Genomic DNA, 55,826 nt, shown 5'->3' with positions numbered 1-55,826 from the left:
GAGCGGAGCATGTGATGTTAGTAGATTTAGGACGAAATGATTTAGGTCGAGTTTGCACACCAGGTAGCGTTTCTGTAAAAGAATTAATGACTATAGAAAAATATTCTCACGTGATGCACATCGTCAGTGAGGTAGAGGGAATTCTAGAAAAAGAAAAGGATATATGGGATTTGTTAATTGCTTCTTTCCCCGCTGGGACAGTTAGCGGAGCCCCAAAGATAAGAGCTATGCAATTAATTAATAAATTAGAAAAACAACGAAGAGGGCCCTATTCAGGCGTTTATGGCTCTATTGATTTAAATGGAGCATTGAATACTGCCATTACTATAAGAACAATGGTTGTCAGAAGAAAAAATCAAAATGATTTTACTGTCCAGGTCCAAGCAGGGGCTGGGGTGGTTGCAGATTCGATCCCTTGTAATGAGTATCAAGAAACTTTAAATAAGGCCAAGGGGATGTTTACTGCTTTAGCTTGCTTAGAAGTCCATGATTTATGACCAACTTAATGCTTTTAAAGGGGTTTGAAGTCGAGCTTTTTACTGGCACATTTGCTGGTAAAAATGTAGGTGTTGCATCTGCCATTACGCATGAGCTATCAGATTTTGTTAAAGAACCGGATCAAAGAAATCTTGAGTACATAACTGTTCCAGATAAAAGATATGCAGTTTTAAAACATGCACTTTTAATACCAAGACAAAAACTTAGGAAATGGCTTGATTGCAAAAAATTGACAATTCTTCCAGGGAGTACTCTAAGTCTTGGAAATATAAAAATTTTTGAAAGGTCAGATTCAGAAAACTCATATCATTCTTTTATAGAAAAAAAATATGGAACAAATGTTGTAACTGCAAGTGTTCATATTAATTTAGGTATTGAAAATTTATCCTTACTTTTTTCTGCCCTCCGGTTGGTTAGATGTGAAGCATCATTATTTCTAGCATTAAGTGCTAGTTCTCCTTTTTTAGATGGAAATGCAACGGGTGCCCATTCTCAAAGATGGATTCAATTTCCTAAGACACCTTCCAATGTTCCTATGTTTTTGGATCATGCACACTTTGTGACCTGGGTTGAGGAGCAACTAAGCAAGGGCAAAATGAAAAATGAAAGACATTTGTGGACATCAGTAAGACCCAATGGTCCAGAAAGGCCGCATATTTTAAATCGATTAGAGCTAAGGATATGTGATTTGGTCGGTAGTGTTGATTTGCTTTTGGCGATAACTGCTTTATTAGAACTCAGAATTATTAATCTTCAAAAAAATATAAAAAAATATGATCCAATTGAAGCAAGTTCTAAAACGCAACAAGAATTGGCTGTAATGGCAGATGAAAATGATTTGATTGCAGCTAAATCTAGTCTTGATGCAAATTTATCTCATTGGAAAACTGGTGAACAAATCAATTGCCGTGATTGGATTAAAGAACTTCTCCTAGATGTAACTCCTTTAGCTAAGGAGCTTGATATGTTTGAGTTACTTCAACCTATCGAATCTGTTTTATTAAACGGAAATCAATCAATGATATGGCTTAACTCTCATTCTAAAGGTGTATCAATTCAGTCTTTGCTTCAGAAAGGTATTAGTGAAATGGAACAAGAAGAGACAACTTTCCTTCAAATGAAATCAACCTACTAGTGACTAAGTCGGTAGAACTGCTTCATAATACGTTTATGTTGAAAAACCCTCCTAACGAAAACATCTCTAATCACTCGACAGTAAGTGTTGAGGATCAAGATCCTGGATATTTATTGCAGCAAAGGCTTGAACTTGTTGAAGATCTTTGGAAAACAGTTCTCAAAAGTGAATGTCCTCCTGATCAAACAGAGAGATTATTGCGTTTAAAACAATTAAGTGACCCAAGTAAGTCAAAACAAGATAATTCCTCGCAAGCAATTGTCCAATTGATTACAGAGATGGACTTGGCGGAGGCGATATCTGCGGCTAGGGCTTTCTCTCTTTATTTTCAGCTAGTCAATATTCTTGAGCAACGTATAGAAGAAGATAGTTATTTAGACAGTATGAAAAAAGGAAAGCTAGAGAACGATAAAAATAAAATAGATCCATTTGTACCTGCATTAGCTAGTCAAACTGCGCCAGCAACTTTTAGGCAATTATTTGAGCGATTACGTAGCTTGAATGTCCCTCCAGCTCAGCTTGATGCTTTGATGAGGGAAATGGATATCCGTCTTGTCTTTACAGCTCATCCAACTGAAATAGTTAGACACACTGTGCGTCACAAGCAACGTAGAGTAGCAACCCTTTTACAACAACTTCAATCCAATAATTCAATTTCTGAAACTGAGAAGGAAATATTTAGGTTGCAATTAGAGGAGGAGATCAGACTTTGGTGGAGAACTGATGAGCTCCATCAATTCAAGCCAACTGTTCTTGATGAGGTTGACTATGCGCTTCATTATTTTCAGCAGGTTTTGTTTGATGCCATGCCTCAATTAAGAAGAAGACTGACTACTGCACTAGCTTCAAGTTATCCAGACGTAGAGATTCCTAATGAAGCTTTTTGTACATTTGGCTCTTGGGTAGGTTCAGATCGTGATGGAAACCCGTCTGTAACCCCTGAAATCACATGGAGGACAGCATGTTATCAAAGACAATTAATGTTGGATAGGTATCTTGCATCAGTTCAAGAGCTAAGAGATCAACTGAGTATCTCTATGCAATGGAGTCAAGTGAGTTCCCCTTTACTAGAATCATTAGAAATGGATAGAGTTCGTTTCCCTGAGGTTTATGAGGAAAGGGCTGCTAGATATCGTCTAGAACCTTATCGTTTGAAACTTAGCTATACATTAGAGAGACTAAGACTAACTCAACTACGTAATAAACAGTTAGCTGATGCTGGATGGCAATTCTCTCCAGAAGGGAAGCCTTTAATGTCTACTAATAATAGTTTTGATGAGTTTCTCCACTATAGATCTGTAGATGAATTCAAGAATGAATTGGAGCTTATTAGAAATAGTTTAGTTAGTACAGATCTAACTTGTGAACCCCTAGATACTTTGTTGAATCAAGTTCATATCTTTGGTTTCTCTTTGGCGAGCTTAGACATTAGGCAAGAAAGTACAAGACATAGTGATGCATTGGATGAACTTACTCGCTATTTAGATCTACCTGTTTCATATGGAGAAATGGATGAGGAAAGCCGAGTTGAATGGTTAATGAAGGAATTGCAAACTCGTAGACCACTGATTCCGCCTGCATTTGAGTGGTCTAAAAGTACTCAAGATACTATCTCAGTTTTTCACATGCTTCATAGGCTTCAGAAAGAATTTGGTACTCGTATATGCCGCTCGTATGTCATATCAATGAGTCATACAGCATCAGATTTATTAGAAGTTCTTCTTTTAGCTAAAGAGTCAGGCTTAATTGATCCAACTTTAGGATCTGCTGATTTTCTCGTTGTTCCATTATTTGAAACGGTTGAGGATTTGCAACGTGCTCCTTCTGTAATGGAGTCGTTACTTCAAACAGATGTTTATCGTGAATTACTGCCGCGTGTAGGGGAAAAAATTCAACCACTTCAGGAACTTATGCTTGGATATTCTGATAGCAATAAAGATTCTGGTTTCCTTTCAAGTAATTGGGAAATTCATAAGGCCCAAATAGCACTCCAGGATCTTGCTAGTAGACAAGGAATAGCATTACGTATTTTCCATGGAAGAGGAGGGTCTGTAGGTAGGGGAGGCGGACCAGCCTATCAAGCAATATTGGCTCAACCGAGTGGTACAATTCAAGGCCGGATAAAGATCACAGAGCAAGGAGAGGTTCTTGCATCAAAATATAGTCTTCCAGAATTAGCTCTCTATAATCTTGAAACTGTAACTACAGCTGTTCTTCAGAATAGCTTAGTTACCAATAAATTAGATGCTACGCCAAGCTGGAATGAATTAATGACTAGACTTGCAGCTTGTTCGAGGAAGCACTATCGAGCTCTAGTTCATGATAATCCCGAATTGGTTCAATTTTTTCAAGTAGTGACTCCAATAGAGGAAATAAGTAAATTACAAATTTCTAGTCGTCCTGCTCGAAGAAAAACTGGTGCAAAAGACTTATCAAGTCTACGTGCTATCCCATGGGTCTTTGGTTGGACTCAGAGTCGATTCCTCTTGCCAAGTTGGTTTGGGGTTGGTACGGCTTTGGCTACTGAACTAAAGACAGACCCCGACCAAATGGAGATGTTACGCATGTTGAATCAGAGATGGCCATTCTTCAGGATGTTGATATCTAAAGTAGAGATGACACTTTCAAAAGTTGATTTGGAGGTTGCCCATCATTACATGGTTAGTTTAGGTGGCAATGACAATCGAGATGCTTTTGCTCGTATTTTTGAGATTATTTCAAGTGAATATAGTTTGACGAAGAAATTAATTCTAGAAATTACTGACAAATCAAAATTATTAAGTGCAGACCCTGCTTTGCAATTGTCTGTAAATCTTAGAAATAGGACTATTGTCCCTTTAGGCTTTTTACAAGTTGCTCTTTTGAAACGATTAAGAGATCAGAACCGTCAACCACCAATTAGTGAGGATTTGAGTATTGACTCTTCTCAAAGTTCGCGAACATATAGCCGTAGTGAATTATTGCGTGGAGCTTTGTTGACGATTAATGGTATCGCTGCAGGGATGAGGAATACAGGATGACATGCTTGGATTAAATTCATCAAACAAATGTCCTCAGATTCCTGAGGGCTATGTTCTTTTAAGGAGTGAGTTTGTTTCTGTACGAAAAATAAATAGTCTACTTTCTAGATGTAATCAAGATACTCATCAACCAAGGAAGTTGGAATTAGCATTGAACAATAGCGATTTTTATTTATCTCTCCTTCAAAAGACTTCTGAGAGACTTGTAGGTTTTGTACGTGTGACTAGTGACAAAGGTTTAAATGCAAATTTGTGGGACTTGGTAGCCGAGCCTGGCGATCAACAAGAAAAATATATGTCTATTGTGGTTTTTAAAGCAATCGAAATCATTAGACGTGAGTTGCCAGGCTGTAGCATTTCTGTTGCAGCTCCCAATATTTCACTTAAAGCATTAAAAGCAAATGGATTTTTATTAGATCCTAATGGTATCAAAACAATGGGATTTAGACTGTGAAATTTCATTTCAACGAGCATGGAGGGACTCGAACCCCCGACTCTCAGAACCGGAATCTGATGCTCTATCCAACTGAGCTACATGCCCAACAAAGGGTTGTTATTAAAAAAGGCCAAATACTGAGACCTTATTAAAATTAGCTTACATACAAATCCCACAAAGAAACATTCAACTTCACCAGTTAGAGCTTAATTATTTTCGAAATTATCAACGTTTTCAGGTTAAGTTTACTGAAAATCGTTTGATAGTAATAGGGCAAAATGGAATTGGAAAATCTAATCTACTGGAATCTGTAGAGCTCTTGTCTAGTTTACGTTCTCATCGATCCAACCGAAATCAGGATTTGATTTATTGGGATCAAGATAAAGCTTGTTTAACTGCGATGATTGAGGATGATCAAAAACTTTCTTTAGAATTGAATAGAAAAGGTGGGAGAAAAGCCTACAAAAATGAAAAACTTTTAACTCGTCAAATCGATTTGATTGGACCTCTGAGAAGTGTAGGGTTTAGCGCACTTGATCTAGAATTAATAAGGGGAGAACCATCACTAAGAAGAAATTGGCTGGATAGAATCGTTCAACAACTCGAGCCTATATATTCTGATTTGATAGGAAGGTTCTCTAGATTGCACAGGCAAAGAAGTCAGCTATGGCGTAACTTAAGTCTTAAGTCGAATAAGGATCAAAATATTCTATTAGATTCTTTTGATAAGCAGATGGCCTTGGTGAGTACAAGAATTCATCGAAGACGGAGGCGTGTCTTGAATCGTCTACTTCCTATTGCTGCAAGTTGGCAACAACATTTAAGTAACAGTAAGGAAAAACTGAATATTATATATTTGCCTGGTAGTAAACTTGACGCTGAAGAAAGTGAAAGACTTTGGAGGGAGAGTATTGAACGTCAACTTTTAGAAATGAGGCCTGAGGAAGAGATGACGGGTAATTGTCGGGTAGGTCCTCATCGTGATGATGTTCAATTTTTAGTTAATGGAATGGATGCTAGACGTTTTGGCTCTGCTGGCCAACAGAGGAGTATTGTGTTGGCATTGAAATTGGCCGAATTAGAGTTGATTAAATCTGTGTATGGTAAATCTCCAATATTGCTTTTAGATGATGTTTTGGCTGAACTGGATCCTAAACGACAATTATTGCTTTTAGATGCCGTCGGTCAAAAACATCAGTGTTTAATCAGTGCAACACATGTGGAATCATTTGAGGGTGAATGGGTACGAAATTCGCAATTAATGCAATTAGATTCCTTTTGTTGAAACTATTGGTCGGTTATTGTGGGAGTGATTTTTTGAATAGATATGGAACCTTTCTTTCCAGAATTGCATCCAAATCCTGGATGGCATGACTCTTGCAAGTTAAATGATATAGAAAACTTACATATTAATTCTCGTGAGAATATAGGCAGGCACTGCATACTTGAACTTTATCAATGTGATCATGCGAAGCTTAATGATGAAGCTTTTATAAGGACAACCATCACATCATCAGCAAAAATTTCAGGTGCAACACTACTAAATTTGGTAACACATAGTTTTAAGCCCCAGGGAGTTACGGGATTGGCTTTGTTAGCTGAATCTCATATCTCAATCCACACTTGGCCTGAGATTGGTTATGCAGCCATAGATGTATTCACCTGTGGTGATCATACGATGCCTGAAAAAGCTTGCAAGTTACTCATTAAAGATTTTCTCGCTAAGAATTTTTCGTTTAAAAATATTGAAAGAGAGATACCTTCAGGAATCCAAAATTTGCATCGTGAGCCTTAATTAACTGAAGAATGAAAGTAAATCAACAATCATTTCATCACAAGATTTTATTTTTATTAAGTCTTTATGTCTCTAGTGAGTTTTCCACTAATTAACCCCTCTAGATCGAGACTGATTGAATGAAAACCTAAATCTAAAAAATATTTAACTAATTTATTCCTTTCAATGAGTTGAAGAAATTTATCTATCTCATCTGCGGGCAACTCGATTCTGGCTGATAGACCTTGACTTCTTACACGAACTTGAGAAAAACCTTGATTAATAATCCATTCCTCTGCTAAGGCAATTTGCTCAAGTCTTTTCGAACTTATTTCCTCTCCAAAAGGAATGCGAGAGGCTAAACATGGCTGAGCAGGTTTATCCCACCAAGGTAAACCCAATGATTTAGAAATCGAACGAATTGATTTTTTATCTATTTTGAGTTCGGCCAGAGGTGATATCACTCCTGCGTGATTCGAGGCTTTAATTCCTGGTCGGAAGTCGTGAAGATCGTCATGATTAACTCCATCGAGCACCTGCGCATTATTGAATTTTTTTGAAATTTGACTTAAATGTTTGTGCAACTCTTTTTTGCATGCAAAGCATCTATTTTCAGGATTCTTAAAGTAATTGGGTTCATTGATTTCATTTGTTTGGCATTCTTCATGACGAATACCAATCCAAGCTGCTTGAAGACGTGCTTGTTGACGTAAATATGGAGCTAAAGAAGGAGAGATGCCAGTCACAGCAAAGGCTTTTGAGCCCAGTTGCTCTTGAGCTATTGTCGCTACTAAAGAACTATCAACGCCTCCAGAGAATGCAACACAAGCATTATTTATATGTTTAATAAACTCTCTTAACAATTTTAATTGCTTCAGTTCTGATTCAGATAAAGATTCAAGCTGACTAAAAAACACTTTTTTAAAAGATCATAAATTTGATGAAATTGCAATTTCTACACTCTTTCATCTTTGTATGTATTTCGCACATACTATGACGTCTAATGAAGAAGAAGTTAAGTTGCATGTATAAGAAGCAGAATTTTCGATCGTGGCATTAAACGGTATAGGAATTACGACAGCATCGGAAAGCCAAGAACGTAGTCACGGACAATTACATGTTTATGACGGAGAGGGGAAAGGAAAGAGCCAGGCGGCTTTGGGGGTGGTTTTGAGGACTATAGGTCTAGGCATATGTGAAAAAAGACAAACAAGAGTATTACTTCTGAGATTCTTGAAAGGACCTGGTCGCTCGTATGACGAGGATGCAGCTATTGATGCTTTACAACAAGGTTTCCCTCACCTTATTGATCAAGTTAGAACTGGCAGGGGTGAATTTTTTAATGCTGACCAATCAACAAAATTTGATTATCAAGAAGCTCAAAGAGGATGGGACATAGCAAAGGGGGCCATTGCTAGTGCCTTATATTCCGTTGTTGTCTTAGACGAATTGAATCCTGTCCTAGATCTAGGATTATTGCCTGTTGAAGAAGTTGTTAAAACACTTACTTCAAGACCAAATGGTATGGAAGTTATCGTTACGGGAAGAGCAGCACCAAACCCTCTGATTAAAGTTGCGGAACTTCACTCTGAGATGAAAGCTCACAGACGCCCCGAAATTAATAACGACGAAATTCTTTTTGAGAATAATATTGGTGGGATTGAAATATATACCGGGGAAGGGAAAGGCAAATCTACCAGTGCTTTGGGTAAAGCTTTACAGGCTATCGGAAGAGGGATTAGTCAGGATAAAAGTCATCGAGTATTGATTTTGCAATGGCTTAAGGGTGGTAGTGGTTACACAGAGGATGCCGCGATTGCCGCTCTTCGAGAAAGTTATCCTCATTTAGTCGACCATCTTCGATCTGGTAGAGATGCTATTGTTTGGAGGGGGCAGCAAAAGCCAATTGATTATGTAGAAGCTGAGAGAGCATGGGAAATTGCAAGAGCAGCGATTTCAAGTGGTCTTTATAAAACTGTGATTTTGGATGAGTTAAATCCAACTGTTGATTTGGAACTCCTTCCAGTTGAGCCGATTGTTCAAGCATTGCTTCGTAAACCTTCCGAAACTGAGGTGATAATTACAGGAAGATGCAAAAATCAACCTATATATTTTGATTTAGCAAGTGTTCATTCGGAGATGGTGTGTCATAAGCACTATGCAGAAAAAGGAGTTGATTTAAAAAGGGGAGTTGATTATTAGTTTTAATTAATTTTTTTCGTTATTCCAGGCTTCAATACCTCCTTGAATATTAATACCTCTTATTCCAAATTTGTTTAAATGCTTTAAAGCACGCAATGATCTTTTTCCACTTTTGCAAAATACATAAAGATTTTTTTTTGCGGTGAGAATTTTAATTTCATTAATAGCTTTCCCGTTTTCAATAGTGCTAAGAGGTATGAGCTTTGAACCTTCAATTGAATGTTGATTGTATTCATTTTGGTTGCGAACATCTATTAATAGTATTTCTTTTGAAGATTGACTATGGAGTATCTTGAATTCCTTCATTGAAATACTTTCTATATAACAATCTGCCTCATTTTTAACTGTAACTTCTGAACAGAAACTTTTATAATCTATTAATTTATGGATATTTCTATTTTCTGGATTGGATTTTAATGTTAGTTCTTTAAATTGCATTTTTAATGCATTAAAAATGAGGATCCTGCCGTTTAGTGGATAACCAATATTTGTTATTATCTTTATGGCTTCTGCTGCTTGAATTGTACCAATAATTCCTGGAAGAATTCCCATCACTCCTGCCTCAGAGCAAGATGGAATTAATTCTTGTGGAGGCGGTGTGGGAATAAGATCGCGATAGTTAGGGCTGTCTTCCTTCAAATTAAACACACTTACTTGTCCTTCGAATCTTGCAATTGAACCATATATGTATGGCTTGTTAAGTATTAGACAAGTATCATTAATCAGGTAGCGAGTTGGGAAATTGTCTGAACAATCACATATCACATCATAAGCTCTAAGTATTTCCAAAGCATTACTACTTGTAAGCTTTTGATTGAATAAATCAACTCGACAAGAAGGATTTATTTTGAGTATGTGTTGTTTGGCAGAATCTGTTTTAAATAAACCTATTGAATTTGTTGTATGAATTATTTGTCTTTGTAAATTTGAGTATTCAACGACATCAAAATCAACTATTCCGATACGTCCAATTCCAGCTGCTGCAAGATAAATTAAAAGTGGAGAACCTAGTCCTCCTGTCCCAATGCAAGCAACTGAGCTTGTCTTTAATTTTTCTTGGCCTTTGATACCTATCTCAGGAAGACTTATATGTCTAGCATACCTAGCAATTTCTTCAGAACTTAAATTTGCCTCATTCTGGCTTTGCTCCATTAATCAAACCTTCATGATTAATTTACATTAAAGAAAAAATTTTAATTTTCACGCTATGAAAGTTAAATTTATTTTTAATCCACCATGCTTTTAAATCTCCATCCTTATTTGAAATAACCATTAGACCAGGAGATTGGTGCAATAGTAAATCTATTTCTGAGGGTTTGTTTTCATTTGAAGGATGAGAGTGAGCACAACATAAAACTTCTAGATTGTGCTCTCTTGCCCATTTGTGAGATGCAATTTGATCTTTAGCGTCTATTTCGAAGCGACTTTGTTTGGAAAATTGCATATTTTTTTCATTAGAAAAGGCTCCTATATTTTGATCAATTAATTTCGATCCTTGTTCTCCCCAAATATTTCGACAATTCCAGATGTGAGTTACTTCCCAAATATCTCTTTTGTGATCTTTAGCTGAGTTGTTTGTTTTGCCAATTAACATACAACAGCCCTCCTCAGGCTCTGCCGCCTTTAAAAATCTAGATAGAATGCAATTCGTTTCGTTATGGAATTCAATATATTTTGGAATTTTCATGAAAAAAAATGATTTGATTCGGCATCTACTCTATTTTGGTTCGGACTTATCTCTATCTAGCCTATGGCATTTATTAAATTAATTCGATACGCTCAGTCCATATTTGCTTAGTAGCTTGTGTTCATGTCTGATGTAAATCCTGATTCAAAAGATGAATCAAAGGCAGGGAAAACAGAAGGTGTTAATTTTTCAGAACGTTACAGTGACGTAATGGGAAAAGTTAATGAATCTTTGAGCAAAATTGATTGGACTCAAATGGGTAAGTATGGCAAGGCGGCAGGGATCATTGCCGTTGTTGTTTTGGCTCAAGTTTTAATCAAGGTTGTTATTGATACAGTTAATTTTTTCCCAATTCTTCCTGGTTTGCTAGAACTTCTTGGAATTGTTGTTTTAGGCCAATGGAGTTGGCAGAACTTAACAACCAGTGAAAAAAGAACTGCTGTATTTGACAAAGTTCAAAATCTTAAAAAAGAGTATTTAGGATAAGTCAATTAGAGAGAGAACAATAGATCTGAGCTTTCGTTACATACGAGATCTCAGATCTTTTAGTATTTTTAGTGAATTTTCTTTGTAGGATCCACCAAATATATTTGCGTGATTAAGTAAATGGTAAAGATTATAAATATCAGTTCTATCTTTTGAGAATTTATCTAATGGCCAAATCTCTTCATATCCTTTATAAAATTCTTTATTAAAACCACCAAATAATTTAGTCATTGAAATATCTACTTCTCTATCAGCCCAATAACTGGCAGGGTCATAAAGACTCCCTAAACCATTTTTAGTATTTCCACAATTACCGGACCAAAGATCACCATGAACTATTGAGATTCTTGGGTGATGTTCATTTAGATATGAGCTTAAATATATTAAAACATCCTCATAATCATCAATTCTGACCCCCCATGCTTTTGCTTGTAAGAGTTGTGGTCTAAGACGAAAATTTATAAAGAAGTTTCCCCAATTACTGTCCCACCCTCTCACTTGGGTTGTAGAACCTATAAAACCGTCTTCTTCCCATCCGAAACTTTTTTGGCCCCATTCACTCGAAGATTTATGCAGTAGTGCTAAGCCTTTCCCAAGGAGATTTTGTTGGGATTGTTTTAGATCTATCCATTCTAAAAAAAGTATGGATATATTTTGATAACTTATGAGATCAAGTGTTTTAGGAACGCAGATATAGGATTTATTAGCAAATCTTTTTAGAACTGAAAGACACTCACTTTCAAACTTAAACATATTAATATTACTACTACTATTTGATTTGGCAAAAACTCTCTTGCCATTTTTGAAATGAATGCACCAAGCTTTATGGATGCAACCTCCACCCACAGGAATTATTTTTTCTATTAGTGAGTTTTTTCCTACTTTATTTGAACTTAAGAGAGCCTTTTGGATTAATTCCTCCATTCACAATCTACTCGTTTGATAATTTTTTATGTCTGAAGAATCTATCATTGTTGTTGGGGGAGGGATAGCTGGCTTAACAGGAGCTGCTCTTCTCGCTAAAGAGGGTTATCAGGTGACTTTGGTCGAAGCACATAGTCAATTAGGTGGTTGTGCAGGAACTTTTAAAAGAGGTTCTTATACTTTTGATGTAGGGGCCACACAAGTCGCTGGTCTTGAGAAGGGAGGAATTCATCATCGTTTATTTAATTATTTAAATATTCCGTTACCTGAAGCAAAAATTTTAGATCCTGCATGTTCAGTTATTCTTGGTGATGGGAGCAGGCCCATCAATCTTTGGCATGATCCATTGAGATGGCAGAAAGAAAGACAAGAACAGTTTCCTGGGAGTGAAATCTTCTGGTCATTATGTTCTAAAATTCACGAGAGTAACTGGGAATTTGTCGAAAGAGATCCAATACTTCCGGTCAGAAATTTTTGGGATTTTAGTCAATTAATTAGAGCCATACGTCCTTCAAATCTTTTAACAGGTTTTTTGAGTAAGTTGACTATTGCAGACTTGCTTGCATTAACTGGTTGTCATAAAGATAGACGTCTACGTAGTTTTCTTGACCTTCAATTAAAACTTTACTCTCAAGAGCCAGCAAGTAGAACGGCAGCGTTATACGGTGCAACTGTTCTTCAAATGGCCCAATTTCCAAGAGGCCTATGGCATCTCCATGGATCAATGCAAATTCTTAGCGATTTGTTGAAAGATAGTTTTTTGAGAGATCGTGGAAGCCTTTTAATTGGGCATAGAGTAACCAAAATATTAAGTAATAAAAATTCAAATATTTTTGATGTCAATGTGATTGATAGAAAGAAGAATTTGATTCAGCTGAGAGCAACAGATATTGTTTTTAGTTTACCTCCTCAATCTCTTTTAGATTTAATTCCTATTGATGGAGGTTTATCCAAACCATACCGTGAAAGTATAAAAAAATTACCCAAACCTAGCGGCGCCCTTGTGTTTTATGGAGCTCTCCGTCGTGCTGCCTTGCCTGTTGATTGCCCAGGGCATATTCAAATATTCGATAAGAATTTAGGCTCTTTATTTATTTCTATAAGTATGGAAGAGGATCAGCGTGCACCAGCTGGAATGGCTACTTTAATTGCAAGTGTATTTGTTGATATTAATCAATGGTCTAATTTAGATAGTCAATCCTATGCCAGAAAAAAAAATATTTTATCAAAACAGATTAGAACTATTTTAAATAAAAAGTTTAATTTGCAAGATACGAGTTGGGATCATCAAGAACTTTCAACCCCAAGAAGCTTTGAAAAGTGGACAGGACGTCCTGGTGGCATAGTCGGAGGGCTTGGTCAGCATCCAGATCAATTTGGCCCTTTTGGCTTGGCAAGTAGAACCCCTCTAAGAGGTTTATGGCTTTGTGGAGATTCAGTTTATCCAGGAGAAGGTACAGCTGGCGTAAGCCAATCAGCCATGATGGTTGTCAGGCAACTAATGGAATGTAAAGGTAGGCATTTGAATATTCCTGTCTTTAATTAGTAGGTTTTAAAATGAAATTCTGTCTTTCTATCTGTGTATTGACTAGTATTCTTTGGAGCTCACTCCAGTTCTCTTCAAGTAAATATTTTTCAAATAGATCTAAAGAATGTCTATAAGATGCTAAATGTCTCTCTATATTTTTCTTGTTGAATTTTGCCATAGAGACTCCTAGCTCTGGGTTGCCACCTCCGACCCTAGAGGTGTCAGCAAAACCGCTGGATGCAATACTTTTTGCAAGTGAATATAAGGGAGGCTTTACATCTGTACTAAGTGTGTTGAGCAATGCTGCGCTAATTAGAACGGGTAAATGTGAAATCAAGCCAACAGCTTCATCATGTATTTGAGCTTCAGAGCTTATCCATTGACTCCCAAGTGATAAAGAAATTTGGTGAACTATTTCGAGGGCTTTTTGATCAGTTTCTTTATTTGGAGTAACGACCCATGGCTTATTTTTAAATAAATCATGCTGACCTGCGTTAACACCAGACTCTTCCGTTCCTGTCATTGGATGACTGGCTACAAAACGCGGATGTAGCTTGTTCCAAGTATTTAAAATAGGGACTTTTACAGATCCAACATCAGTAACAACAGCATTCCTAGGAATGGCATTGATTAAAGCGGATGAAGGATTTAGGAGTTGCTCAAGTGGTAAAGCAATGTAAATAAGAGAACAATTTTTTAATACACTTGGATCAGTACTAACAATTTGGGCTAGTTTTCTTTCTCTGGCTTTGAGTGCAGTTTTTTCTCGATGAGTAATCCCATAAACTGTATATCCAAGCTTTTGTAGATCTAAGCCTAAGGAGCCTCCAATTAGACCTAATCCAACAATTCCAATATTCTTAGAGGGTTTTGTTTTAAGATCCATAAATAGTATTGTTCTATATCTTTATTGATAGGGCAACATGATTAAAAGAATTTATTGATAAAAGGTCTCACTAATGCTTGAGGTGAATTCACATAAACATCTAAAAAAATACTATCAAAACAATCTTGCTCTATGGCCTCATAATTTGACCCTAACTAGATTGATCTCTAGAAGCTTAAGTCGTAAAGATAATACTTTTATTCAATTATCAAGTGATAGTAAAAATTTTTGGTGGCCTGGCCTTTTGATTCCACTTTGCTTGCATAATAATAATATTGTGCTGATTCTTTCAGAGAGACAACATCGACTCTTGTTTGAAGTGGAATTACCAAAGTTAAGATCTAGTCGATTAGGTTTTGATTATGTAGAAGGAATAGAATTAATTCCTTCAGATGAAAAAATTTGGGTTCTAAAATACCAAGATCTTATTTTTGCAAATGAGAAAGATTTATTAAAAAATCGCCAATTAATTTTTCTTGAATCTGAGTTTATTTCTAGTGAGCTTAGAGAATCTATGTCGATCAAAATTACTCCAAAAGATTGGGAGAATTTAATTGCTTCTCACTCACATTTTGAAGCTCCAATTATTGAAGTTCATGAGCGTTTAAATCGAATTTTTTTCAGTCATTCCGTAAGTTCTGATGCTGTCATAAGAATTGACTATAGGGAACTTTTAGCATTAAAAGAAATTCTCAAAGATGACTTGCCTTCAATAATGCCTTGGAAACGAGCTCTTAACGTCGTCAACAATGAATGGGTAACATGGGCGAAACTAGATAATCGAAAACTTAGTTGGGATTGGTATATTGAACCTTTGCTTCCTTTACAACTTCTCTCAGGTCTGCTCTCGGAAAATGCTCTTTTGATGCTGCATAACTCAGGTCAAAGTGATTCTTTCTTTTTAGATTTAAATAAAAAACAATTTACTTTCAATGTGAGGGTGAATTTAGGAAATAAATTTGATCAAGAATCTACTCCTTTGTTTGTTCCTAAAAGACAACCTTTGCCAAATACGTCTCATTTTTATCGCCATATTATAAGACAGTGTCAAAGATTAATTCTTGGTCGTACTCATCCAACTATTGTTTTGGTAGATGATTTGCAACTACGACTTCAGATAACTAGTGAATTAGCTGGAGAATTTGGGTTGAGAGTCGTTCATGAAACTACTAATATTGAGATGAATGGGATTATTTGTTGTAGCTGTAATTGGTGGATTATTAATCAGCACAATTTGCCAACCCCAGATCAATTGATTTTCCCAGTGATTCCATTGCCTACTTTAGAATCACCTTGGATTGCCGCTAAAGTTGAAATGCTTAAGCATCAAGGTCGTGACTGGTTTCGAGAATTCCTTTTCCCGGAAACCCTTACTACCCTTCTTAAATCCCTTGCAATTGTTAGGGGTAAAGATGTTAGAGTCGCCATCCTTGACGGCCGTATGCACTATAGGAGTTGGGGAAAACTAATATTCGAAGCTCTTGAACCGTGGGTTGCTTTAGAGCGTTTATTGCCTTATTAAAATCAATCTCTTAGATTAAAAAATATTTTTTTTTATAATGGGAGAAGCTCGCCGAAGATCTGAGCAAGGATTAAAACCTCGTAGCAAGAAAAGCTCTAGGAATGAGTCACCTCGTATTGTCTCTTGGTTTCCTGTTACGCAAGCGCAAAGAGATCAATTTATACAATTAAGTATTCGTGCAGGATGGATAGGTATTGCTGCTTTAGTTATTCTTTGGGTAGTTGTTCGCTTTGTTGGACCTGCTGCAGGGTGGTGGATTCCTGCAGATATCAGATGAAGTATAGGATTTTTATCTTTAACCGTTCGCTGAAACTTGGCTTAGGTTTGGTCGTGATGAAGACTGACGAGCAGCTGCCGCTAATGGTCTCATTGAATTAGCACTTACTTCTGAGCCTTCAGTTAATTTTTCTTTAACTAACTTTTCAATTATTTCTTTTGATTCAGGGTTTTGTTCAAGCCAAGTAATGGTATTGTCTCTCCCTTGCCCAATATTGTCACCTTCATAGCTATACCAAGCTCCTTTACGAGTGACGACATTAGTCTCATCTGCTAAATCAAGAAGACAACCAAGAGTGCTAATTCCTTTTCCAAAAAGAATATCAAATTCGGCTATTCGAAATGGAGGTGCAACTTTGTTTTTTGCAACTTTGACTTTTGCACGAATTCCATATTCTTCAGTTCCTCTCTTTAATGTTTGAATACGACGAATATCTAATCTTACAGAGGCATAAAATTTAAGAGCGTTTCCACCGGTTGTTGTCTCTGGATTCCCATATGTAATGCCAATTTTTAGACGTAATTGATTTAAGAAAATCACTGTGCAACCAGACTTGCCAATATTTCCAGTAATTTTTCTCATTGCTTGACTCATTAGACGAGCTTGAGCACCTACTGAGTGATCACCCATTTCTCCTTCTATTTCTGAACGGGGCGTAAGTGCAGCGACTGAATCAACAACAACTAGATCGACTGCAGCAGATCTAATAAGTTGGTCAACGATTTCCAATGCCATCTCTCCTGTATCTGGTTGAGAGACGAGAAGATTCTCGACGTCAACACCAAGAGAAGCTGCATAGACTGGGTCAAGAGCATGTTCTGCATCTACAAATGCAGCAACTCCGCCGTTACGTTGAATCTCGGCTATTGCATGTAATGTTAGCGTTGTTTTCCCAGAACTTTCGGGACCATAAACTTCAATTACACGCCCTTTTGGATAGCCGCCACCTAGAGCTAGATCAAGAGTTAAAGCACCTGTAGATATCGTTTCTACACGCATTTTTGATGCGTCCCCAAGACGCATAATCGAACCCTTCCCGAAATTGCGTTCTATTTGCCCAACCACTAAGCTCAAAGCTTTTTCTTTCTCTCCAGATTTTGCGTCTATTTTCTTAGATTCAGTTGATTGGAGTGACTTACCTTCGTTTGACATGACAAATAACTTTAATTCAGAGGGATAACAAGAGACGTTGGGATTGATAATGAAATACTCAGCTCCTCAACGAATAGCAATTAAACCGATAGTACAGACGTACGCTATTAAGTCAAGACCACTTAGGAATAGGTTCTTGTAAAGTGTCTAAATTTAGTAATTTAATGCCAGAAGGAAGATTATTTCGATCATTAGGTTTCAAGTATCCCCAGTTTGCTAAGTAACAAGGAATAGATTTCAGATTGGGATCTTCCAAGACTTTTTCTAAAGTAGTTCTACGATCTTCAATAAACCCTCGAATTATTCTTTTCTGCAAGAGTTGGTTCAAGACATCGACTTTGCTTCCTGATTCGTGACCGAACACAAGCTTTGGCTGAAGATCGAAACAGTCCAAAAGTTTTTTTGTGAACTCGATACTTTTTGTTGTTAAAACAGCAAATTCAATGCCTTCCTTCTCAAGTGTCTTGAGGCGTTGAGTGACTAAAGAAAAAGGCTGATGCAAATTTAACCATTGATTGAAATTATTTGATATTGCTTCTCTTCTCGTTTGATTTAAAGCTTCTTGTAACTTAGAAGGCGTCCAACTCCATCCATTCAGTGCTGAAGCGCAATCTTTTGCGTAATTTTTTGAGTAACTCTCAATACCTTTTAAGTTTAGTTGACTAGTTTTATCTGAGCATTCAGCAGCCAAGATAACCATTTCCCAACCATGATTAACCCAGGGCCTCAGGGCTTTAAAAGCTACGGGAATCTCTCTAGGAAAAGAAATTATTTCTTTTTCTTTGTCAGAAAGTATGTTGAGACAAGTTTGACGAGAACTAAACCAATACTCCTCAATGCCGTCGACGATGACACCATCAAAATCCAGAACAAGTAAAGGTTTTTCTATCACTAACTGTTGAAAACTGGGCCGCTAGGATTCGAACCTAGGAATGTCGAGACCAAAACCCGATGCCTTACCACTTGGCGACGGCCCATTGTTCCAGATCTATGTTTGCAGTTGAGAGACAAAGATTTGGATTCTTTCTATTAGATAATTGCATATTTGATTCAACCCTGTCATGTCTTTATCCAGTTTTTTTTAGTTAATTGGAAAATTTATTCATCAATACAGCCCGAATTGGGCTTGCGATTGATCGATTTAGCTAGGAAAATTCAATTATAAAGATTTTCTTACAAGCCAAGGATTGATTAGCCGCTTTGCCTCGGAAAGAGCAGCCTCCCAGCCTTCGGGCCACTCTCTAAGACTAATTCCTTTTTGTTGAGCTTCTTCTAACCAAGGTTGGATTATCTTTCTTGCTTTCCCTCCAAAAGCCACTCCTTCAGGCCCTTTAATCTCTGGTAGATACTTAATTGTCGATTCATTAGTCCCTCCAGCAAGTTGTAAGGGTCCTGGTGGTGCTATTGGGCGTATTCTTTCCCAAAGTTTTACTGCGATTTTTGCCGCGCCTTCTCCGAGATCTCCACTCATTCGACGCCCATCAATTTGCCAAAGAGGTTTTTGATTATGAATTCTCAGAAATTGATGTCGAAGCCAAAGTTCTTCTGCTAATTGCTCATGGTTTATTCCGTGGCCTTGTAAACCGCAACTAACAGATAATCGTTTTAGTTGCAGGTCGACTTTAAAAATTTCTTTGATTGTTTTTTCAAACTCTTTGCCTCTTCCGGGAGCCGTATGAATTTCTACCGCATCAGGTTTGATAGTAGTTAACAATGGACCAAAATCTTTCAGGGTTAATCTTCGATCTTTTTCTTGAATAATACCTAACGGGCATGTATCAATACATCTGCCACATCCATAGCATTTATTAGCCTTTACACCACCTTTGTTTTCAATTGCGTGAGCTGGACAAATGCCTTGGCAAGGTCTTACGCAATTCGATGGGCATAGGTCTGGATTAAACCAAGCTTTGCGAAAATGTGCATCTTTTCCATCACTTAAGCTGATCATCAGCCAAGGTTTTTTTCCATAAGTTTCGAAAACCCAATTAATAGCATTGCGAGCTGCATTGATAACAGCTTCGTCGGCAGCGAGGTCAATGCAATGAACCCCTGCAGCTCCATAAATTGAGCAAAGATCAGTGATGGAAGGTAAGTCTTGATTACTTGCTCCACAAATTAATTTTACCCAGTTACCTTTTTTGAGAGCTTCAGAATTGCAAATCGATTTTTGAGTAATCACCGTGATGAATTTCTAATCTTTATTGATGAATTCATTTAATGGTTGCCATTTAATACTTCGAGCCCCTCCCATCTCAATAACAATTTTGATGCGAGGTTCCTTTTGGCAGAGATTATTTATTGCTAATAGTTCTGACTTGGATAAGACTTGACCCTCTAATAACCATAAAACTAAGGGTTTATCTTCGACTAACAATTCATTTAATTGAGGAATAACTTGTTGAACTTCTCCTAAGGCCCCATTTCTCCCAACATTTTGATGCCCCAAATGTGGTGGTCTGATTCCATGTAATTGGGTAAGAAAGACAACTGGATCTCCTAATCCTCTGGCGGAAGTTATCTTTGTTTGATATCCGCTAGCTCTAAGTCTTCGAAGTAAACGAGTTTCTGCTCCACCTTCTAATGGACTAAGGATGGCAAGGCAGCCGAATGATTCAAGATCAGTGCGAAATTTCTGACCAGAGAGTAATAAAGGCATCCTTAAATCAAATTCTTTATCTTATTCAACTGAAGCATCACACAAAATGGGTGTTAATAGTGTAATCTTTTAAGTTGCTAAAGCTTTTCTATGCCCGCCCGCTAGCCGGGCCTCTAGACACTTGAGCAGACTAGGCGTTTGCGTTTAGTCTTTTTGGCCTGTGCAGAAGAATTTATTTTCTTTTGTCGAGATACTCTTTGAACTTTTTGAAAAGTTTGAAAAAGTCTCAGCCAGCTGATTGTCGCTAGCATTTTTCCAAATAAATTGAACTTCAATTAACTTCAACTTTTTTGGCTAGATAGGCGATTTAATTCAGATTCCAAGTCTCTCTTACAGATTGACCTTTTAGCTGGTGTTTATTTAACTCATGTCTTTAGGAATCTTAGGTAAGAAGTTGGGTATGTCCCAACTCTTCGATGACCAAGGCAGAGCCGTTCCAGTCACTTTGATCGAAGCGGGTCCCTGTCGAATCACTCAATTGAAATCTGCTGATACGGATGGCTACGCCGCTGTACAAATTGGCTTTCAATTAATTCGTGAAAAACTTATCAACAAGCCTTCAAAAGGTCATCTTGCAAAATCAGGAGATCACCTTTTGCGTCATCTTCGAGAGTACCGAGTAGAAAATTCTGGTGAATTTCAGCTTGGTGCTGCAATAACTGTTGATGATTTCGAAAAAGGTCAAAAAGTTGATGTTAGTGGCGACACAATGGGTAGAGGATTTGCCGGTTATCAAAAGCGACATGGTTTTAGCCGAGGCCCTATGAGTCACGGCTCAAAGAATCATCGATTGCCTGGTTCGACAGGAGCGGGAACAACTCCTGGTCGTGTTTATCCTGGAAAAAGGATGGCTGGTCGTATGGGCGGCAAAAAAGTCACTACTAGAGGCCTTGAAATTTTAAAGATTGATACAAATCACAATTTATTAGTAGTAAAAGGATCTGTGCCAGGGAAGCCTGGATCTCTTTTAAACATAAGACCTGCCAAAAGAGTTGGCGTCTCTACCCAGCAAGGAGGTAAATGATGACTAACTGTACTGTTCTTGATTGGCAAGGTAAGGAGGCTGGAGAATCATCAATTGATTTGAAAACCGCCAAGGAATCTTCCGCAGCAGATTTATTACACCGTGCTGTTTTGCGTCAACAGGCTCACAGTCGCCAAGGGACTGCAAGCACTTTGACTAGGTCTGAGGTTCGAGGAGGCGGACGAAAACCCTATAAGCAAAAGGGTACTGGTAGAGCAAGGCAAGGCTCAATTAGGACTCCTCTGCGACCAGGAGGTGGAATTATATTTGGTCCTAAGCCTCGCAAATATAACTTGGAAATGAATAGGAAGGAAAGAAGACTTGCTCTTCGGACTGCTCTAATGAGTAGGATTTCAGACTCAAAAATAATTAAAGACTTCGGTTCAAAGCTAGAAGTTCCTAAAACAAGCGAAATTCTTTCTCTACTTAAGCGAGTAGGAATTAATGCTGATGGGAAAATTCTTATTATTCTCAATAAGCCATCAGAAATTGTAAAGCGCTCAATTAGAAACTTAGAAAAGATAAAGCTTATCTCTGCTGATCAACTAAATGTGTTTGACCTTCTCAATGCCAATTCTTTGGTAATAGGCGAAGACGCATTATCAACCATTAAGGAGGTCTACGGTAATGACTAAATTTTTTGATGAACGACTTACTGATGTGATTAAGCGTCCTTTGATAACTGAGAAGGCCACAAAAGCTTTAGATCTAAATCAGTACACTTTTGAAGTCGATCCAAGAGCAGCTAAGCCTGACATAAAAGCTGCTGTGGAAAAGATGTTTGATGTCAAGGTTCTTGGTATTAGTACTATGAATCCCCCAAGAAAAAGCAGAAGAGTTGGTAGGTTTTCTGGAAAGAGACCTCAGGTGAAGAAGGCTGTGGTTCGCCTAGCAGAAGGCAACTCAATACAGTTATTCCCAGAATCAGAGGAGGATTAAAACAATGGCAATAAGAAGTTTCAAACCTTACACACCTGGTACTCGTACAAGAGTAGTAACTGACTTTAGTGAAGTTACATCCAACAAACCTGAGCGCTCACTTGTCGTATCCAAGCATCGCAAGAAAGGGCGTAATAACAGAGGGGTAATTACTTGTCGTCATAGAGGAGGAGGGCATAAAAGGCTATATAGAATTGTTGATTTTCGTCGAAATAAGCATGGTGTTTCGGCCAAAGTTGCGGCAATACATTATGACCCACATCGGAATGCAAGGCTTGCGCTACTCTTTTACTCTGACGGTGAAAAGAGATACATACTTGCACCTGCGGACATAAAAGTTGGACAAGAAGTTATTTCAGGTCCAGATGCACCAATTGAAACTGGTAATGCTTTACCACTTTCTTCAATGCCTTTAGGTTCAAGCGTTCATTGTGTTGAACTTTATCCAGGTAGAGGCGGACAGATGGTTCGTACAGCTGGAGCTAGCGCTCAAGTCATGGCTAAAGAAGGAGATTATGTTGCGTTGAAATTACCTTCAACTGAGGTTCGTTTAGTCAGAAAGGAATGCTATGCCACCCTTGGAGAGGTTGGTAATTCTGAGATTAGAAATACAAGCCTTGGAAAAGCTGGAAGAAGAAGATGGCTTGGAAGACGACCTCAAGTCAGAGGAAGTGTCATGAATCCATGTGATCACCCTCATGGAGGGGGAGAAGGAAAGGCACCTGTTGGACGTGCTGGTCCTGTGACCCCTTGGGGTAAAGCTGCTCTTGGTTTGAAAACCAGGAAGAAAAATAAGCCCAGCAACAAGTACGTTCTTCGAAAACGACGCAAGGTATCTAAACGGAGTAGAGGAGGTCGCGATTCATGATTTCTATCTTTCTTTACCAATTCTTTTAAACAGTTATGGGACGTTCACTAAAAAAAGGGCCATTTATTTCAGACAGTTTGCTTCGTAAAATCGAGAAGCAAAACTCTAATGACGATAAAGCTGTTATCAAAACATGGTCTAGAGCCTCAACAATTCTGCCAATGATGATTGGCCATACAATTGCTGTTCACAATGGAAAGAGTCACATACCTGTTTTCATAACTGAGCAAATGGTTGGACACAAGTTAGGAGAGTTTGCACCAACTCGAACCTATAGAGGTCACATCAGAGATAAAAAAGGAGCACGCTAATCATGACTACTTCAACTTCATCTACCAAAACGACAGCCCAAGCCTATGGGCGTTATATTCGCGGATCTGCTTCAAAAGTACGACGAGTTCTTGATCAAATAAGAGGAAGAACTTACAGGGATGCTTTGATCATGCTTGAATTCATGCCTTATCGATCAACTGAGCCAATAACAAAAGTATTGCGATCAGCTGTTGCGAATGCAGAAAATAATCTTGGTCTTGAACCTTCTTCCTTGGTAATTAGCACTGCTACAGCTGATATGGGCCCACCAATGAAACGCTATAGACCTAGAGCTCAGGGCAGAGCATTTGCAATTAAAAAGCAGACATGCCACATCAGCATTGCTGTTTCGGCCATTCAATCAACCAATTCTGAGGACTCTGACTGATGGGACATAAAATTCACCCCACTGGAATTAGGCTCGGTATCACTCAAGAGCATCGTTCTAAATGGTACGCACCAAGTAAAACTTATCCTTTACTACTCCAAGAAGATGATCGGATCCGTACTTTCATCAAGAAAAAGTATGGAGCAGCAGGCATAAGTGATGTCTTGATTGCTCGAAAAGCAGATCAACTTGAGGTTGAATTAAAAACTGCTCGGCCAGGAGTAATAGTTGGCAGGCAAGGTAGTGGTATTGAAGAACTCAGATCTGGTATTCAAAAAACAATCGGTGATAGAAATAGACAAGTACGTATCAATGTTGTTGAAGTAGAAAAAGTTGATGCAGATGCTTATCTTCTTGCCGAATATATTGCGCAGCAACTAGAAAAGCGTGTTGCCTTTAGACGAACTATTCGAATGGCTGTCCAAAGAGCACAAAGAGCTGGTGTCTTAGGTCTAAAAATACAAGTAGGCGGAAGGTTGAATGGCGCTGAAATCGCACGTTCTGAATGGACACGAGAAGGAAGAGTTCCTCTCCACACTTTGAGAGCAGAAATTGATTATGCAACCAAAGTAGCCACTACAACCTATGGCGTTTTAGGAATCAAGGTATGGGTTTTCAAAGGTGAAGTTCTTCCTAAAGAAGAACAGCCATTACCTGTTGGTTCTTCTCCTAGACGCAATAGGGGTAATCGAAGACCTCAACAATTTGAGGATCGTTCCAATGAAGCTAAATAAGGAGTTTTAATCATGCTTAGTCCCAAAAGAACCAAATTTCGCAAACAACAGAGAGGCCGTATGCGCGGCGTTGCTACTAGAGGCAACAAAATCGCCTTTGGTCAGTTTGCATTGCAAGCTCAAGATTGTGGTTGGGTAACCTCAAGACAAATCGAGGCAAGTCGACGTGCCATGACTCGTTATGTAAAAAGGGGAGGACAAATTTGGATTCGTATTTTCCCTGATAAGCCTGTAACGATGAGGCCTGCTGAGACAAGAATGGGATCTGGTAAAGGTAACCCTGAATTCTGGGTTGCAGTTGTCAAGCCTGGTCGAATCTTGTTTGAAATGGGTGGCGAAGAAATTACAGAGGAGATTGCAAAAGAGGCAATGCGTCTTGCTCAATACAAGTTGCCAGTAAAAACAAAATTTATTTCCCTAGAGGAAGATCTCAATAAGGGAAATTATAAACCTGCTAAAACGCAAGTTACGGCAGATAATTCGGAGTCATAACTATGAGTAAAACAACCATGAAAGATATAAGGAATTTCTCTGATTCCGAGATATCAGAAAAGATTGGAAATCTTCGTAAAGAACTTTTTGATCTTCGTTTCAAGCAAGCTACTAGACAGCTAGCTAAAACTCACCGTTTCAAAGAGGCACGAATTGAATTGGCTCAAATTTTAACGGTTTCTAATGAGCGAAGCCGCTCAAACACATCATCTTGATTTTTTAGTTATGGCACTTAAGGAAATGGTCGGCACTGTCGTCAGTGACAAAATGCAAAAAACAGTAGTTGTGGCTGTGGAAAATAGATTTCCACATCCTATCTACCAGAAAATTATTAGTCGTACGACTAGATACAAAGCTCATGATGCAGAAAACCATTGCAAAGTCGGAGACAGAGTTCGTATTAAAGAGTCTCCTCCTATGAGCGCTCATAAACGATGGATGGTTACAGATGTTCTCGTTCAGGGTATGAAATCTAAGGAGGCTGCAAAATGATTCAGCAAGAAACGTTCCTAACCGTTGCAGATAATAGTGGTGCTAAGCGTTTGCAATGTATAAGGGTCTTGGGATCCAATCGTCGTTATGCCCACGTAGGCGATGTGATAGTTGCTTCTGTTAAAGATGCTATGCCGAATATGGGAGTCAAAAAATCAGATGTAGTGAAAGCTGTTGTTGTTCGTACTAGAGCAACAATGCGTAGAGAGACTGGGAATTCAATTCGCTTTGATGACAACGCTGCAGTTCTTATAAATGATGACCAAAACCCAAGAGGAACTAGGGTATTTGGTCCCGTAGCACGAGAATTAAGAGAGCGCAATTTCACTAAAATTGTCTCCTTGGCTCCGGAGGTTATTTAATCATGCCAGCAATTAACAAAAACAAAGCTTCTTCTGATCGGATCAAAATGAAAATCCGTAAAGGGGATACAGTTCAAATTATTTCTGGAAAGGACAAGGGTAAAACTGGTGAAGTCCTTCAAACACTTCCCTATGAAAATAGAGTTGTAGTTCAAGGAATTAATCAAAGAACAAAGCATGTAAAACCATCTCAGGAAGGAGAAACTGGTCGAATAGAGACTAAAGAAACTTCTTTACATGCCTCAAATGTAATGATCTACTCAACTAAGGAAAAAGTTGCTAGTAAGGTTGAGATTTTTGTAGATAAAGATGGATCAAAGAAACGACGATTAAAGAAGACAGGAGAATTAATTGATTAATTAATTCACTTTTCCTTTGTCTGAATTAACTAAAGCAGACTTTCTTTCCTAATTGAATTCTGACCAAGACCAGAATCAACTTTTTTTCAGCCATGTCACTAAAAACCCGCTATCGAGAGACAATTAGACCAAAGCTTTTAAAAGATCTTGGTTTAAAAAATGTTCATCAAGTTCCTAAGGTGCAGAAAGTCACTTTAAACAGAGGTCTTGGTGAAGCTGCATCGAATTCAAAAGCTTTAGAAGCTTCTCTAGCTGAGATGGCAACAATCTCTGGGCAAAAAGCTCTTGTTACAAGAGCCAAGAAAGCAATTGCTACCTTTAAGATCAGACAAGGAATGCCCATAGGTTGTTCAGTCACACTTAGAGGCGATCGTATGTACGCATTTTTGGAAAGGTTCATTAATTTGGCACTTCCAAGAATCAGAGACTTTCGTGGTGTGAGTCCAAAAAGCTTTGATGGCCGAGGAAATTACACCATTGGAGTCAAAGAGCAACTTATTTTCCCTGAGATCACTTTTGACAAAGTCGACACCATTAGAGGCATGGATATCACAATCGTGACCAGTGCCTCCTCTGATGAACAAGGTAAGGCTCTTCTTAGTGAAATGGGAATGCCCTTCCGTAAAAAATGAGTTTGATTAGCTAAATACTATGGCCAACCACGATCCAATTTCAGACATGCTCACTCGTATAAGAAATGCAAGTGAAAAGCGTCATGAAAAAACTAGAGTCCCTGCTTCAAGAATGTCTCTTAGTATCGCTAAGGTTCTTCAGCGTGAGGGTTTTATCGCAGAAATCAATGAAGAAGGAGAAGGCTTTCGAAAGCATCTCATTCTTGGATTGAAATATACTGGTAAGCATCGCTCACCCATTATTCGTTCAATGCAGCGAGTGAGTAAACCAGGATTGAGGATTTATAAAAATACTCGAGGATTACCAAAAGTTTTAGGAGGCCTTGGAGTTGCAATAATTTCTACCTCTAGGGGAGTCATGAGTGATCGTGATGCTCGCAAGCAAGGAGTTGGAGGAGAAGTCCTCTGCTACGTATGTTGATTGATTAGGTATTTATTATGTCTCGTACTGGAAAAAAACCAATCTCCCTTCCTGAAAAGGTAGATGTAAAACTCGAAGGACTTTCCATCACTGTAAAAGGTCCAAAAGGGGAACTGCAACGAACTCTTCCTGATGGAGTAAGCCTCAGTAAGAATGACAACACAATTATTGTTAAACCCATAAATGAAAAGCGACAGTCTAGGGAAATGCATGGACTCTGCAGATCTCTTGTCGCAAATATGGTTGAGGGGGTGAGCAATGGCTTTACAAAAAAACTTGAGATTGTTGGTGTTGGTTCAAGAGCCCAAGTAAAGGGAAAAACTCTTGTTGTTAGTGCTGGTTATAGTCATCCTGTTGAGGTCGTTCCTCCAGAAGGTATAACTTTTAAAGTTGAAAATAATACAAATGTGATTGTAACTGGACCTGATAAAGAAGTAGTTGGCAATGAAGCTGCAAAAATAAGAGCAATTAGACCTCCAGAACCTTACAAAGGCAAAGGAATTAAATACGAAGGAGAACAAATTATTAGAAAAGCTGGTAAGTCTGGCAAAACTTAATTTTGCTTAGTAGTCTTTTTAAATTTTTTAAGCCATGTCAAAACTTTCTAGAAAACAACAAACCCAAAAACGACATAAACGCTTGAGAAGAAACTTAAGCGGAACAGAGGCTCGACCAAGGCTTGCTGTTTTTCGTTCTAATAACCACATCTATGCTCAGATAATAGATGATGATGCTCAAAACACTATATGTGCTGCATCAACTTTGGATAAAGACTTAAAAGCTTCTCTAACAGCTAATGCTGGAAGCTGCGATGCTTCGACAGCAGTAGGAGAGCTTGTTGCAAAAAAAGCTTTATCAAAAGGCATCAAACAAGTTATCTTTGATAGGGGTGGGAACATCTATCATGGCAGGGTTAAAGCTCTAGCCGAAGCTGCCAGAGTGGCAGGGTTGAACTTTTAATCATTGCTTTAATAATGACAGATTCTAAAAACCAGTCCCAAAATAAAAAAAACTCTGGAACATCAGGTGCCCCTCCTGCCGCAGATGGCAGGCAGGAAAACCGTCGCAATAGGGGCGAAAAGCGAGGAGGAAGGAGAGATAGAAGAGGTCAAGAAAGAGATTCTGAATGGCAAGAGCGCGTTGTACAAATTAGAAGGGTCTCCAAAACAGTTAAAGGGGGAAAGAAAATGAGCTTTAGGGCTATTGTTGTTGTAGGAAATGAAAAAGGTCAAGTTGGTGTTGGAGTAGGGAAAGCAGGAGATGTTATTGGAGCTGTTCGTAAAGGTGTTGCTGATGGGAAAAAGCATTTAGTACGTGTTCCTTTAACAAAAAATAACTCTATTCCAACTCTTTCCAATGGAAGAAATGGAGCGGCAAGTGTATTGATACGTCCTGCAGCGCCTGGTACAGGTGTAATTGCAGGGGGTTCAATTCGTACTGTTTTAGAGTTGGCTGGAATCAAGAATGTACTTGCCAAGAGATTAGGTAGTAAGACACCTCTTAATAACGCTCGCGCTGCAATGGTTGCATTAAGTGAGCTACGCACTCATAAAGCCACAGCAAAAGAGCGCGGTATTTCACTTGATCAGATTTATTCTTAAAAATCATGACTATTAAATTGGAATCCCTTCAACCCAATACAGGATCTAGACGTAAAAAAATGCGGAAAGGTCGAGGGATAGCTGCTGGCCAAGGAGCTAGTTGTGGGTTTGGTATGCGCGGGCAAAAGTCCCGATCAGGAAGGCCAACTCGTCCAGGTTTTGAGGGTGGTCAGATGCCTTTATATAGGCGAGTACCAAAGTTAAAACATTTCCCAATAGTTAATCAGAAAAATTTTACTGTTCTCAACGTTTCCAGTTTGAATGAATTGAAAGCTGGAACTATTGTTAATCTAGATTCCTTGGTAAAGGAAGGTATTTTGACAAAGCCAAAAAATCCTCTAAAGATTCTTGGTAACGGCAAATTAGAAGTGAAATTGACTGTTCAAGCTGCAGCGTTTACAACATCTGCCAAAAAGAAAATTGAAGATGCTGGAGGGACATGTGAGTTATACAACTAATTTTTCTCATTAGAAATTTAGTTTTGTACATTAGAATTAAATAAATTTTCATAATTCAATGTTAATTAGTCGTGGTCGTAATCCCAGTGCAGCTGAAGTAATTAGCCAGCTTTTCAGCAACGAGGAACTTAGGGGAAGAGTTTTTACTACCTTGGGTTTATTATTAATTGTTCGATTAGGAATTTATATTCCTATGCCTGGGATAGATAGGGAGGCTTTTAAAACCTTTATTGATCAAGGCGGACAACTGATTGGATTTCTTGATATTTTTACAGGTGGTGGTATTTCAACTTTGGGTATTTTTGCATTAGGTATTCTGCCATTCATAAATGCATCAATAATCATACAGTTGCTTACTGCCTCTTTGCCTCAATTAGAAGACCTTCAGAAAAATGAGGGGGAGGCAGGCAGAAGGAAGATTGCTCAAATCACAAGATATGTCGCCTTAGGTTGGGGGTTAGTTCAAAGTACAGTTTTTGCTCTGATTCTTAGACAATATTCAGTAGAAGGCCTTGGTGAAACTGAATTTGTTATTCAAACATCTCTGGCATTAGTTACTGGATCAATGATAGTTATGTGGCTCAGTGAGATCATTACTGAAAAAGGTATAGGTCAAGGTGCTTCTTTAGTTATTTTCTTGAATATTGTTGCAACTTTGCCTAAGGCACTTAGCTCGACTATTGAGAAAGCTCAGACTGGTGATCGAGCAGATGTTCTTGGAATAATAATTCTCTTGATAGTGTTTTTAATTACTATAGTAGGTATTATTTTTGTTCAAGAAGGTGCTAGGAGAATTCCAATCGTAAGTGCAAAAAGTCAAATGGGAGGAACTGGGCTTTTGCCAAGCAGACAAAGTTATCTTCCTCTTAAGTTAAATGCAGGTGGTGTTATGCCCATAATTTTTGCCTCCGCATTGATTTTTCTCCCAATAACAATTGCAAATTTTACTCAAAACCCCATACTTATTAAGGCTGCTAGTTCACTTAATCCAGGTTCATCTAATCCATGGCCATATGCAATAACTTTTTTTGCATTGATTTTGGGATTTGCTTATTTTTATGCTTCTTTAACAATTAATCCAATAGATATTGCATCTAATTTAAAAAAAGGTGGTGTCGCAATTCCAGGGGTAAGGCCAGGAAGTCCTACTTCTACTTATCTTTCAGGTGTTCAAAATCGTCTAACTTTACTTGGTGGATTATTTCTTGGCTCCGTAGCTATTGTCCCTGCTGCAGTTGAGAGAGCAACTAATGTTCAAACTTTTCAAGGGCTTGGGGCTACTTCATTATTGATTTTGGTAGGAGTTGCAATAGATACATCTAAGCAGGTTCAGACTTATGTGATATCTCAAAGATACGAGGGATTAGTCCGTCAATAAAATCTTTAGTATGATTTCAAAATGAAGAAGAAACTATTATTCCTTGGTCCACCTGGCGCAGGTAAAGGCACCCAAGCAAATCTTTTTTGCAATAAGTACGGATTAAGCCATCTTTCAACCGGAGATTTGCTTAGAGATGAGGTCTCATCTGGGTCTGTTTTAGGTCATAAAGCTGCCGAGATTATGAATAAAGGAGAATTAGTAAGCGATGAATTAGTTTTATCAATTGTTGAGGGAAGATTGCAAAATATTGAGGATGGTTGGTTACTTGATGGTTTCCCTCGAAATATCAATCAAGCCAATTCTTTAAAAATTCTTTTAGAAAAAATTAATCAACCTATCGAAGGCGTGATATCAATCAAAATTGCCGACGATTATTTAATTAAAAGACTTTTAGAGAGAGGAAGACAGGATGATAATGAACAAGTCATAGTTAATAGACTTCAAATTTATAGAGAAAAAACTGCACCTCTTATTAATTTGTATAAGAACCAAGGAATTCTTGAAGAGATAGAAGGTAATGCTGACATTGATGTTGTTTTTTCATCTATTGAGAAAGCTTTAGGCAGATGATGTAGTAAAGTTATAGTTTGGAAATAGGAGAGTCTCGCCCAATGAAGGTTAGATCCTCAGTCAAAAAAATTAGTCCTGACGATCAGATCGTGAGGCGAAGAGGCCGAATCTATGTCATCAACAAGAAAAGGCCTCGAAACAAACAGCGTCAGGGCTGATTCCTGACTTCTCATTGAAGCTGACTTTATTTTCGTTTGCTTCTAAATAAAGGTCATCATTAAATTATGATGATTTTAATTGTCCTCCTCGACTTTATTCCTAAGTGGCACGGATTTCAGGCATCGACATACCGCGCGAAAAGCGGGTAGAAGTTGCTCTTACATACATCTATGGCATCGGCTTAACTAGAGCCCAGATAATCCTTGAGAAATCAGGAGTTAATCCTGATATTCGCGTCAAGGATTTAGAAGATAGTGATGTTCAGAAGCTTAGAGCTGTTACTGAAGAATTCACACTTGAAGGAGATCTGAGGCGTCAAGAAGGAATGGCGCTGAAACGGCTTCAAGACATAGGATGTGTTCGTGGACGAAGACACAGAATGAGTCTTCCTGTGCGTGGACAGCGAACCAGAACTAATGCTCGTACTCGTAGAGGAGCCAGGAAAACTGTTGCAGGAAGAAAGAAATAATTTCTTTAATATCCTGTTAATACTTGTTAATTTACTAAATCTTTTTTAAATAAGGCACAGCCAAATGGCTACAACCTCAAAGAAATCCGGTTCTAAGAAGTCAAAGCGCAACGTTCCAAATGGAGTTGTGCATATTCAAAGCACCTTCAATAACACCATTGTCTCAATTACTGACACTTCTGGTGAAGTCATTTCCTGGTCATCAGCAGGAGCAAGCGGATTTAAAGGAGCTCGAAAAGGTACTCCTTTCGCTGCTCAAACCGCTGCTGAAGCTGCAGCTCGAAGGGCTTTAGAGCAGGGAATGCGTCAAATAGAAGTTCTTGTTAGAGGTCCAGGCTCAGGTCGGGAAACCGCAATACGAGCATTGCAAGTAGCCGGTCTTGAAATTACTTTAATCAGAGATGTAACTCCTCTCCCTCATAACGGTTGTAGGAGGCCTAAACGCAGACGCGTTTAAATTCTATTCACTTAAGTGAACTTTTCTTATTTTTCCACATCGCATTAGACCGTGTTGCAATACCAGATTGAAAGGATCGATCATCAAGTTTCTAATGATCGTTCCCAAACAGGCGTCTTCCTAATTGGACCTCTTGAAAGAGGCCAGGCAACAACTTTGGGTAATTCTTTACGCAGAGTATTAATGGGCGGACTCGAAGGCAGCGCAGTTACTGCCGTAAGAATTGCAGGCGTAAATCATGAATATGCAACCATCCCTGGCGTAAGAGAGGACGTATTAGACATTCTTTTGAATTGCAAGCAAATTTCAGTTGATAGTCGCAGTCAAGAACTTGAAATAGGAAGAATTGTTGTCACTGGCCCAGCTGAAGTTAAAGCAAGGGATATTCAGTTTTCTTCTCAAGTTGAAGTTGTTGATGGTGACCGTCCAATAGCGACAGTACATGAGGGTCACAACCTTGAGCTGGAATTACATGTAGAAAGAGGTGTTGGATATCGACCCGTTGACAGAAGAAATGAAGAAACAAGCGCCATTGATTTGCTTCAAATTGATGCTGTCTTTATGCCAATAAATAGAGTCAATTTTACTATTGATGAAACTGCTGTGGCTGAGGGAGGTTCTAGTAGAGAAAGATTGAAAATGGAGCTAGTTACTGATGGATCGACTTCCCCTGACGATGCATTGGCAGAAGCTGCAAATCAATTAATCGAACTTTTCCAGCCTCTTGCAACTGTATCAATGGTAGAAGAGATACCTGAAGAGCCAGAACCTGCTGCTGAGGCTCAAATACCCCTCGAAGAGTTAAACTTATCTGTACGAGCTTACAACTGCCTAAAACGTGCCCAAGTTAACTCTGTTTCAGATTTGATGGGTTTCAGTTATGAGGATTTGTTGGAAATTAAGAACTTCGGTTCTAAATCTGCTGATGAAGTTATTGAAGCTCTAGAGAGAATTGGAATTTCTATTCCGCAAAGTAGAACTTCTGCATGACTTTCAGTTTTATTACTACTACGTTTAAAAGCTAAGCAAATGCGCCATCAACGTCGAATTCCACAATTGAGTCGTCCTGCTGATCAAAGGAAGGCACTGCTAAGAGGATTAACAACTCAACTAATTCGTGAAGGTAGAGTTACAACAACTAAAGCAAGAGCAAAAGCTTTGAGAGATGAAACTGAAAGAATGATTACCTTGGCAAAAGATGGAAGTCTTTCTTCAAGAAGAAGGGCTATTGGTTATGTATACGATAAGCAATTGGTTCATGCACTTTTTGAGAAGGCTCAAGAGCGTTATGGTGATCGTCAAGGTGGGTACACAAGAATTGTAAGAACAACTCCAAGGAGGGGTGATAATTCTGAAATGGCTATCGTTGAGCTTGTATAGAGCATAATTCTTTTCAAGATTAATTAAGATTTTTCTTATTTGTTCACTAATTTGACTAATAGAATAGCTCTTGTTATTCAATACAATGGTTCAGGTTTCAGAGGTTGGCAAAATCAAAAAGATTCAGTAACTGTTCAAGGAACCATAGAAAAGAAAGTTGAAGAACTTGATCCCATAAGACCAGTCAAAGTAATAGCTGCAGGCAGAACAGATTCAGGTGTTCATGCTTCTGGACAAGTTGTTCATTTTGATTCTGCTGGTCCAATCCCTATTCATAAATGGCCGTCAGCACTGAATGGAAGGCTTCCATCATCAATAAAAGTTCTTGAAGCAGCAAGCGTGCCTGATGATTGGCACGCCTGCTATTCAGCAAAATATAGAAGGTATAGATACACTATCTTCAACGGATCCTCTCCAAATCTTTTTCTTCAAAATTTCAGTTGGTTTAAATATAGATTTAGATTAGATGAAAATCTCATGAATCATGCATTGAATGATTTATTAGGTTTACATGATTTTTCAGCGTTTCAAAAAGCAGGAAGTAATAGGGCTAATTCATTTACCACAGTGCAAGATGTTTCTGTTTGTCGTGATGGGGACATAGTATCGGTTGAAATACAAGCGAGTGGCTTTCTATATGGAATGGTCAGACTCTTGATGGGACAATTAGTTGCTGTAGGAGAAAAACGACTTTCTTTTGAAAAATTTAAATACAGGTGGAGAAGAGGTTTGCGCTCTGAGGTTAAGGAGGCTGCTCCACCTCATGGTTTGTGTTTGATTCGAGTTGGTTATGAGAACAAAATCTTTTCAAAAGAAAAAAGTTTTGACACCTTTCCTCATTTCTCTCTCCCAATATATGATTCTTCAAAAGATTCAAGATATTAATTATTAGTAAATAAAAAATTGGAATTTTGTTAAATCAGTAATTTAATTTTTATGCCAACAAAAAGGCCTGTTTTTAGCCATGAAAGTGTAGAATTGTTTTTCTGAAGAATCAGATCAATTATTTGACTTGATAACTTCCTTAAAAAGCATTATCAAAACGATAATGTTCATTCAGTGTTAAAGGCGTTCAGGAAAAATGAACAAGACATCCGTTCCATCTCCTGATTCCATAGATCGCCAGTGGTTTCTGGTAGATGCAGAGAATCAGACTCTAGGTCGATTAGCAACTGAAGTTGCTAGTGTGCTTAGAGGTAAGACAAAACCGAATTTTACTCCACACTTAGATACAGGTGATTTTGTTATTGTCGTAAATGCAGAAAAGATTAAAGTAACTGGCAGAAAATCTGATCAAAAACTTTATCGCAGACACTCTGGACGTCCTGGAGGATTGAAAGTTGAAAACTTTAGGGCTCTTCAGTCAAGAATTCCAGAAAGAATTGTTGAAAAGGCAATAAAAGGAATGCTGCCTCACACAAGGCTAGGGAGGCAATTATTTACTAAACTCAAAGTTTATAAAGGCTCTGAACACCCTCATTCAGCCCAAGAACCAAAAATTCTCACTCTAAATCCTGAATCTGTTTCGAAATGACCAGTTCCACAAACAAAGTAGTTTACTGGGGAACCGGTAGACGTAAGACATCAGTTGCGAGAGTAAGGTTAACCCCTGGAAAAGGTGAAATAGTTATCAATGGTCGGCCTGGTGACCATTATTTGAATTTCAATCCAGCATATATTTCAGCTGTTAAAGCTCCCTTAAAAACTTTAGGCTTGAGTGAATCTTATGATGTTTTAGTTAATGTATATGGTGGCGGTTTGACTGGTCAGTCTGATGCCATTAAGCAGGGTGCTGCCAGAGCTTTATGTGACTTATCTCTAGATAACCGTAAGCCTCTTAAAGTAGAAGGACATCTAAGTCGTGATCCTAGAGCAAAAGAGAGACGCAAATATGGTCTCAAAAAAGCTCGTAAAGCTCCACAATTCTCAAAGAGATAAGTTTACTCTTTCAATTTCTATCTTTCCTTTTTTATCTCATGCCTAAATCTGATATACATCCAACTTGGTATCCAGAAGCAAAAGTTATTTGTAACGGTGAAGTTGTGATGACAACAGGTTCAACACAGCCGGAAATACAGGTTGATGTATGGAGTGGAAATCATCCTTTCTTCACAGGGACCCAGAAGATTTTAGATACGGAAGGAAGAGTAGATAGATTCATGAGGAAATACGGTATGGCTGCATCAGACTCAAACGATGAAAAGGACAAATCCTCAAAAGAAAAAAAAGAAAGTTGATAGCCGTTGATTACAAGATTTAAGTAGGGCATACAGAGAATGGATTCTTCAACCCTAATAAAACGTTTAGAAACAGCTAAAAGTAGTTTTCAAAATTTAGAGTTGCAACTTGCAGATCCTGATGTTGCATCAGATCCTAAACAGTTAGAGAAAATTGCTAGAGAGAGGTCTCGATTGGAACCTTTGGTTAATGATTATATAAAACTCAAAAGAATAGAAAGAGAATGCTTAGAAGCTAAAAGTTTAGTGAAAGATAGCAGAGATGATAAAGAAATGGAACTTTTAGCTAGAGAAGAGCTCCAAAATCTTGAACTTTCAAAAAATGAATTAATTCAAAAATTGACTTTAGCTCTTTTACCCAGAGATCCTAGAGATGAACGAAGTGTGATGCTCGAAATAAGAGCTGGAGCAGGAGGAAATGAAGCTTGTTTATGGGCTGGTGACTTAGCAAGAATGTATGAGAGATATGGACAAAAATTGGGTTGGAATGTAAAACCTATTAGTTCAACAGAAGCTGATATGGGTGGTTTTCGAGAAATGATTATCTCAGTTAAAGGTGAGTCTGTTTATAGTCAATTAAAATTTGAAGCAGGAGTGCATAGAGTCCAAAGAGTTCCTTCCACTGAATCTCAAGGGCGTGTTCATACCTCTACGGCAACTGTTGCTGTTATGCCAGAAGCTGATCCAGTTGAGGTAAAAATAGAATCTACAGATCTAGAAATTAGTACAGCAAGGTCAGGTGGGGCTGGTGGGCAAAATGTAAATAAAGTAGAAACTGCTATTGATTTATTTCATAAGCCCTCTGGTATAAGAGTTTTTTGTACGCAGGAACGCTCTCAATTACAAAATAGAGAAAGAGCTATGGAGATTTTAAGAGCTAAATTATTAGAATTAGAAATAGCTGAGGCCAATGCAAAAGAAAGATCTGCTCGATTGTCTCAAGTTGGGACAGGAGACAGAAGTGAAAAAATAAGGACTTATAACTACAAAGATAATCGAACTACGGATCACAGATTGGGAATTAATTTTCCCCTTGAACAAGTTTTAGCAGGACAATTGGAAGATGTTATTGGAGCATGTGTTGCAGAAGAACAAAAAAGACAAATGGAAGAGCTAAGTAATCAAACTGAAGAGTAAAAGAAACTAAGCTGCCCATCCAATTACATATTTACTCCATTCCTTATGGCGACCAGAATGAATTTGTTTTGTAGTTTCAAAACTCATATTATTTAATGGTTTATAAGGTTTTGTTTTTAATGGCATCTTTGCCTCTTCGGGAGTTCGATTACCTTTCATTACGTTGCATTGAAGACAAGCCGTAATCACATTCTCCCAATTGTCCATTCCACCTCTACTTCGAGGTAAGACATGATCAATAGAAAGTTTTTTATTTTTCTGGCCACAATATTGACAGCAGTTATCATCTCTTTGAAATATATTTTTTCTAGAAAGAGGAATATCTCTATATGGAACTCTAATAAATTGTCTTAATCTTATTACAGTAGGAGCTTTAAAATCTTGTCTAATATTGTGTTCAGAGTCTTCTTCAAGACTTTCAGCCTTACCTTTAAGCATTAAAACAGTCGCGCGTCGCCATGAAGTGATGTTCAATGGCTCATAGGACGCATTCAAAACAAGAACTTGACCCATGCAAGCAAGCTATTTAAGCGGCATGCTAGTGGTATTACGAACTTGTTGCAGTTTCCCTTATTACATTGATTGCATGTTGAATATGTCAAAGATCAAAAGAAGTCAAAAAATTTTCCCTTTTGATGGGACAACTGAAAATGTAATGAGCCCTGATCCTCGAAGTCGTGCATGGGTTGAGGTTGATTCGAAAGCAATAGAAAATAATTCAAGAGTCTTGAAAAATTTTATTGGCAAAGATTGCTTATTAATGGCAGTTGTAAAAGCTGATGGATATGGACATGGGGCAGAGACTGTTGCAAAGGCTGCTTTGTTTGGAGGAGCTGATAGCCTTGGAGTGGCAACTTTAGAAGAGGGGATCCAATTAAGAAATGCTGGTTTGAAGTGTCAGATATTAATTCTTGGAAATCTTATAAATGCAGAAGAACTTTATTCCTCCTTTTGCTGGAACCTTATTCCTACGATTAGTTCAATTCGTGAGGCACTAATTTGCAATAATATTGCTGAAAATAATAAAAAAAAATTTGATATTCATTTAAAAGTTGACACAGGTATGACAAGACTTGGCTGTGACTGCAATGAAGTGGAAGAATTGATTTCTAGGATTGATTGTTTAGAAAACTTATCTTTAAAAGGTATATATAGTCATTTGGCAATTGCTGATAAAGATCTAGAAAACAATACTTCAATAAGCTTTACTCGAATTCAGTTGAATAAATTTGAAGAGGTTTTAAAGAATTTAGGCAAAAGAAAAGAGTTTCTATGTAGACACCTAGCAAATTCTGCGGGAACACTATCTGATAGTCGTCTTCATTTTGATATGGTCCGGGTAGGACTTAGCTTGTACGGTTACTTTCCAATAAATGATTTTGAGTCTGCTTTGAACCTTAACCCAGCGTTGAAAATCAAGGCGAGAGTCACTTTGGTTAGAGACGTGGAAAAAGGGGTTGGAGTGGGGTATGGACATTTTTTTAAAACTCAAAGAAAGAGTAAGCTTGCAGTAGCTGCTATTGGTTATGCAGATGGTGTAAGCAGGACTCTTTCTGGGAAAATATCAGCCTCGATAGATGGGGTTTTAGTTCCTCAAGTCGGTTCAATTGCAATGGATCAAATGGTTTTTGATATAACTGATAAACCAGATATTAAAACAGGTCAGGTTTTAACACTTCTTGGAACTGATGGTGAAGTTTTTCTTTCTCCTCAACATTGGTCTGATTTGTCTGGATCAATTCCTTGGGAAGTTCTTTGTAGTTTCAGAAATCGACTTCCTAGAATTGTCACTTAAAATTTGTAGAGGAGAACAATCTAATTTTTTTGAGCGTTGACTTGATAAGGTAATTGGAATGGAGAGGTGGCTGAGTGGTTGAAAGCGGCTCCCTGCTAAGGAGTTACAGGAGGTAACTTCTGTCGAGGGTTCGAATCCCTCCCTCTCCGTTTCTAATTTGGTTCAGGATGCTTCATAAGGACTCAAATGCTTTCGGTGACTAGATAAAACGAAGTTGATTAATTCAGGCGTTTCCATACTGTTTCATACAGTTCAGTTTTTTGTTGGGTGAGAAACAATCTTGTGTTGGATGGTATCAGTTGTCTTAAGTATTAGTTAGTAATTCCTTGAGATCCATTTATTTGCTGCAACCAGTTTTAAAGAATCTCTTGTTGGTATATTTTCCTGGAACCAGAGAAACTATTTGAATTAATGTTTTTTTGGACTTTGATTTTTATGAAAACTAGAAAATATATACCCAAAGAAGATCTGGAAGATATAGATTTTCTACTACTTAGCAAACTCCCTAACAAGATTCTTGGATATAGAAAATAAAGAGTTCATTTCTCTTGGAGGTTTCAACGAACTAATTAAAATGAGAGATGGTTGGATGGTTAATAACAAGAATGATGAATTTGTTGGGAAAAGCATCAAAGAATATGGGGAATGGTCGCTTGGAGAAATTGATCTATTAAAACAAATTCTTATACCTAATGATTTAATAATTGAAGTTGGTTCAAATATTTGAAGTCTTACTGTTCCTCTTTCTAAAATTGTTAATCAAGGTAGGATTTATGCGTTTGAACCACAGAATGTGGTTTTCCAAAATCTTTGTGCAAATATTTCTATTAATTCAATAACAAATTGTTTTTGCTTTCAATGTGCTTTAACAGATGAAATAGATGAAAAATTATATAATATAAATTATGATTTTAATGTAGAGCAAAACTTTGCATCAATGTCTTTTATTAAAAACAAAAAATATTACGAAGAGAATTTAAGAGATGCAAATGTTTTTATGAGGTAAATATTAATACTTTGGATAATAAATTTGCAGATTTAAATAGATTGAAATTATTGAAAACAGATGCTGAGGGGACGGAAGTTAATGTTATTAAAGGGGGAGTTGATTTAATAAAAAGAACTAACCCAATTTTACATGTAGAGAATGATTTACTTTATAAAAACAAATCGCAAGATTTGATTGAACTCTTATGGTCCCTTGATTATAAATTATTTTGGCATATCATGCCTTATTATAATGAAAATAATTCTTTTAAAAATACCAATAATATTTTCAAAAAACTTGCTCACTGTAATATGATCGGATTCTAGAAAGAAATCAAAACTAAAATAGATTTGATGGAAGTAAAGGATTCGTCTTTTCATCCTTTCGTCTCTAAATGAGAACAAGATGAAAAATAAGTGAGTATGGGCGTATCTCAATTCACCTTACTTGTCTGATACGCATTTCCAATAGAAGTTGCCTAGACGGATTAATTCCTACCTCTTTGATATTTATTGGGATACCTGATTTATCTCCTTGAAGAGAAATTTTATTTTGTTTAAATCGACTTCTTTATTAACTGAAGAGGATTTTGCTGCTGCTGTTAAAGAAGGAATTGTTAGTTCCACTGCATCTTTAAGCGTCTTCTGCCCAAGAAGTTCTAGTTTTTCTTTGCGTTTGAAATCTTTTGGAATCCGTCCTGTTTCCTTAGACCAATTTTTACATTATAAGAGGGTATTTTGATATTTTTATTTAAACTTTCCTATTTCTTTAAGTCCATTTGTGTCTTGTCTTTTTGTTAAACTCCTATTAATTTTACTGCGACTTGCATTGTAAAATAAGAAACTGCTAACACTTCATAAGTTAAATTATTATTAGAGCAAAATTCATTGAGTGCTTTATATTCATCTTCCTCCCAACTTTTATTTACAATAAACTCATCAAATATTAAAATAGTATCCTTATCTATTACAGGTTTTGAATAATTCAAGGCACAGAGAGTAGAAGAATAAAGGTCCGCATCAAAGTTAATAATTGATGCCATCGGTCTAGGTTTGGAATAAAAAGTTGGAAGTGTTTCTTCAAATTTACCTGCTATAAATGTTCCACCATCAATTTTAGGAATGAGTCCGTCTGCTGAATAGTTACCTTGCCTCACGTCATGCCAATCTTCTGGTAATCCTTCAAAAGTATCAAATCCAAAACCTTTTTTGAAAGTATTAATGAGATACTTAAAGGATTCACCTCGCCACACACCAAACTCATAGAAAGGGCGATCTTTTTTACTTTTGTTAACCATACTGTCAAATAATGCCCATCTATGAAAAACCAATTCAGGTAACTTTGGTAAAGTAGAAACCCATTTGATTGAGCGGGTTATAGAATGATCTTTATTGCTTGATTTCATTAGATTATCAAATAATGATTGATCACCTTGATGTAATTTCAGAGCACTTAGATTGAGTTTTGCGTCTAAATAATTTTCATCTATTTTCAAGCATTGATTAATCCTTTCTTCTGCTTCCTCAATAGTGTTTGCTAATCCATATAAGTTCCAAGCAGCACCTGCAAAATCAGGTTTGAGTTCAATTGCTTTGCGTAGATAAAATTCTGCTTCTTTTAATTTGCCAAGATCTTTCAATATACTCCCTAAATTCGAATGTGCTATTGCGAAATTAGGATTAATTTCAATAGCTTTTCGATATGAGTTTTCTGCTTCTTTTAATTTGCCAAGATCTCTCAATATGCTTCCAAGGTTGGAATATGCGTCTGCGAAATTAGGATTTAATTCAATTGCTTTACGAGTCGATAATTCTGCTTCTTGTGATTTGCCAAGATCTCTCAATATGTTTCCAAGATTGGAATGAGCATCTGCGAAATTAGGATTTAATTCAATTGCTTTGCGAGTCGACAATTCTGCTTCTTTTGATTTGCCAAGATCTTTCAATATGCTTCCAAGATTGGCATGTGCCATTGCGTCATTAGGATTTAGTTCAATTGCTTTACGAGTCGATAATTCTGCTTCTTTTAATTTGCCAAGATCTCTCAATATGCTTCCAAGATTGGCATGTGCCATTGCGTTATTAGGATTTAGTTCAATTGCTTTACGAGTCGATAATTCTGCTTCTTGTGACTTACCAATATCTTTTAATATGCTTCCAAGATTGGCATGTGCCATTGCGTCGCTAGTATTCAGTTCAATTGCTTTACGAGTCGATAATTCTGCTTCTTGTAATTTGCCAATCCCTTTCAAAATTGCACCATAATTAGAAAAAACCCTGTGATCATTACATCCTTGATTTATCACCTGTTGATAGTATTTTGCTGCTGCTGAAATATTTCCTTGTGAATGCAAATGAAATGCTTGATTGATTATTTCTTCATTAGAAGGTTTGGAAGGAGTATTAGAATTAATAGTAAGATTTCCTTGATTTTCTTCTAAGGCAAATGGAACTGGATATGTTTTTGCTTCGGTAATTTTTTTCTTTCCTTCTTGTTCTCTCACAGATTCTTTCTTCTCTTGAACGCGTTTCAATATATAGTTTAGACTATTTTAGATAGTTAAAATCAATAATTTACGAGATCTATAAGAACTATTTGCTTGCTTGAGACTTATTCTTGAAGGTGAGCATGTTAGGAATAAATCTCAACGGTGCAATTATCAATGTCAGTGTCATATATGACATATGCAGTGAATAATCCAGAAATGACAAAGGCTTACAAAGAGTATTCATTGGTATCTCAACGGGTCACAAAGTCCAATATTCGTTCTCAATCGTTAGTCATTTATGTCTGAGATTTGTTGCTTTTGCTTTTGCTTTTATTTTTATGGTTATTTGGTGTCTGATTCATTGGTTTTAGTTAGAAACTTTTTCTAGAATCCATATTGGTTTTGCTGGTAAATATGGGACTTACTCAAAATTCATAAAGCTCCGATAGAAGAGTTTAAACAAACCTTTGACTATGGGGTAAAGGACATAACTAAGTGGGATGACTTTAAGCAAGTAGTTGATTGGGACACCAGTTTTTTTACCAACCAAGCAATCTTTCATCTAGCTCTATGAATTACGTCAAAATAATATTACTAAGAGTTTAAAATAGAAATATAGTGGGTAGTAGAATTACTGAGATAGAAGTTCTTAGAAGATAATGGGATCTAGTGATAAAGATCAAGGAAAAAAGAAAGTCACTAAAGTTCAAACATTCTCGGTTCCATTTGCCTTAGAAGAAAATCAAGGAAATCTTACTATTAATTCTAATACTCCTTCCAAACCTTCTAATGAAGAAATAATCAATCAAGCAATTCAGTATCATCTAAGAGGAAATATTTCAAAAGCATCACAATACTATCAACAGATAATAAATCAAGGATGTAATGATCACAGGGTTTTTTCTAATTATGGAGTAATTTTGAAAGGGATTGGCAAATTACAAGAAGCAGAAATATTTACTCGAAAAGCAATAGAATTGAATCCTGATTTAGCAGATGCATATTTAAATCTTGGAAGCATATTAAAAGATCTTGGTAAGTCACAAGAAGCAGAATTATCGACTCGTAAAGCAATTGAATTGAAGCCTAATTTTGCAAATGCTTATTCCAATCTTGGAAACATATTGAGAGATCTTGGCAAATCACAAGAAGCAGAATTATTTACTCGAAAAGCAATTGAACTGAATCCTAATGATGCAATGGTACATGCCAATCTTGGAAGCATATTGAAAGATCTTAGCAAATTAAAAGACGCAGAAAACTCATATCGAAAAGCAATTGAACTGAATCCTAATGACGCAATGGTACATGCCAATCTTGGAAGCATATTGAAAGATCTTGGCAAATTAAAAGACGCAGAAAACTCATATCGAAAAGCAATTGAACTGAATCCTGTTTTTACAAATTCTCATTATAATCTTGGAATTATATTGAAAGATCTTGGCAAATTAAAAGACGCAGAAATGTCTTATCGAAAAGCAATTGAACTGAATCCTAATTTCACAGAAGCGTATTTAAATCTTGGAAGCATATTGAAAGGCCTTGGCAAATTAAAAGAAGCAGAATTAGCTACTCGCAAAGCAATAGCAGTGAATCCTAATTTGGCAGATGCTCATCTAAATCTGGGAAATATATTGAATAATCTTGGTAACTTAGATCAAGCTCTTTTATGCTTTAAGGTGGCAATTGATATTGATGAAAATCTTGAAAATGCTTTAGAGGGAATGGGACAAGTACTTTTAAAGAAAGGTAATCATTCAGATGGTATTCTGAAACTAAGAGAGGCAAATGGTTCCATTGGTTTTAATCCTAAAAAGTCCTCTATCACAATTTATTAAATGAAGAAAGTAGCAATAGCTTCAGGGAATAAAAATCCAAACTTTATTGGCTCTTGGACTATAGAACCAATCTCTATTTGTGACGATCTTATCTCCTACTTTGAACTTAATATTAGAAAGCAAAAAAGTGGTTTAGTAGGAAGTGGTTTAAATCTGGAGACAAAAGATAGCGTTGATATGAGCATTAAGCCTAAAGAGATTATGCTTCCAGGCAATGAGGCCTTTAAAGCATATTTTGATCAACTGTTTGAATGCTATAAAAATTATGTAGAGGATTGGACTTTTTTAGAGGAAATATCTGAAAAAGTGGAAGTTGGTTCTTTTAATTTACAAAGATATAAAGTTGGTCAACATTTTAAGAAAATACATACGGAAAGATTTTCTTTAGAAAGTCTTCATCGTATTTTTGCTTTTATGACTTATTTGAATGATGTTGAAGAAGGAGGTTCAACATTTTTTAGTCATTATGACCTTGAAATACAACCGAGAAAAGGATTAACTTTAATTTGGCCTGCTGAATGGACTCATGCACACAGAGGTGATATTCTAAAACAAGGTTCAAAATATATCATTACTGGTTGGATGAATTTTTGCTAATTAACTGATAATCGTGATTATTTAATACTTTTAAAAAGATTTATCCGTTTGGACTTCAAGTTTCAGATGATGTAATATATGGTTTTCAAAATGTTATTGGTTGATTAAATTTTATTATTGAATATATAAATATAAATTACTCAAAAATTTATTTAAAATAGTTTTATAAGATGAGAAAAGTGTTCATCTTTAAAACTATTTTTAGTAAGATCTAATATACCTATTATTAGATGTAATCAATTCCTTAGATTATGGAAATCAATTTTAAAGAAAATTTAACAAGTGGCTTTCTTTTACTAATAAAATTTGTTTTTTAATGACTATTTTTTTCTACTAATTCCTTGAATTTATCCTCTAGATCTCGTGTAAATAATTCTGAATTATAAAGTGGTGATGTTTTTCTTAATTTGGCTAACTTAGATTTCAATCTTTTAAGCTCATCAGGATTTCTAGCTAGAAATAAAGCCTTCTCTTCATATTCTTCTTCAGTATTGGTAATTAGTTCGGAAATTCCCAAAGAATTAAGTATGCTAGCAGAGACTCTTGCGGCAAAACTTTCTCCCATTTTTGTTAGGACTGGTAATCCTGCCCATAAAGCATCAGAGGTTGTTGTGTGTCCATTATAGTTAAAAGTATCGAGTGCTAAATCTCCAAGACGATGCCTCGCTAAATGTTTGTTTAATGGCAATCTTGTGGCGAAAACTATTCTTTTTGGATCGACATTTCTTTTTTCTGCTTCATAAGTTAAGTTATTTGCAGAATATTGATTAGATTGGTATAGCCAGAGAATACTGCCTTTAATTTTTTTTAGTAATCTTATCCAAATATCAAATTCTTTTGGAGTGATTTTGTTGTTAGCACAAAAAGAAGTAAATATAAATCCTTCATCAGGAAGATTGAATTCTTTACGTGAAATAGGTTCTTTACATATTTCTTTTTTATCATCATTACATTGATAGCAGCTTGGCATTCGTATTATTTTTTCATTATAAAATTTCTCATATCCTTTTGGGATTATTATCTTATCAGCGATAAGATAATCAATATTATCAGCACCAAGAGTTCCAGGGTAAGCTAGGTAATGAATTTGTCTAGGAGCTACTCTATAAGAAAATATATTCATTCGGCTTCCCTTAACATATCCCATTCGATCAATAGCTATATCTAATTGGTCACTTCTCGCTAATTCAACTGCTTCAATATCACTTAATTCTTTTATATCTCTAAATATACATCCTGACTCTCTAGCTAGTTTAGTATACTTATCTTCTTTCTTGACAAATGAGTATAAGTATATTTGGAATTTAGATTTATCGTGTAACTTAAACATAGAACCCATTAGATACATCATTGGGTGAGCTCTAAAGTCAGCGGAGAAATAACCAACATGAATTTTTTTATTCTTAAAATTAGCTATAGGTTTTGATTTTTTATAGTATCTTTCTTTATATAATTTCTTCGCTATTTTTAATTGTTTTAATGGATTATCTTCGAGATAAAATAAACCTAGTGGATGTACAGCTGAACCTTCAATCCCAAGTTTCTCCAGCCAAATAGATTGAGTTTCTTGATCACTCCAGTCGCATATAAGGCCTTTAGTTTCAATTAAGCTAGACTTGGCAGTTGATAGTTTATTGTTCAATTCTGTCGCTTTCTTGTAGTGAATAATGGCATCATATAATTTGCCATTACCTTTCAATATGCTTCCAAGGTTTAAATGAGCCTGTGCGTAATTCGGATTAAGTTCAATTGCTTTGCGAGTAGCTAATTCAGCTTCTTTTAAGTTGCCAATATTTTTCAATATGCCTCCCAGATTTGAATATGCCATTGCAAAATTAGGATTGATTTCAATTGCTTTGCGGGTAGCTAATTCAGCTTCTTTTAAGTTACCGAGATCTCTGAAAATGCTTCCAAGATTTAAATGCGCTTCAGTGAAATTAGGATTCAGTTCAATTGCTTTGCGAGTAGATTCTTTTGCTTTTTCTAATTCTTTTAGATCTCTCAATATGGTTCCAAGATTGTAATGAGAATTTGTGAAGCTAGGATTAATTTCAATAGCTTTGCGAGTAGCTAATTCAGCTTCTTTTAATTTTCCAAGCTCTTGTAATAGTGTTCCTAAGTTTGAATGCGCATCAGCATAATTAGGATTAATTTCAATTGCTTTGCGAATTGATACTTCTGCTTCTTTTAATTTACCAATCCCTTTTAAAATTACTCCATAATTAGAAAAAATCCTGTGGTCATTGCATCCTTGATTAATTAACTGTTGATAATATTGTGATGCTTTTGAAACATCACCTTTTAGATGAAACTGAATTGCTTGATTAATTAGTTTTTCTCTAGAAGGCGTAGAAGAAGAATGAGTGGAGACAGAAATATTTTCTTTTTTTTCTTCTAAAGCAAATGGAACGGAGAATGTTTTAACTTTAGCGACTTTCTTTTTTCCTAGATCTGTATTATTCGATTCCAAAAAAATCTAAAAATATCAGCTTTTAAGTAGATTAGCAATTTTTCTTTAGATTAGCTTTCCTTTATAGATTAGTTAGTTGTAATTCTTGGTTTATGAAAGAGCTACAGTTTAAAACTTGCTATTCGATCTTCCTGAAGATCTCTATTACTTATGGAAATTTTGATAGGATATTTATCCACTTTCCCCGCAGCAACTATTTTCAACCCGGTTCGTTTTTTTCTAATCGGAATTATTATATCAATATAATTTTTAGCAATTAAAGAAGATCGAAATTAACGTCAACCCACCTGATTAATAAAAGTTAAGGCTTACTTATCAGCAGTTTAATTTCATCAAACTGCAGAAATTTCTATAAGGAGAATATTTCTATATAAATTTTCTCATTTGGCAGGATTTAATATGAGATCACATCTTTAACCTATTTCTTTTTGTATTTCATTTGATACTCTTTCCATCACTGGATACCAATTATGTCGTTCTTTTTGTCGGAATAATCTCATGGATGGATACCAAAATGTACTCTCTTTTTGAAGTCCCCAAGTCCAAAAAGGTATATCTATTAATAGTAACCAAACTTTTTTGCCCATGCCTCCAGCTAAATGTGCAATTGAGGTATCACAAGTAATAATTAAATCACATGCCTCAATAATGGCAGCATTTTCAAGGAAATCCCATGTTGAATCAATTTGAGGTTGGCATTTAACAAACTTATTTCTGAATGAGCAATTTTCTAATTGCTCCGATCCAAAGCCTTTTTGTAGAGAAAGTATTGCTATGTCATTTTGGTTAAGGAGGATTGAGAATATTTCTAAAGGGATTGATCGTCCTTGATAAGTTGTTTCCATTTTTGGATTTCCTTGCCAATTAATACCAATAATCGGCTTTTTTTCTTTAGCAAGAATATTGTTCCACTTTTCCTTGAATTCAGTTATCGAATATATATATGGTTTAGTCACTATTGGATTTTCTGGATTTATTTTTAGATATTTAGGTAAGGACAATAGTGGTATCCATTGACCTGTAGAAATAGTTTTCGCTTGTTCTGGAGTCAATGGATTTGGATCAATATCTGATGCCTGTATTAATGAATGTAGTTTTTCTTGAGCACAAAAAGAAATATCAAAACCTTGATTTCTGAGATATGGTATGTAGCGCATATATTGAAGTGTATCGCCTAAACCTTGCTCACTAATCACTAAGAGTTTTTCTCCTTTTTGTAAATCTTGACTATCGATTCTTTTGATAATTGGATTTCCATGTATAAGTGGAGGATTTTCCTTTTTTAATCTAAACTCATAATTTTCTAGGCCAGATTTATATTCTCCTTTTAGAAGTTCTAAGTATGAAAGATTGAAATAAGAATTAGCGCAATTAGGTTCTATTTCAATTGCTTTTCTAGTGGAGATTTCTGCTTCTTTTAATTTGCCAAGATGTCTCAATATATTTCCCAGATTTGAATGTGCTTCTGCGTAATTAGGATTGATTTCTATTGCTTTGCGTTGTGCTGACTCAGCCTCTTTTAGTTTGCCAAGATCTTTTAATATGATTCCAAGATTTAAATGAGAATGTGCGTAATTAGGATTAATTTCTATTGCTTTGCGAGTAGCTAATTCTGCTTCTTTTAATTTACCAATCTCTTTCAGTATGATTCCAAGATTTGAATATGCCATGGCAATTTTAGGGTTAATTTGAATGGCTTTACGAGCATGAATTTCTGCTTCTTTTAGTTTGCCAAGTGCTTTCAATATCATTCCTAGATTTGAGTGAGCTTCTGCATAATTAGGATTAATTTTAATAGCTTTGCGAGTAGCTAATTCTGCTTCTTTTCTCTTCCCTAGATCTGTCAAGACGATTCCTAGATTTGAGTGGGCCTCAGCGAAACTAGGATTAATTTCAATTGCTTTGCGAATTGATACTTCTGCTTCTTTTAATTTACCAATCCCTTTTAAAATTACTCCATAATTAGAAAAAATCCTGTGGTCATTGCATCCTTGATTAATTAACTGTTGATAATATTGTGATGCTTTTGAAACATCACCTTTTAGATGAAACTGAATTGCTTGATTAATTAGTTTTTCTCTAGAAGGCGTAGAAGAAGAATGAGTGGAGACAGAAATATTTTCTTTTTTTTCTTCTAAAGCAAATGGAACGGAGAATGTTTTAACTTTAGCGACTTTCTTTTTTCCTAGATCTGTATTATTCGATTCCAAAAAAATCTAAAAATATCAGCTTTTAAGTAGATTAGCAATTTTTCTTTAGATTAGCTTTCCTTTATAGATTAGTTAGTTGTAATTCTTGGTTTATGAAAGAGCTACAGTTTAAAACTTGCTATTCGATCTTCCTGAAGATCTCTATTACTTATGGAAATTTTGATAGGATATTTATCCACTTTCCCCGCAGCAACTATTTTCAACCCGGTTCGTTTTTTTCTAATCGGAATTATTATATCAATATAATTTTTAGCAATTAAAGAAGATCGAAATTAACGTCAACCCACCTGATTAATAAAAGTTAAGGCTTACTTATCAGCAGTTTAATTTCATCAAACTGCAGAAATTTCTATAAGGAGAATATTTCTATATAAATTTTCTCATTTGGCAGGATTTAATATGAGATCACATCTTTAACCTATTTCTTTTTGTATTTCATTTGATACTCTTTCCATCACTGGATACCAATTATGTCGTTCTTTTTGTCGGAATAATCTCATGGATGGATACCAAAATGTACTCTCTTTTTGAAGTCCCCAAGTCCAAAAAGGTATATCTATTAATAGTAACCAAACTTTTTTGCCCATGCCTCCAGCTAAATGTGCAATTGAGGTATCACAAGTAATAATTAAATCACATGCCTCAATAATGGCAGCATTTTCAAGGAAATCCCATGTTGAATCAATTTGAGGTTGGCATTTAACAAACTTATTTCTGAATGAGCAATTTTCTAATTGCTCCGATCCAAAGCCTTTTTGTAGAGAAAGTATTGCTATGTCATTTTGGTTAAGGAGGATTGAGAATATTTCTAAAGGGATTGATCGTCCTTGATAAGTTGTTTCCATTTTTGGATTTCCTTGCCAATTAATACCAATAATCGGCTTTTTTTCTTTAGCAAGAATATTGTTCCACTTTTCCTTGAATTCAGTTATCGAATATATATATGGTTTAGTCACTATTGGATTTTCTGGATTTATTTTTAGATATTTAGGTAAGGACAATAGTGGTATCCATTGACCTGTAGAAATAGTTTTCGCTTGTTCTGGAGTCAATGGATTTGGATCAATATCTGATGCCTGTATTAATGAATGTAGTTTTTCTTGAGCACAAAAAGAAATATCAAAACCTTGATTTCTGAGATATGGTATGTAGCGCATATATTGAAGTGTATCGCCTAAACCTTGCTCACTAATCACTAAGAGTTTTTCTCCTTTTTGTAAATCTTGACTATCGATTCTTTTGATAATTGGATTTCCATGTATAAGTGGAGGATTTTCCTTTTTTAATCTAAACTCATAATTTTCTAGGCCAGATTTATATTCTCCTTTTAGAAGTTCTAAGTATGAAAGATTGAAATAAGAATTAGCGCAATTAGGTTCTATTTCAATTGCTTTTCTAGTGGAGATTTCTGCTTCTTTTAATTCGCCAAGATCTTTTAATATGATTCCAAGATTTGAATATGCCATTGCAACTTTAGGGTCAATTTGAATGGCTTTACGAGCATGAATTTCTGCTTCTTTTAGTTTGCCAAGACTTCTAAGTATGATTCCCAGATTTGAATATGCTATTGCAATTTTAGGGTCAATTTGAATGGCTTTACGAGCATGAATTTCTGCTTCTTTTAGTTTGCCAAGTGCTTTCAATATCATTCCTAGATTTGAGTGAGCTTCTGCATAATTAGGATTAATTTTAATAGCTTTGCGAGTAGCTAATTCTGCTTCTTTTCTCTTCCCTAGATCTGTCAAGACGATTCCTAGATTTGAGTGGGCCTCAGCGAAACTAGGATTAATTTCAATTGCTTTGCGAATTGATACTTCTGCTTCTTTTAATTTACCAATCTCTTTCAATATGAGTCCAAGATTAGTATGTGCTATTGCATAATTAGGATTAAATTTAATTGCTTTACGGGTATATAATTCTGCTTCTTTTAGTTTGCCAATATCTTTTAAAATTCCTCCATAATTAGAAAAAATCTTATGATCATTAAAACCTTGATTAATGCAGTATTTGTAGGATTTTACTGCTTCTGAAATTTTACCCTTTAGATGAAATTGTATTGCTTGATTAATTATATCTTCCTTGGATTTTTGAGATGAAGTCTTGATTTCAACTTTCTGTCTCATTTCTTCGAAGGCCAATGGCACTTTGAATGTAGTGACCTTAGTGATAATTTTTTTCTCTTGATCTTTTTTATTAGATTTTTCCATCTTCTCCTTGAAGATCTTTTAATGGTTTAATTCTACTACTAACTTTAAAATTATTTTTATTTATTGTTAGTAGTCATTATATAATTTTTCTTCTACTAGATCAGAATTGTATGTATGGTTTATTTCTTTTTTTATAGAAGCCCTTATATCATTTTCTTTATATACTGATCGCGCTAGTTGAATAAAATCTTGGTCGAATTCTTCCTTACTTTCTTTGATCCTGATTTTATCTTCTATTTTCCAAAGACTATTATTTATTGCTTTAAGACGATTTACTAAATCAATATTAATTTCTAGATTATTATCATCAAGAATACATTTTAGTAATTCCAGTTCTTTATCGACATTTTTGAGCTTTATACCAGTCATATGGGTTTTTTTTATTTCTAGAATTGTGATTTTATCTATTAGTTCTCCTATAGAGACTGGAGCGAGAATATTAGATAAGTATTTAGAATTTGAAGTCATATCTTTAAACCTATTTCTTTTTGTATTTCATTTGATACTCTTTCCATCACTGGATACCAATTATGTCGTTCTTTTTGTCGGAATAATCTCATGGATGGATACCAAAATGTACTCTCTTTTTGAAGTCCCCAAGTCCAAAAAGGTATATCTATTAATAGTAACCAAACTTTTTTGCCCATGCCTCCAGCTAAATGTGCAATTGAGGTATCACAAGTAATAATTAAATCACATGCCTCAATAATGGCAGCATTTTCAAGGAAATCCCATGTTGAATCAATTTGAGGTTGGCATTTAACAAACTTATTTCTGAATGAGCAATTTTCTAATTGCTCCGATCCAAAGCCTTTTTGTAGAGAAAGTATTGCTATGTCATTTTGGTTAAGGAGGATTGAGAATATTTCTAAAGGGATTGATCGTCCTTGATAAGTTGTTTCCATTTTTGGATTTCCTTGCCAATTAATACCAATAATCGGCTTTTTTTCTTTAGCAAGAATATTGTTCCACTTTTCCTTGAATTCAGTTATCGAATATATATATGGTTTAGTCACTATTGGATTTTCTGGATTTATTTTTAGATATTTAGGTAAGGACAATAGTGGTATCCATTGACCTGTAGAAATAGTTTTCGCTTGTTCTGGAGTCAATGGATTTGGATCAATATCTGATGCCTGTATTAATGAATGTAGTTTTTCTTGAGCACAAAAAGAAATATCAAAACCTTGATTTCTGAGATATGGTATGTAGCGCATATATTGAAGTGTATCGCCTAAACCTTGCTCACTAATCACTAAGAGTTTTTCTCCTTTTTGTAAATCTTGACTATCGATTCTTTTGATAATTGGATTTCCGTGTATAGATGCAGGCCCTTCCTTTTTTAATCTAAACTCATAATTTTCTAGGCCAGATTTATACTCTCCTTTTAGAAGTTCTAAGTATGAAAGATTGAAATAAGAATCTGCATAATCAGGTTCAATTTCAATTGCTTTTCTATGCAATAATTCTGCTTCTTTTAATTCGCCAAGATCATTTAATATGATTCCAAGATTTGAATATGACATTGCAATTTTAGGGTCAATTTGAATGGCTTTACGAGCATGAATTTCTGCTTCTTTTAGTTTGCCAAGACTTCTAAGTATGATTCCCAGATTTGAATATGCTATTGCAATTTTAGGGTCAATTTGAATGGCTTTACGAGCATGAATTTCTGCTTCTTTTAATTTACCAATTTCTTTCAATATGAGTCCAAGATTTGAGTGAGCTTCTGCATAATTAGGATTAATTTCAATAGCTTTGCGAGTAGCTAATTCTGCTTCTTTTAATTTACCAATTTCTTTCAATATGAGTCCAAGATTTGAGTGAGCTTCTGCATAATTAGGATTAATTTCAATAGCTTTGCGAGTAGCTAATTCTGCTTCTTTTAATTTACCAATTTCTTTCAATATGAGTCCAAGATTTGAGTGAGCCTCAGCGAAACTAGGATTAATTTCAATTGCTTTGCGAATTGATACTTCTGCTTCTTTTGATTTCCCAATCTTTGTCAATGTGTTACTCAAGTTGAAATGAGCATTAGCGAAATTAGGATTAATTGCAATCGCTTTACGGTATGAAAATTCTGCATCTTGTAATTTACCAAGATTCGTCAATATGATCCCGAGATTATAATGGGCATTAGAAAAATCTGGTTTAATCTCAATAGCCCTACGAGTAGAGATTTCTGCTTCTTTTAAGTTTCCAAGATCGATAAATATTATTCCAAGATTATAATGGGCATGTTCACAGTTAGGATTAATATCAATGGCTTTTTGAGTAGAGATTTCTGCTTCTTTTAAGTTTCCAAGATCTTTTAATATCTTGCCATAATTAAAAAAAACTCTGTGATCATTAAATCCTTTTTCGATAAAATATTGATAATATTTAGCTGCTTCTGAAATATTACCTTGTGAATGAAAATTAAAGGCCTGATTAATGATTTGTTCTTTAGTAGCTTCGCTAGATTGATTAATGGAAAGTGAAATACTATTTTCCCTTTTTTCTACAGTGGCGGGGATTGGGAATGTTTTGATTTCAGTGATTTTTTTATTCCTTTTATTTTTATAACTAGATTCCAAAATCTTCTACGACCTTATGATGATATTAATTCTACTACTAACCATATTGATCATTAAGCTATTTCGAAGATTATTTTTAATTAAAAGATTTATATGAATTATTGTTAGCTCTAAATTAATAATTTACTGATTTGGAGCAAGGTTGCTATTTTTAGGTCAATATTCATTCCCCTCCTATGCCATTGCTTCCTTTAGCTTCTAATTGAATCAATCTTCTTTTTGATCAGGATAAAAGGTCTATATGAGGTAAAAAGCAAATAATTCATTTACATTACTTCGTTTCAACTAGCCAATTTTTTTTAAATCATTGTGATTTAGATGCTTGAATAAGACAAATTTTTGGATTTAAAGTGCAAGCGAAAACAGCTCAAGCAGAGAAGAAAGCTTTAGCAGAGAAGAAAGCTCAAGTAGAGAAGAAAGCTCAAGCAGAGAAGAAAGCTTTAGCAGAGAAGAAAGCTCAAGCAGAGAAGAAAGCTTTAGCAGATAAGAAGGCTTTAGCAGAGAAGAAAGCTTTAGCAGAGAAGAAAGCTTTAGCAGAGAAGAAAGCTCAAGCAGAGAAGAAAGCTTTAGCAGATAAGAAAGCTTTAGCAGAGAAGAAAGCTCAAGCAGAGAAGAAAGCTTTAGCAGATAAGAAGGCTTTAGCAGAGAAGAAAGCTTTAGCAGAGAAGAAAGCTTTAGCAGAAAAGAAAGCTTTAGCAGAGAAGAAAGCTTTAGCAGATAAGAAGGCTTTAGCAGAGAAGAAAGCTTTAGCAGAGAAGAAAGCTTTAGCAGAAAAGAAAGCTTTAGCAGAAAAGAAAGCTTTAGCAGAGAAGAAAGCTTTAGCAGATAAGAAAGCTCAAGCAGAGAAGAAAGCTTTAGCAGAGAAGAAAGCTTTAGCAGAGAAGAAAGCTTTAGCAGAAAAGAAAGCTTTAGCAGAAAAGAAAGCTTTAGCAGATAAGAAAGCTCAAGCAGAGAAGAAAGCTTTAGCAGATAAGAAAGCTCAAGCAGAGAAGAAAGCTTTAGCAGATAAGAAAGCTCAAGCAGAGAAGAAAGCTTTAGCAGAGAGGAAAGCTCAAGCAGAGAAGAAAGCTCAAGCAGAGAAGAAAGCTCAAGCAGAGAAGAAAGCTCAAGCAGAGAAGAAAGCTCAAGCAGATAAGAAGGCTTTAGCAGAGAAGAAAGCTCAAGTCAGGAAGAAAGTTAATTCTCGAACTCAAATTGATTCACAAGAGAAACGAGATTCAAGAACTGAATTTTTAACAGTTTCAGTCTCTTTAAATACTGGGAAGATCGTGACAATAGCTTCTCTAGGGATTTTGGCTTCGGCGGTACTTGTTTCTGCGATGGTATTTATTGCTGGGTAATTAAATTTCACGAATAACTATGCGAAAGCAACTTTTTTATTCTGACTTTCTGCTATGTTTTCTTTCTTGTAGTTTTAGATAAATCTAAGCTGTGTTCAAAGAAAGAATCCAGGAGGTTTTTGATTTCACTAAAAGTGAGTCTCCCTATAGGAAAGCTAATAAAGGATGGATTAATCAAGATATATTTTTAGATTTAAATCCATCTGCTGATAGATTTGGAAATACAAATGAAGCTGCTAAAGTAACATTCTTTTGGTCT

64 protein-coding genes and 3 tRNA genes (2 of these 67 only partly in view) are annotated in these 55,826 nt (G+C 36.2%); 49 read left to right on the top strand and 18 right to left on the bottom strand.

The window, feature by feature from the left end:
* The 4 genes in view from AC6EIZ_RS06910 to AC6EIZ_RS06895 are tightly spaced (at most 35 nt apart) and all read left to right on the top strand, a layout consistent with a single transcriptional unit that may run on beyond the window.
* A protein-coding gene (locus tag AC6EIZ_RS06910; RefSeq protein ID WP_498509927.1) for an anthranilate synthase component I family protein crosses the window boundary here: on the top strand, nucleotides 1-497 show its 3' portion. 1,024 nt of this gene lie to the left of the window's left edge; the window shows 497 of its 1,521 coding nt (coding positions 1,025-1,521); its start codon lies beyond the left edge, outside the window; the stop codon is at nucleotides 495-497.
* Nucleotides 494-1,633 (top strand): glutamate--cysteine ligase, encoded by a 1,140-nt coding sequence (gene gshA, locus AC6EIZ_RS06905; protein WP_498509926.1) that lies wholly within the window; start codon nucleotides 494-496, stop codon nucleotides 1,631-1,633. The genes AC6EIZ_RS06910 and gshA overlap by 4 nt, the downstream gene beginning before the upstream one ends.
* Before the next feature lie 35 nt (nucleotides 1,634-1,668).
* Nucleotides 1,669-4,653, top strand: coding sequence for a phosphoenolpyruvate carboxylase (gene ppc, locus AC6EIZ_RS06900; protein ID WP_498509924.1), 2,985 nt, complete (start codon nucleotides 1,669-1,671; stop codon nucleotides 4,651-4,653).
* 1 nt (nucleotide 4,654) lies between these two features.
* Complete coding sequence (locus tag AC6EIZ_RS06895; protein WP_498509922.1) at nucleotides 4,655-5,107, top strand: N-acetyltransferase; 453 nt, start codon at nucleotides 4,655-4,657, stop codon at nucleotides 5,105-5,107.
* A gap of 13 nt (nucleotides 5,108-5,120) precedes the next feature.
* Here the strand turns inward: AC6EIZ_RS06895 and AC6EIZ_RS06890 are convergent.
* Nucleotides 5,121-5,194: transfer RNA gene (locus tag AC6EIZ_RS06890), tRNA-Arg, on the bottom strand.
* A gap of 79 nt (nucleotides 5,195-5,273) precedes the next feature.
* On the opposite strand from AC6EIZ_RS06890, the gene recF reads away from it, so the two are divergent.
* Both recF and speD read left to right on the top strand, forming a co-directional pair.
* Nucleotides 5,274-6,374, top strand: a complete 1,101-nt coding sequence (gene recF / locus AC6EIZ_RS06885) for a DNA replication/repair protein RecF (protein WP_498513217.1) — start codon at nucleotides 5,274-5,276, stop codon at nucleotides 6,372-6,374.
* Nucleotides 6,375-6,416: 42 nt separating this feature from the next.
* Complete coding sequence (gene speD / locus AC6EIZ_RS06880; protein ID WP_498509921.1) at nucleotides 6,417-6,884, top strand: adenosylmethionine decarboxylase; 468 nt, start codon at nucleotides 6,417-6,419, stop codon at nucleotides 6,882-6,884.
* A 56-nt stretch (nucleotides 6,885-6,940) separates the two neighbouring features.
* On the opposite strand, the gene larE is transcribed toward speD, so the two are convergent.
* Nucleotides 6,941-7,780 (bottom strand): ATP-dependent sacrificial sulfur transferase LarE, encoded by an 840-nt coding sequence (gene larE, locus AC6EIZ_RS06875; protein ID WP_498509920.1) that lies wholly within the window; start codon nucleotides 7,778-7,780, stop codon nucleotides 6,941-6,943.
* A gap of 133 nt (nucleotides 7,781-7,913) precedes the next feature.
* Here larE and AC6EIZ_RS06870 point away from each other — a divergent pair, with 133 nt between their 5' ends.
* Nucleotides 7,914-9,065 (top strand): cob(I)yrinic acid a,c-diamide adenosyltransferase, encoded by a 1,152-nt coding sequence (locus AC6EIZ_RS06870; protein ID WP_498509919.1) that lies wholly within the window; start codon nucleotides 7,914-7,916, stop codon nucleotides 9,063-9,065.
* Between the two features lie 6 nt (nucleotides 9,066-9,071).
* On the opposite strand, the gene moeB is transcribed toward AC6EIZ_RS06870, so the two are convergent.
* Nucleotides 9,072-10,217, bottom strand: a complete 1,146-nt coding sequence (gene moeB / locus AC6EIZ_RS06865) for a molybdopterin-synthase adenylyltransferase MoeB (protein WP_498509918.1) — start codon at nucleotides 10,215-10,217, stop codon at nucleotides 9,072-9,074.
* A 22-nt stretch (nucleotides 10,218-10,239) separates the two neighbouring features.
* Nucleotides 10,240-10,752 carry a M67 family metallopeptidase gene (locus AC6EIZ_RS06860; RefSeq protein ID WP_498509917.1) on the bottom strand — a complete coding sequence of 171 codons (513 nt, stop codon included), beginning with the start codon at nucleotides 10,750-10,752 and terminating at the stop codon, nucleotides 10,240-10,242.
* 123 nt (nucleotides 10,753-10,875) lie between these two features.
* Here AC6EIZ_RS06860 and AC6EIZ_RS06855 point away from each other — a divergent pair, with 123 nt between their 5' ends.
* Entirely contained in the window at nucleotides 10,876-11,238 is a 363-nt protein-coding gene (locus tag AC6EIZ_RS06855) for a CAAD domain-containing protein (RefSeq protein ID WP_011295483.1), read from the top strand.
* 36 nt (nucleotides 11,239-11,274) lie between these two features.
* Here the strand turns inward: AC6EIZ_RS06855 and AC6EIZ_RS06850 are convergent, their stop codons facing one another.
* On the bottom strand, nucleotides 11,275-12,162 hold the full coding sequence (locus AC6EIZ_RS06850) for a fructosamine kinase family protein (protein WP_498509915.1): 888 nt from the start codon (nucleotides 12,160-12,162) through the stop codon (nucleotides 11,275-11,277).
* Between the two features lie 28 nt (nucleotides 12,163-12,190).
* On the opposite strand from AC6EIZ_RS06850, the gene crtD reads away from it, so the two are divergent.
* Nucleotides 12,191-13,708, top strand: coding sequence for a C-3',4' desaturase CrtD (gene crtD / locus AC6EIZ_RS06845; protein WP_498509914.1), 1,518 nt, complete (start codon nucleotides 12,191-12,193; stop codon nucleotides 13,706-13,708).
* Here crtD and AC6EIZ_RS06840 read toward each other — a convergent pair.
* Nucleotides 13,701-14,576 (bottom strand): prephenate/arogenate dehydrogenase, encoded by an 876-nt coding sequence (locus AC6EIZ_RS06840; protein WP_498509912.1) that lies wholly within the window; start codon nucleotides 14,574-14,576, stop codon nucleotides 13,701-13,703. The genes crtD and AC6EIZ_RS06840 overlap by 8 nt on opposite strands.
* A gap of 73 nt (nucleotides 14,577-14,649) precedes the next feature.
* Here AC6EIZ_RS06840 and AC6EIZ_RS06835 point away from each other — a divergent pair, with 73 nt between their 5' ends.
* Nucleotides 14,650-16,098 (top strand): helicase, encoded by a 1,449-nt coding sequence (locus AC6EIZ_RS06835; RefSeq protein ID WP_498509910.1) that lies wholly within the window; start codon nucleotides 14,650-14,652, stop codon nucleotides 16,096-16,098.
* A gap of 37 nt (nucleotides 16,099-16,135) precedes the next feature.
* On the top strand, nucleotides 16,136-16,375 hold the full coding sequence (locus AC6EIZ_RS06830) for a DUF2839 domain-containing protein (protein ID WP_498509908.1): 240 nt from the start codon (nucleotides 16,136-16,138) through the stop codon (nucleotides 16,373-16,375).
* Between the two features lie 18 nt (nucleotides 16,376-16,393).
* On the opposite strand, the gene recA is transcribed toward AC6EIZ_RS06830, so the two are convergent.
* The 5 genes from recA to AC6EIZ_RS06805 form a co-directional block, all read right to left on the bottom strand.
* Nucleotides 16,394-17,527, bottom strand: coding sequence for a recombinase RecA (recA, locus tag AC6EIZ_RS06825; protein WP_498509906.1), 1,134 nt, complete (start codon nucleotides 17,525-17,527; stop codon nucleotides 16,394-16,396).
* 112 nt (nucleotides 17,528-17,639) lie between these two features.
* On the bottom strand, nucleotides 17,640-18,419 hold the full coding sequence (locus tag AC6EIZ_RS06820) for an HAD family hydrolase (RefSeq protein WP_498509904.1): 780 nt from the start codon (nucleotides 18,417-18,419) through the stop codon (nucleotides 17,640-17,642).
* A gap of 13 nt (nucleotides 18,420-18,432) precedes the next feature.
* Nucleotides 18,433-18,504 (bottom strand) — tRNA-Gln (locus tag AC6EIZ_RS06815).
* Between the two features lie 182 nt (nucleotides 18,505-18,686).
* Nucleotides 18,687-19,709 carry a Light dependent period protein LdpA domain-containing protein gene (locus AC6EIZ_RS06810; RefSeq protein WP_498509902.1) on the bottom strand — a complete coding sequence of 341 codons (1,023 nt, stop codon included), beginning with the start codon at nucleotides 19,707-19,709 and terminating at the stop codon, nucleotides 18,687-18,689.
* A gap of 12 nt (nucleotides 19,710-19,721) precedes the next feature.
* Nucleotides 19,722-20,186 (bottom strand): NAD(P)H-quinone oxidoreductase subunit N, encoded by a 465-nt coding sequence (locus tag AC6EIZ_RS06805; protein WP_498509901.1) that lies wholly within the window; start codon nucleotides 20,184-20,186, stop codon nucleotides 19,722-19,724.
* A gap of 367 nt (nucleotides 20,187-20,553) precedes the next feature.
* Here AC6EIZ_RS06805 and rplC point away from each other — a divergent pair, with 367 nt between their 5' ends.
* From rplC to prfA, 30 genes are all read left to right on the top strand, one after another.
* Nucleotides 20,554-21,210: a 50S ribosomal protein L3 gene (gene rplC, locus AC6EIZ_RS06800; RefSeq protein ID WP_498509899.1), complete on the top strand. Its 657-nt coding sequence runs from the start codon at nucleotides 20,554-20,556 to the stop codon at nucleotides 21,208-21,210.
* Entirely contained in the window at nucleotides 21,210-21,845 is a 636-nt protein-coding gene (gene rplD, locus AC6EIZ_RS06795; protein ID WP_498509897.1) for a 50S ribosomal protein L4, read from the top strand. Before rplC ends, rplD begins: the two co-directional genes overlap by 1 nt.
* Nucleotides 21,838-22,149: a 50S ribosomal protein L23 gene (locus AC6EIZ_RS06790; RefSeq protein WP_498509895.1), complete on the top strand. Its 312-nt coding sequence runs from the start codon at nucleotides 21,838-21,840 to the stop codon at nucleotides 22,147-22,149. Before rplD ends, AC6EIZ_RS06790 begins: the two co-directional genes overlap by 8 nt.
* 4 nt (nucleotides 22,150-22,153) lie before the next feature.
* Nucleotides 22,154-23,017, top strand: a complete 864-nt coding sequence (gene rplB, locus AC6EIZ_RS06785) for a 50S ribosomal protein L2 (protein WP_498509893.1) — start codon at nucleotides 22,154-22,156, stop codon at nucleotides 23,015-23,017.
* Nucleotides 23,018-23,052: 35 nt separating this feature from the next.
* Nucleotides 23,053-23,328: a 30S ribosomal protein S19 gene (gene rpsS, locus AC6EIZ_RS06780; protein WP_269608978.1), complete on the top strand. Its 276-nt coding sequence runs from the start codon at nucleotides 23,053-23,055 to the stop codon at nucleotides 23,326-23,328.
* A gap of 2 nt (nucleotides 23,329-23,330) precedes the next feature.
* Entirely contained in the window at nucleotides 23,331-23,717 is a 387-nt protein-coding gene (gene rplV / locus AC6EIZ_RS06775) for a 50S ribosomal protein L22 (RefSeq protein ID WP_498509891.1), read from the top strand.
* Nucleotides 23,717-24,451, top strand: coding sequence for a 30S ribosomal protein S3 (gene rpsC / locus AC6EIZ_RS06770; RefSeq protein WP_498509889.1), 735 nt, complete (start codon nucleotides 23,717-23,719; stop codon nucleotides 24,449-24,451). Before rplV ends, rpsC begins: the two co-directional genes overlap by 1 nt.
* 12 nt (nucleotides 24,452-24,463) lie before the next feature.
* Nucleotides 24,464-24,943 carry a 50S ribosomal protein L16 gene (gene rplP / locus AC6EIZ_RS06765; RefSeq protein ID WP_498509887.1) on the top strand — a complete coding sequence of 160 codons (480 nt, stop codon included), beginning with the start codon at nucleotides 24,464-24,466 and terminating at the stop codon, nucleotides 24,941-24,943.
* 2 nt (nucleotides 24,944-24,945) lie between these two features.
* A complete protein-coding gene (gene rpmC, locus AC6EIZ_RS06760) occupies nucleotides 24,946-25,158 on the top strand; it encodes a 50S ribosomal protein L29 (protein ID WP_498509885.1) in 213 nt (70 codons plus the stop codon).
* A gap of 10 nt (nucleotides 25,159-25,168) precedes the next feature.
* The gene (gene rpsQ, locus AC6EIZ_RS06755) at nucleotides 25,169-25,435 is read left to right on the top strand and encodes a 30S ribosomal protein S17 (RefSeq protein WP_498513215.1); all 267 of its coding nucleotides are present in this window, start codon (nucleotides 25,169-25,171) and stop codon (nucleotides 25,433-25,435) included.
* On the top strand, nucleotides 25,432-25,797 hold the full coding sequence (gene rplN / locus AC6EIZ_RS06750; RefSeq protein ID WP_011295463.1) for a 50S ribosomal protein L14: 366 nt from the start codon (nucleotides 25,432-25,434) through the stop codon (nucleotides 25,795-25,797). Before rpsQ ends, rplN begins: the two co-directional genes overlap by 4 nt.
* 47 nt (nucleotides 25,798-25,844) lie before the next feature.
* Nucleotides 25,845-26,156, top strand: coding sequence for a 50S ribosomal protein L24 (gene rplX / locus AC6EIZ_RS06745; RefSeq protein WP_498513213.1), 312 nt, complete (start codon nucleotides 25,845-25,847; stop codon nucleotides 26,154-26,156).
* Between the two features lie 92 nt (nucleotides 26,157-26,248).
* Nucleotides 26,249-26,788: a 50S ribosomal protein L5 gene (gene rplE / locus AC6EIZ_RS06740; protein ID WP_498509883.1), complete on the top strand. Its 540-nt coding sequence runs from the start codon at nucleotides 26,249-26,251 to the stop codon at nucleotides 26,786-26,788.
* Between the two features lie 19 nt (nucleotides 26,789-26,807).
* Entirely contained in the window at nucleotides 26,808-27,209 is a 402-nt protein-coding gene (rpsH, locus tag AC6EIZ_RS06735) for a 30S ribosomal protein S8 (protein ID WP_498509881.1), read from the top strand.
* 17 nt (nucleotides 27,210-27,226) lie between these two features.
* Nucleotides 27,227-27,766 (top strand): 50S ribosomal protein L6, encoded by a 540-nt coding sequence (rplF, locus tag AC6EIZ_RS06730; protein WP_498509880.1) that lies wholly within the window; start codon nucleotides 27,227-27,229, stop codon nucleotides 27,764-27,766.
* Nucleotides 27,767-27,800: 34 nt separating this feature from the next.
* A complete protein-coding gene (gene rplR, locus AC6EIZ_RS06725) occupies nucleotides 27,801-28,169 on the top strand; it encodes a 50S ribosomal protein L18 (RefSeq protein ID WP_498509878.1) in 369 nt (122 codons plus the stop codon).
* Nucleotides 28,170-28,183: 14 nt separating this feature from the next.
* Nucleotides 28,184-28,810 (top strand): 30S ribosomal protein S5, encoded by a 627-nt coding sequence (gene rpsE / locus AC6EIZ_RS06720; protein ID WP_498509876.1) that lies wholly within the window; start codon nucleotides 28,184-28,186, stop codon nucleotides 28,808-28,810.
* A gap of 5 nt (nucleotides 28,811-28,815) precedes the next feature.
* Nucleotides 28,816-29,268, top strand: a complete 453-nt coding sequence (gene rplO / locus AC6EIZ_RS06715; protein ID WP_498509874.1) for a 50S ribosomal protein L15 — start codon at nucleotides 28,816-28,818, stop codon at nucleotides 29,266-29,268.
* A gap of 58 nt (nucleotides 29,269-29,326) precedes the next feature.
* A complete protein-coding gene (secY, locus tag AC6EIZ_RS06710) occupies nucleotides 29,327-30,646 on the top strand; it encodes a preprotein translocase subunit SecY (protein ID WP_498509872.1) in 1,320 nt (439 codons plus the stop codon).
* A gap of 21 nt (nucleotides 30,647-30,667) precedes the next feature.
* A complete protein-coding gene (locus AC6EIZ_RS06705; protein ID WP_498509870.1) occupies nucleotides 30,668-31,219 on the top strand; it encodes an adenylate kinase in 552 nt (183 codons plus the stop codon).
* Nucleotides 31,220-31,260: 41 nt separating this feature from the next.
* The gene (rpmJ, locus tag AC6EIZ_RS06700) at nucleotides 31,261-31,377 is read left to right on the top strand and encodes a 50S ribosomal protein L36 (RefSeq protein ID WP_011295453.1); all 117 of its coding nucleotides are present in this window, start codon (nucleotides 31,261-31,263) and stop codon (nucleotides 31,375-31,377) included.
* 104 nt (nucleotides 31,378-31,481) lie between these two features.
* Nucleotides 31,482-31,847, top strand: coding sequence for a 30S ribosomal protein S13 (gene rpsM, locus AC6EIZ_RS06695; RefSeq protein ID WP_498509868.1), 366 nt, complete (start codon nucleotides 31,482-31,484; stop codon nucleotides 31,845-31,847).
* A gap of 64 nt (nucleotides 31,848-31,911) precedes the next feature.
* A complete protein-coding gene (rpsK, locus tag AC6EIZ_RS06690) occupies nucleotides 31,912-32,304 on the top strand; it encodes a 30S ribosomal protein S11 (RefSeq protein WP_498509866.1) in 393 nt (130 codons plus the stop codon).
* Nucleotides 32,305-32,355: 51 nt separating this feature from the next.
* The gene (locus AC6EIZ_RS06685) at nucleotides 32,356-33,294 is read left to right on the top strand and encodes a DNA-directed RNA polymerase subunit alpha (RefSeq protein WP_498509864.1); all 939 of its coding nucleotides are present in this window, start codon (nucleotides 32,356-32,358) and stop codon (nucleotides 33,292-33,294) included.
* A gap of 39 nt (nucleotides 33,295-33,333) precedes the next feature.
* Nucleotides 33,334-33,684, top strand: a complete 351-nt coding sequence (gene rplQ, locus AC6EIZ_RS06680) for a 50S ribosomal protein L17 (protein WP_158467287.1) — start codon at nucleotides 33,334-33,336, stop codon at nucleotides 33,682-33,684.
* A gap of 51 nt (nucleotides 33,685-33,735) precedes the next feature.
* Nucleotides 33,736-34,569 carry a tRNA pseudouridine(38-40) synthase TruA gene (truA, locus tag AC6EIZ_RS06675; protein WP_498509862.1) on the top strand — a complete coding sequence of 278 codons (834 nt, stop codon included), beginning with the start codon at nucleotides 33,736-33,738 and terminating at the stop codon, nucleotides 34,567-34,569.
* 196 nt (nucleotides 34,570-34,765) lie between these two features.
* Complete coding sequence (gene rplM / locus AC6EIZ_RS06670) at nucleotides 34,766-35,218, top strand: 50S ribosomal protein L13 (RefSeq protein WP_498509860.1); 453 nt, start codon at nucleotides 34,766-34,768, stop codon at nucleotides 35,216-35,218.
* Nucleotides 35,215-35,622 carry a 30S ribosomal protein S9 gene (gene rpsI / locus AC6EIZ_RS06665; protein ID WP_498509858.1) on the top strand — a complete coding sequence of 136 codons (408 nt, stop codon included), beginning with the start codon at nucleotides 35,215-35,217 and terminating at the stop codon, nucleotides 35,620-35,622. The genes rplM and rpsI overlap by 4 nt, the downstream gene beginning before the upstream one ends.
* A 38-nt stretch (nucleotides 35,623-35,660) precedes the next feature.
* Entirely contained in the window at nucleotides 35,661-35,921 is a 261-nt protein-coding gene (gene rpmE / locus AC6EIZ_RS06660; protein ID WP_498509856.1) for a 50S ribosomal protein L31, read from the top strand.
* A 39-nt stretch (nucleotides 35,922-35,960) separates the two neighbouring features.
* Nucleotides 35,961-37,058 (top strand): peptide chain release factor 1, encoded by a 1,098-nt coding sequence (gene prfA, locus AC6EIZ_RS06655; protein WP_498509854.1) that lies wholly within the window; start codon nucleotides 35,961-35,963, stop codon nucleotides 37,056-37,058.
* A gap of 6 nt (nucleotides 37,059-37,064) precedes the next feature.
* On the opposite strand, the gene AC6EIZ_RS06650 is transcribed toward prfA, so the two are convergent.
* Complete coding sequence (locus tag AC6EIZ_RS06650) at nucleotides 37,065-37,571, bottom strand: HNH endonuclease (RefSeq protein ID WP_498509852.1); 507 nt, start codon at nucleotides 37,569-37,571, stop codon at nucleotides 37,065-37,067.
* A 73-nt stretch (nucleotides 37,572-37,644) separates the two neighbouring features.
* Between AC6EIZ_RS06650 and alr the strand changes: the two genes are divergently transcribed.
* The 4 genes from alr (at nucleotide 37,645) to AC6EIZ_RS06630 (ending at nucleotide 40,167) form a co-directional block, all read left to right on the top strand.
* Complete coding sequence (alr, locus tag AC6EIZ_RS06645) at nucleotides 37,645-38,853, top strand: alanine racemase (protein ID WP_498509851.1); 1,209 nt, start codon at nucleotides 37,645-37,647, stop codon at nucleotides 38,851-38,853.
* Between the two features lie 60 nt (nucleotides 38,854-38,913).
* Nucleotides 38,914-39,002: transfer RNA gene (locus AC6EIZ_RS06640), tRNA-Ser, on the top strand.
* Nucleotides 39,003-39,370: 368 nt separating this feature from the next.
* Nucleotides 39,371-39,580, top strand: coding sequence for a hypothetical protein (locus tag AC6EIZ_RS06635; RefSeq protein ID WP_498509849.1), 210 nt, complete (start codon nucleotides 39,371-39,373; stop codon nucleotides 39,578-39,580).
* 290 nt (nucleotides 39,581-39,870) lie between these two features.
* Nucleotides 39,871-40,167 (top strand): FkbM family methyltransferase, encoded by a 297-nt coding sequence (locus tag AC6EIZ_RS06630; protein ID WP_498509847.1) that lies wholly within the window; start codon nucleotides 39,871-39,873, stop codon nucleotides 40,165-40,167.
* A gap of 470 nt (nucleotides 40,168-40,637) precedes the next feature.
* Here the strand turns inward: AC6EIZ_RS06630 and AC6EIZ_RS06625 are convergent, their stop codons facing one another.
* Complete coding sequence (locus AC6EIZ_RS06625) at nucleotides 40,638-42,374, bottom strand: protein arginine N-methyltransferase (RefSeq protein WP_498509845.1); 1,737 nt, start codon at nucleotides 42,372-42,374, stop codon at nucleotides 40,638-40,640.
* Between the two features lie 614 nt (nucleotides 42,375-42,988).
* On the opposite strand from AC6EIZ_RS06625, the gene AC6EIZ_RS06620 reads away from it, so the two are divergent.
* Nucleotides 42,989-44,167, top strand: coding sequence for a tetratricopeptide repeat protein (locus AC6EIZ_RS06620; protein ID WP_498509843.1), 1,179 nt, complete (start codon nucleotides 42,989-42,991; stop codon nucleotides 44,165-44,167).
* Entirely contained in the window at nucleotides 44,168-44,764 is a 597-nt protein-coding gene (locus AC6EIZ_RS06615) for a 2OG-Fe(II) oxygenase (protein ID WP_498509841.1), read from the top strand.
* Between the two features lie 313 nt (nucleotides 44,765-45,077).
* Here AC6EIZ_RS06615 and AC6EIZ_RS06610 read toward each other — a convergent pair whose 3' ends face one another.
* The 5 genes from AC6EIZ_RS06610 to AC6EIZ_RS06590 all read right to left on the bottom strand — a co-directional run bounded on the left by AC6EIZ_RS06610 (nucleotide 45,078) and on the right by AC6EIZ_RS06590 (nucleotide 54,227).
* Entirely contained in the window at nucleotides 45,078-47,234 is a 2,157-nt protein-coding gene (locus AC6EIZ_RS06610) for an O-linked N-acetylglucosamine transferase family protein (protein WP_498509839.1), read from the bottom strand.
* A 413-nt stretch (nucleotides 47,235-47,647) separates the two neighbouring features.
* Nucleotides 47,648-49,444: a tetratricopeptide repeat protein gene (locus AC6EIZ_RS06605; protein ID WP_498509837.1), complete on the bottom strand. Its 1,797-nt coding sequence runs from the start codon at nucleotides 49,442-49,444 to the stop codon at nucleotides 47,648-47,650.
* A 413-nt stretch (nucleotides 49,445-49,857) separates the two neighbouring features.
* Complete coding sequence (locus AC6EIZ_RS06600) at nucleotides 49,858-51,651, bottom strand: tetratricopeptide repeat protein (RefSeq protein WP_498509835.1); 1,794 nt, start codon at nucleotides 51,649-51,651, stop codon at nucleotides 49,858-49,860.
* A gap of 66 nt (nucleotides 51,652-51,717) precedes the next feature.
* Nucleotides 51,718-52,119, bottom strand: a complete 402-nt coding sequence (locus tag AC6EIZ_RS06595) for a DUF6165 family protein (RefSeq protein WP_498509834.1) — start codon at nucleotides 52,117-52,119, stop codon at nucleotides 51,718-51,720.
* Nucleotides 52,116-54,227 (bottom strand): tetratricopeptide repeat protein, encoded by a 2,112-nt coding sequence (locus tag AC6EIZ_RS06590; RefSeq protein ID WP_498509832.1) that lies wholly within the window; start codon nucleotides 54,225-54,227, stop codon nucleotides 52,116-52,118. The genes AC6EIZ_RS06595 and AC6EIZ_RS06590 overlap by 4 nt, the downstream gene beginning before the upstream one ends.
* A gap of 350 nt (nucleotides 54,228-54,577) precedes the next feature.
* On the opposite strand from AC6EIZ_RS06590, the gene AC6EIZ_RS06585 reads away from it, so the two are divergent.
* Nucleotides 54,578-55,567 (top strand): hypothetical protein, encoded by a 990-nt coding sequence (locus AC6EIZ_RS06585; protein WP_498509830.1) that lies wholly within the window; start codon nucleotides 54,578-54,580, stop codon nucleotides 55,565-55,567.
* Between the two features lie 91 nt (nucleotides 55,568-55,658).
* On the top strand, nucleotides 55,659-55,826 hold the 5' portion of the coding sequence (locus AC6EIZ_RS06580) for a hypothetical protein (RefSeq protein ID WP_498509828.1). 396 nt of this gene lie beyond the right edge of the window; 168 of the gene's 564 nt are visible here — the first part of the coding sequence; it begins with the start codon at nucleotides 55,659-55,661; its stop codon lies beyond the right edge, outside the window.

This window comes from Prochlorococcus sp. G4PB16, from assembly GCF_059772465.1.
Note: the sequence above shows the minus strand (reverse complement) of the source record. Positions and strands in the feature narration are given on the sequence as shown.

What these genes read in the sequence shown, in the direction of transcription:
- crtD (WP_498509914.1), top strand. Translation starts at nt 12,191, where the DNA reads ATGTCTGAAGAATCTATCATTGTTGTTGGGGGAGGGATAGCTGGCTTA.
- AC6EIZ_RS06830 (WP_498509908.1), top strand. Translation starts at nt 16,136, where the DNA reads ATGGGAGAAGCTCGCCGAAGATCTGAGCAAGGATTAAAACCTCGTAGC.
- rplE (WP_498509883.1), top strand. Translation starts at nt 26,249, where the DNA reads ATGTCACTAAAAACCCGCTATCGAGAGACAATTAGACCAAAGCTTTTA.
- rplN (WP_011295463.1), top strand. Translation starts at nt 25,432, where the DNA reads ATGATTCAGCAAGAAACGTTCCTAACCGTTGCAGATAATAGTGGTGCT.
- AC6EIZ_RS06615 (WP_498509841.1), top strand. Translation starts at nt 44,168, where the DNA reads ATGAAGAAAGTAGCAATAGCTTCAGGGAATAAAAATCCAAACTTTATT.
- rplR (WP_498509878.1), top strand. Translation starts at nt 27,801, where the DNA reads ATGTCAAAACTTTCTAGAAAACAACAAACCCAAAAACGACATAAACGC.
- AC6EIZ_RS06835 (WP_498509910.1), top strand. Translation starts at nt 14,650, where the DNA reads ATGCTTGAGGTGAATTCACATAAACATCTAAAAAAATACTATCAAAAC.
- rpsQ (WP_498513215.1), top strand. Translation starts at nt 25,169, where the DNA reads ATGGCACTTAAGGAAATGGTCGGCACTGTCGTCAGTGACAAAATGCAA.
- secY (WP_498509872.1), top strand. Translation starts at nt 29,327, where the DNA reads ATGTTAATTAGTCGTGGTCGTAATCCCAGTGCAGCTGAAGTAATTAGC.
- rplO (WP_498509874.1), top strand. Translation starts at nt 28,816, where the DNA reads ATGACTATTAAATTGGAATCCCTTCAACCCAATACAGGATCTAGACGT.
- ppc (WP_498509924.1), top strand. Translation starts at nt 1,669, where the DNA reads ATGTTGAAAAACCCTCCTAACGAAAACATCTCTAATCACTCGACAGTA.
- rpsK (WP_498509866.1), top strand. Translation starts at nt 31,912, where the DNA reads ATGGCTACAACCTCAAAGAAATCCGGTTCTAAGAAGTCAAAGCGCAAC.
- rpmC (WP_498509885.1), top strand. Translation starts at nt 24,946, where the DNA reads ATGAGTAAAACAACCATGAAAGATATAAGGAATTTCTCTGATTCCGAG.
- rplB (WP_498509893.1), top strand. Translation starts at nt 22,154, where the DNA reads ATGGCAATAAGAAGTTTCAAACCTTACACACCTGGTACTCGTACAAGA.
- rplV (WP_498509891.1), top strand. Translation starts at nt 23,331, where the DNA reads ATGACTACTTCAACTTCATCTACCAAAACGACAGCCCAAGCCTATGGG.
- AC6EIZ_RS06620 (WP_498509843.1), top strand. Translation starts at nt 42,989, where the DNA reads ATGGGATCTAGTGATAAAGATCAAGGAAAAAAGAAAGTCACTAAAGTT.
- moeB (WP_498509918.1), bottom strand. Translation starts at nt 10,217, where the DNA reads ATGGAGCAAAGCCAGAATGAGGCAAATTTAAGTTCTGAAGAAATTGCT.
- alr (WP_498509851.1), top strand. Translation starts at nt 37,645, where the DNA reads ATGTTGAATATGTCAAAGATCAAAAGAAGTCAAAAAATTTTCCCTTTT.
- prfA (WP_498509854.1), top strand. Translation starts at nt 35,961, where the DNA reads ATGGATTCTTCAACCCTAATAAAACGTTTAGAAACAGCTAAAAGTAGT.
- AC6EIZ_RS06790 (WP_498509895.1), top strand. Translation starts at nt 21,838, where the DNA reads ATGACTAAATTTTTTGATGAACGACTTACTGATGTGATTAAGCGTCCT.
- speD (WP_498509921.1), top strand. Translation starts at nt 6,417, where the DNA reads ATGGAACCTTTCTTTCCAGAATTGCATCCAAATCCTGGATGGCATGAC.
- rpsE (WP_498509876.1), top strand. Translation starts at nt 28,184, where the DNA reads ATGACAGATTCTAAAAACCAGTCCCAAAATAAAAAAAACTCTGGAACA.
- AC6EIZ_RS06840 (WP_498509912.1), bottom strand. Translation starts at nt 14,576, where the DNA reads ATGGATCTTAAAACAAAACCCTCTAAGAATATTGGAATTGTTGGATTA.
- AC6EIZ_RS06855 (WP_011295483.1), top strand. Translation starts at nt 10,876, where the DNA reads ATGTCTGATGTAAATCCTGATTCAAAAGATGAATCAAAGGCAGGGAAA.
- gshA (WP_498509926.1), top strand. Translation starts at nt 494, where the DNA reads ATGACCAACTTAATGCTTTTAAAGGGGTTTGAAGTCGAGCTTTTTACT.
- AC6EIZ_RS06600 (WP_498509835.1), bottom strand. Translation starts at nt 51,651, where the DNA reads ATGGAAAAATCTAATAAAAAAGATCAAGAGAAAAAAATTATCACTAAG.
- AC6EIZ_RS06895 (WP_498509922.1), top strand. Translation starts at nt 4,655, where the DNA reads ATGCTTGGATTAAATTCATCAAACAAATGTCCTCAGATTCCTGAGGGC.
- AC6EIZ_RS06650 (WP_498509852.1), bottom strand. Translation starts at nt 37,571, where the DNA reads ATGGGTCAAGTTCTTGTTTTGAATGCGTCCTATGAGCCATTGAACATC.
- rpsS (WP_269608978.1), top strand. Translation starts at nt 23,053, where the DNA reads ATGGGACGTTCACTAAAAAAAGGGCCATTTATTTCAGACAGTTTGCTT.
- rplD (WP_498509897.1), top strand. Translation starts at nt 21,210, where the DNA reads ATGACTAACTGTACTGTTCTTGATTGGCAAGGTAAGGAGGCTGGAGAA.
- rpsH (WP_498509881.1), top strand. Translation starts at nt 26,808, where the DNA reads ATGGCCAACCACGATCCAATTTCAGACATGCTCACTCGTATAAGAAAT.
- rplF (WP_498509880.1), top strand. Translation starts at nt 27,227, where the DNA reads ATGTCTCGTACTGGAAAAAAACCAATCTCCCTTCCTGAAAAGGTAGAT.
- recA (WP_498509906.1), bottom strand. Translation starts at nt 17,527, where the DNA reads ATGTCAAACGAAGGTAAGTCACTCCAATCAACTGAATCTAAGAAAATA.
- rplX (WP_498513213.1), top strand. Translation starts at nt 25,845, where the DNA reads ATGAAAATCCGTAAAGGGGATACAGTTCAAATTATTTCTGGAAAGGAC.
- rpsC (WP_498509889.1), top strand. Translation starts at nt 23,717, where the DNA reads ATGGGACATAAAATTCACCCCACTGGAATTAGGCTCGGTATCACTCAA.
- rplM (WP_498509860.1), top strand. Translation starts at nt 34,766, where the DNA reads ATGAACAAGACATCCGTTCCATCTCCTGATTCCATAGATCGCCAGTGG.
- rpmE (WP_498509856.1), top strand. Translation starts at nt 35,661, where the DNA reads ATGCCTAAATCTGATATACATCCAACTTGGTATCCAGAAGCAAAAGTT.
- rplQ (WP_158467287.1), top strand. Translation starts at nt 33,334, where the DNA reads ATGCGCCATCAACGTCGAATTCCACAATTGAGTCGTCCTGCTGATCAA.
- rplC (WP_498509899.1), top strand. Translation starts at nt 20,554, where the DNA reads ATGTCTTTAGGAATCTTAGGTAAGAAGTTGGGTATGTCCCAACTCTTC.
- AC6EIZ_RS06595 (WP_498509834.1), bottom strand. Translation starts at nt 52,119, where the DNA reads ATGACTTCAAATTCTAAATACTTATCTAATATTCTCGCTCCAGTCTCT.
- rpsI (WP_498509858.1), top strand. Translation starts at nt 35,215, where the DNA reads ATGACCAGTTCCACAAACAAAGTAGTTTACTGGGGAACCGGTAGACGT.
- AC6EIZ_RS06860 (WP_498509917.1), bottom strand. Translation starts at nt 10,752, where the DNA reads ATGAAAATTCCAAAATATATTGAATTCCATAACGAAACGAATTGCATT.
- AC6EIZ_RS06850 (WP_498509915.1), bottom strand. Translation starts at nt 12,162, where the DNA reads ATGGAGGAATTAATCCAAAAGGCTCTCTTAAGTTCAAATAAAGTAGGA.
- AC6EIZ_RS06705 (WP_498509870.1), top strand. Translation starts at nt 30,668, where the DNA reads ATGAAGAAGAAACTATTATTCCTTGGTCCACCTGGCGCAGGTAAAGGC.
- rpmJ (WP_011295453.1), top strand. Translation starts at nt 31,261, where the DNA reads ATGAAGGTTAGATCCTCAGTCAAAAAAATTAGTCCTGACGATCAGATC.
- AC6EIZ_RS06805 (WP_498509901.1), bottom strand. Translation starts at nt 20,186, where the DNA reads ATGCCTTTATTACTCTCTGGTCAGAAATTTCGCACTGATCTTGAATCA.
- rplP (WP_498509887.1), top strand. Translation starts at nt 24,464, where the DNA reads ATGCTTAGTCCCAAAAGAACCAAATTTCGCAAACAACAGAGAGGCCGT.